The 52526-nt window shown below is 43.1% G+C and carries 39 protein-coding genes and 2 pseudogenes; 18 read left to right on the forward strand and 23 right to left on the reverse strand.

Annotated features, from left to right (window positions below; all coding sequences use genetic code 11):
* The 3 genes from B9G53_RS17975 to B9G53_RS17985 form a co-directional block, all read left to right on the forward strand.
* A partial coding sequence (locus tag B9G53_RS17975) for an AI-2E family transporter (protein ID WP_141211815.1) occupies window positions 1-706 on the forward strand: 706 nt, incomplete at its 5' end.
* A gap of 154 nt (window positions 707-860) precedes the next feature.
* On the forward strand, window positions 861-1181 hold the full coding sequence (locus tag B9G53_RS17980) for a hypothetical protein (RefSeq protein ID WP_094534760.1): 321 nt from the start codon (window positions 861-863) through the stop codon (window positions 1179-1181).
* 772 nt (window positions 1182-1953) lie between these two features.
* The gene (locus B9G53_RS17985; RefSeq protein ID WP_094534762.1) at window positions 1954-3429 is read left to right on the forward strand and encodes an alpha-amylase; all 1476 of its coding nucleotides are present in this window, start codon (window positions 1954-1956) and stop codon (window positions 3427-3429) included.
* Between the two features lie 328 nt (window positions 3430-3757).
* Here B9G53_RS17985 and cphA read toward each other — a convergent pair whose 3' ends face one another.
* The 6 genes from cphA to B9G53_RS18015 form a co-directional block, all read right to left on the reverse strand.
* The gene (gene cphA / locus B9G53_RS17990; RefSeq protein ID WP_094534764.1) at window positions 3758-6346 is read right to left on the reverse strand and encodes a cyanophycin synthetase; all 2589 of its coding nucleotides are present in this window, start codon (window positions 6344-6346) and stop codon (window positions 3758-3760) included.
* Between the two features lie 355 nt (window positions 6347-6701).
* Window positions 6702-7877, reverse strand: coding sequence for a GNAT family N-acetyltransferase (locus B9G53_RS17995; RefSeq protein ID WP_094534766.1), 1176 nt, complete (start codon window positions 7875-7877; stop codon window positions 6702-6704).
* Window positions 7878-8051: 174 nt separating this feature from the next.
* Window positions 8052-8888: a carbon-nitrogen hydrolase family protein gene (locus tag B9G53_RS18000; protein ID WP_094534768.1), complete on the reverse strand. Its 837-nt coding sequence runs from the start codon at window positions 8886-8888 to the stop codon at window positions 8052-8054.
* A gap of 136 nt (window positions 8889-9024) precedes the next feature.
* Window positions 9025-9696 carry a phosphate signaling complex protein PhoU gene (gene phoU / locus B9G53_RS18005; protein WP_094534830.1) on the reverse strand — a complete coding sequence of 224 codons (672 nt, stop codon included), beginning with the start codon at window positions 9694-9696 and terminating at the stop codon, window positions 9025-9027.
* Between the two features lie 241 nt (window positions 9697-9937).
* Window positions 9938-10411, reverse strand: a complete 474-nt coding sequence (locus tag B9G53_RS18010) for a GNAT family N-acetyltransferase (protein ID WP_094534770.1) — start codon at window positions 10409-10411, stop codon at window positions 9938-9940.
* Window positions 10412-10532: 121 nt separating this feature from the next.
* Window positions 10533-11396, reverse strand: a complete 864-nt coding sequence (locus B9G53_RS18015; RefSeq protein WP_094534771.1) for a fatty acid desaturase — start codon at window positions 11394-11396, stop codon at window positions 10533-10535.
* Between the two features lie 123 nt (window positions 11397-11519).
* Between B9G53_RS18015 and B9G53_RS18020 the strand changes: the two genes are divergently transcribed.
* Both B9G53_RS18020 and B9G53_RS18025 read left to right on the forward strand, forming a co-directional pair.
* The gene (locus B9G53_RS18020) at window positions 11520-12761 is read left to right on the forward strand and encodes a TetR/AcrR family transcriptional regulator (protein WP_254923711.1); all 1242 of its coding nucleotides are present in this window, start codon (window positions 11520-11522) and stop codon (window positions 12759-12761) included.
* 228 nt (window positions 12762-12989) lie between these two features.
* The gene (locus B9G53_RS18025; RefSeq protein WP_141211816.1) at window positions 12990-15140 is read left to right on the forward strand and encodes an IMS domain-containing protein; all 2151 of its coding nucleotides are present in this window, start codon (window positions 12990-12992) and stop codon (window positions 15138-15140) included.
* Window positions 15141-15284: 144 nt separating this feature from the next.
* On the opposite strand, the gene recA is transcribed toward B9G53_RS18025, so the two are convergent.
* Entirely contained in the window at window positions 15285-16424 is a 1140-nt protein-coding gene (gene recA / locus B9G53_RS18030; protein WP_094534777.1) for a recombinase RecA, read from the reverse strand.
* A 313-nt stretch (window positions 16425-16737) separates the two neighbouring features.
* On the opposite strand from recA, the gene B9G53_RS18035 reads away from it, so the two are divergent.
* Complete coding sequence (locus tag B9G53_RS18035) at window positions 16738-17283, forward strand: NYN domain-containing protein (RefSeq protein WP_094534779.1); 546 nt, start codon at window positions 16738-16740, stop codon at window positions 17281-17283.
* Window positions 17284-17331: 48 nt separating this feature from the next.
* Here B9G53_RS18035 and dnaK read toward each other — a convergent pair whose 3' ends face one another.
* Window positions 17332-19233 carry a molecular chaperone DnaK gene (gene dnaK / locus B9G53_RS18040; RefSeq protein WP_094534781.1) on the reverse strand — a complete coding sequence of 634 codons (1902 nt, stop codon included), beginning with the start codon at window positions 19231-19233 and terminating at the stop codon, window positions 17332-17334.
* 401 nt (window positions 19234-19634) lie between these two features.
* On the reverse strand, window positions 19635-20378 hold the full coding sequence (locus tag B9G53_RS18050; protein ID WP_094534785.1) for a pentapeptide repeat-containing protein: 744 nt from the start codon (window positions 20376-20378) through the stop codon (window positions 19635-19637).
* A gap of 87 nt (window positions 20379-20465) precedes the next feature.
* On the opposite strand from B9G53_RS18050, the gene B9G53_RS18055 reads away from it, so the two are divergent.
* The gene (locus B9G53_RS18055; RefSeq protein ID WP_094534787.1) at window positions 20466-22109 is read left to right on the forward strand and encodes a GspE/PulE family protein; all 1644 of its coding nucleotides are present in this window, start codon (window positions 20466-20468) and stop codon (window positions 22107-22109) included.
* Window positions 22110-22166: 57 nt separating this feature from the next.
* Here the strand turns inward: B9G53_RS18055 and B9G53_RS18060 are convergent, their stop codons facing one another.
* Window positions 22167-23372: a glutathione S-transferase family protein gene (locus B9G53_RS18060; RefSeq protein WP_094534789.1), complete on the reverse strand. Its 1206-nt coding sequence runs from the start codon at window positions 23370-23372 to the stop codon at window positions 22167-22169.
* A 286-nt stretch (window positions 23373-23658) separates the two neighbouring features.
* On the opposite strand from B9G53_RS18060, the pseudogene B9G53_RS29125 reads away from it, so the two are divergent.
* The 10 genes and pseudogenes from B9G53_RS29125 to B9G53_RS18105 all read left to right on the forward strand — a co-directional run.
* A pseudogene (locus B9G53_RS29125) lies at window positions 23659-24945 on the forward strand (STAS domain-containing protein); the annotation flags it as partial.
* A 195-nt stretch (window positions 24946-25140) separates the two neighbouring features.
* Window positions 25141-25812, forward strand: a pseudogene (locus B9G53_RS29130) (sugar transferase); the annotation flags it as partial.
* A complete protein-coding gene (locus B9G53_RS18070; RefSeq protein ID WP_176453260.1) occupies window positions 25799-26917 on the forward strand; it encodes a polysaccharide biosynthesis/export family protein in 1119 nt (372 codons plus the stop codon). The pseudogene B9G53_RS29130 and the gene B9G53_RS18070, both read left to right, overlap by 14 nt.
* On the forward strand, window positions 26914-28395 hold the full coding sequence (locus B9G53_RS18075) for a hypothetical protein (protein WP_094534793.1): 1482 nt from the start codon (window positions 26914-26916) through the stop codon (window positions 28393-28395). The genes B9G53_RS18070 and B9G53_RS18075 overlap by 4 nt, the downstream gene beginning before the upstream one ends.
* Before the next feature lie 5 nt (window positions 28396-28400).
* Window positions 28401-29777 carry an O-antigen ligase gene (locus B9G53_RS18080; RefSeq protein WP_176453261.1) on the forward strand — a complete coding sequence of 459 codons (1377 nt, stop codon included), beginning with the start codon at window positions 28401-28403 and terminating at the stop codon, window positions 29775-29777.
* Window positions 29774-30790: a glycosyltransferase gene (locus B9G53_RS18085; protein WP_094534795.1), complete on the forward strand. Its 1017-nt coding sequence runs from the start codon at window positions 29774-29776 to the stop codon at window positions 30788-30790. Before B9G53_RS18080 ends, B9G53_RS18085 begins: the two co-directional genes overlap by 4 nt.
* On the forward strand, window positions 30778-32061 hold the full coding sequence (locus B9G53_RS18090) for a lipopolysaccharide biosynthesis protein (RefSeq protein ID WP_094534797.1): 1284 nt from the start codon (window positions 30778-30780) through the stop codon (window positions 32059-32061). Before B9G53_RS18085 ends, B9G53_RS18090 begins: the two co-directional genes overlap by 13 nt.
* Before the next feature lie 17 nt (window positions 32062-32078).
* Window positions 32079-33101: a glycosyltransferase family 2 protein gene (locus tag B9G53_RS18095; RefSeq protein ID WP_094534799.1), complete on the forward strand. Its 1023-nt coding sequence runs from the start codon at window positions 32079-32081 to the stop codon at window positions 33099-33101.
* A gap of 254 nt (window positions 33102-33355) precedes the next feature.
* A complete protein-coding gene (locus B9G53_RS18100) occupies window positions 33356-33586 on the forward strand; it encodes a hypothetical protein (protein WP_094534801.1) in 231 nt (76 codons plus the stop codon).
* Entirely contained in the window at window positions 33567-33848 is a 282-nt protein-coding gene (locus B9G53_RS18105; RefSeq protein WP_094534834.1) for a type II toxin-antitoxin system mRNA interferase toxin, RelE/StbE family, read from the forward strand. Before B9G53_RS18100 ends, B9G53_RS18105 begins: the two co-directional genes overlap by 20 nt.
* 163 nt (window positions 33849-34011) lie before the next feature.
* On the opposite strand, the gene B9G53_RS18110 is transcribed toward B9G53_RS18105, so the two are convergent.
* The 12 genes from B9G53_RS18110 to B9G53_RS18165 form a co-directional block, all read right to left on the reverse strand.
* Window positions 34012-35736 carry a DUF4209 domain-containing protein gene (locus tag B9G53_RS18110; protein ID WP_094534803.1) on the reverse strand — a complete coding sequence of 575 codons (1725 nt, stop codon included), beginning with the start codon at window positions 35734-35736 and terminating at the stop codon, window positions 34012-34014.
* A 118-nt stretch (window positions 35737-35854) separates the two neighbouring features.
* Window positions 35855-37366, reverse strand: a complete 1512-nt coding sequence (locus B9G53_RS18115) for a GMC oxidoreductase (protein WP_094534805.1) — start codon at window positions 37364-37366, stop codon at window positions 35855-35857.
* Between the two features lie 313 nt (window positions 37367-37679).
* Entirely contained in the window at window positions 37680-38294 is a 615-nt protein-coding gene (locus B9G53_RS18120; RefSeq protein WP_094534807.1) for a heme-copper oxidase subunit III, read from the reverse strand.
* Window positions 38281-39960, reverse strand: a complete 1680-nt coding sequence (gene ctaD, locus B9G53_RS18125) for a cytochrome c oxidase subunit I (protein ID WP_094534809.1) — start codon at window positions 39958-39960, stop codon at window positions 38281-38283. Before ctaD ends, B9G53_RS18120 begins: the two co-directional genes overlap by 14 nt.
* Before the next feature lie 65 nt (window positions 39961-40025).
* The gene (locus B9G53_RS18130; RefSeq protein WP_176453262.1) at window positions 40026-40553 is read right to left on the reverse strand and encodes a type IV pilin-like G/H family protein; all 528 of its coding nucleotides are present in this window, start codon (window positions 40551-40553) and stop codon (window positions 40026-40028) included.
* A 29-nt stretch (window positions 40554-40582) separates the two neighbouring features.
* Window positions 40583-41482, reverse strand: a complete 900-nt coding sequence (locus B9G53_RS18135; RefSeq protein WP_094534813.1) for a cytochrome c oxidase subunit II — start codon at window positions 41480-41482, stop codon at window positions 40583-40585.
* An 8-nt stretch (window positions 41483-41490) separates the two neighbouring features.
* Window positions 41491-42090: a DUF2231 domain-containing protein gene (locus B9G53_RS18140; protein WP_094534815.1), complete on the reverse strand. Its 600-nt coding sequence runs from the start codon at window positions 42088-42090 to the stop codon at window positions 41491-41493.
* Window positions 42087-42587 (reverse strand): DUF2231 domain-containing protein, encoded by a 501-nt coding sequence (locus B9G53_RS18145; RefSeq protein WP_094534817.1) that lies wholly within the window; start codon window positions 42585-42587, stop codon window positions 42087-42089. Before B9G53_RS18145 ends, B9G53_RS18140 begins: the two co-directional genes overlap by 4 nt.
* 253 nt (window positions 42588-42840) lie before the next feature.
* Entirely contained in the window at window positions 42841-44265 is a 1425-nt protein-coding gene (locus B9G53_RS18150) for an aminotransferase class I/II-fold pyridoxal phosphate-dependent enzyme (protein WP_094534819.1), read from the reverse strand.
* A 200-nt stretch (window positions 44266-44465) separates the two neighbouring features.
* Window positions 44466-46391 carry a sulfite reductase, ferredoxin dependent gene (gene sir, locus B9G53_RS18155; protein WP_094534821.1) on the reverse strand — a complete coding sequence of 642 codons (1926 nt, stop codon included), beginning with the start codon at window positions 46389-46391 and terminating at the stop codon, window positions 44466-44468.
* A 278-nt stretch (window positions 46392-46669) separates the two neighbouring features.
* On the reverse strand, window positions 46670-48172 hold the full coding sequence (locus B9G53_RS18160) for an ammonium transporter (protein ID WP_176453263.1): 1503 nt from the start codon (window positions 48170-48172) through the stop codon (window positions 46670-46672).
* 205 nt (window positions 48173-48377) lie between these two features.
* Entirely contained in the window at window positions 48378-49682 is a 1305-nt protein-coding gene (locus tag B9G53_RS18165; protein WP_217901619.1) for an ammonium transporter, read from the reverse strand.
* An 820-nt stretch (window positions 49683-50502) separates the two neighbouring features.
* Between B9G53_RS18165 and ctpC the strand changes: the two genes are divergently transcribed.
* The gene (ctpC, locus tag B9G53_RS18170) at window positions 50503-51768 is read left to right on the forward strand and encodes a carboxyl-terminal processing protease CtpC (RefSeq protein WP_094534826.1); all 1266 of its coding nucleotides are present in this window, start codon (window positions 50503-50505) and stop codon (window positions 51766-51768) included.
* 52 nt (window positions 51769-51820) lie between these two features.
* Here ctpC and B9G53_RS18175 read toward each other — a convergent pair whose 3' ends face one another.
* The gene (locus B9G53_RS18175) at window positions 51821-52273 is read right to left on the reverse strand and encodes a hypothetical protein (RefSeq protein WP_094534828.1); all 453 of its coding nucleotides are present in this window, start codon (window positions 52271-52273) and stop codon (window positions 51821-51823) included.
* Between the last annotated feature and the right edge of the window lie 253 nt (window positions 52274-52526).

A 52526-nucleotide genomic window follows, 5' to 3' on the forward strand; every position in this document is an offset into this window, starting at 1 on the left:
CGATATCAGTAGTACTTTCAATCAACTAATCGAAAAGTTAACGGGTGTCTTGCGATCGCTGACTAGTCAACTTTTTAGTATTGTCTTTGGAGCGATCGGTAGTCTTGTAAATATCTTCTTAACTTTGATATTCTCGATTTTTCTTGTCCTACGTGGCTCATTTCTATGGAATGGCTTGCTCAGTTGGCTACCTCAAAAATGGAACGATCAAGTTCGAAATTTATTGCCGCGTAATTTTGAGCGTTTTATTGTTGGACAGGTAACTTTAGCAACGATCCTCGGTGTGTCGCAAACTACCGCTATGCTAATTTTAGGGGTTCCCCTTGCCCAACTTTTTGGCTTTGGTATCGGCATTGCCAGTTTAATTCCCCTTGGCGGCTCTAGCACAATTATCACCGTTAGCCTATTAATTGCCCTACAAAATTTTTGGCTCGGAGTCAAGGTTTTACTAGTTGCCGTAGCAATTATTCAGATTGTGGAGAATGTACTAGGTCCTCGAATTGTTGGCGAGTTAACGGGGTTAAATCCTGTCTGGATGCTAATTTCTCTTGATATTGGCTTTAAGTTAAATGGTGTTTTAGGTTTATTGGTAGCTGTGCCGATCGCAGGTTTTATCAAAGGGACTTTCGACACAATTCGCGGTGTGAATAGTCCGCCCACGGTTGAGGCGATCTCTGAAGTTCACACTGAAGTTTCAATCAAATGAGTAAGAGGGTAAAATATACCCTCTTACCTTTAAGTTTTTGTAACTTATACCCCAATCAATAGATCTCCTGTTAACCTAAGTAAAAGAAACATGAGTAGCAATCAAGCGCCGCTCATGTTTCTCTATTTAGAGAACTACTGAATAATTTGTGCATATGAAGCGTTTTCGGGATGAATGGATTGACGAATGGTGTCAAGAAAATGGTTGGACTGACCTATTTGTGGAACGTTGCTGCAATTACTGGGCATTTCCACCTAGTTCTGTAATGCCATTGCCAATTCCTAACGATACACTTCGAGCCATTAAAAATGCCAAGGGAATGAGTGATGATGAAAAGACTTGGACATTTGCAGCGATCGCCATTTCTTGTTTAGCCTCAATCTTTAGCTTTATCCTCAAGAACCCCTTACCGATTACCTGTGCTTTCGGCTGTGTCGCTTTTATTGTTGGACAATTAGAAATCGAAGAATTTTAATTGAAATGTTATTGCAAAGTTCTCTAAGGAAATATATTTTCTTAATTTGAATCTTCTCAATCTTCTATTTTTGCAGCAATTCCTGATCAAATGAACCACAAAGAGATTATTGAAAGCGTTGCAAAGCAACGCTTTCAATAATCTCTTTTGTTTGGGTTTAAGCGCAAAGCGCTGTCATGATCTCTGATGTTACGTGGAACTCAGATGATGAATTTCTAGCTGAATCGCATTTTAGATCCTGTAGGGCTACCATCCCAAAACATCAGGCATCACATAGCTTATAGCAATGTAAGTTTTGATTTGTCCTAGCTATCTCTTGCTTGGCTATACTTCCACGAAACATCAGTTGAAACTCAGCCACTTACATTTGCAAAAGTGTGGTTGATTTATGGAATGAAATGAGTGACTTGATGAACTACGAAATAAAATGTAACAAATAGTATTTAGCTAGTAGATGAAGCGATCTCATCCTTCGTTAAAACACAATCAGAGTAGGCGCAAAACGTCATTGTCATTAGGAAAAAGCAGATCTGAATATAAAGAGTCCTATTTGCTCTTTGATGTTTGATTTGTCTTAATACTTTTGAAGACAGATGATTAAAAGCCCTTATGTCCATAGAGTGAAATCTTAAATTGCTAAAATAGTCTAGATTTACTTTTATACGTTATTCAGGTGTGATCCCCAAGAATTTATTGCTTAGAGGATCTCGCAATTAAGCAAGAATTTTCTTGCTTCTAGTTTGTTTTTTACCCTTACACCGAGAATGTAACAATGTCTGACCAGAATGGTGTGATGATGCAGTACTTTCATTGGTACTTGCCAGATGATGGGAGCCTATGGAATCAGTTAGCTGAGAAAGCCGAGGAATTAGCGAAAATTGGCATTACTTCCCTTTGGTTGCCACCTGCCTATAAAGGCACAGGTGGAGGAATGGATGTGGGTTATGGCATTTATGACCTGTTTGACCTTGGGGAGTTTGACCAAAAGGGTTCCATCCGAACTAAATATGGCACTAAAGACGAATATATTCGCGCTATCAAAGCTGCCCAGAAAGCAGGAATTCATATCTATGCTGATGTAGTGTTTAATCACAAACTGGGAGCCGATCAGACAGAAGAAGTAGAAGCAACACCATTTAGCATGGAAAATCGCAATCAGGCGATCGGTGAGTATCAAAAGATCAAGGCTTGGACGCATTTCACCTTTGAAGGTCGCAAGGGCAAATATTCAACAATGGAATGGCATTGGTGGCATTTTGATGCGATCGATTACAACGTTTACAACGAAGGGGAAGATGCTATCTACTTACTCAAGGGCAAATCCTTTGACCAAAATGTTGATCTCGAAAAAGGTAATTTTGATTATTTAATGGGTTGCGACCTTGATATGCAAAATTCTGAAGTACAGGGAGAACTCAAATATTGGGGAGAGTGGATTTATGATACTACTCATGTGGATGGCTTCCGATTTGATGCGGTCAAACATGTTTCCGCAGAATTCTTTCAAGAATGGTTAGAGCATGTGCGTCATTATGCCAAACGTGATTTATTTGCTGTAGGAGAATATTGGTCTTACGAAGTTGAGGCTTTGCATAATTTCATTGAGGTTACCGAAGGCAAAGTTGATCTATTCGATGCACCTTTACACCTAAATTTCCATCTTGCTAGTCAAGCTGGCAAAGATTATGACCTCAGCCAAATCTTTGAAAATACCTTGGTCAAAGATCAACCAACTCTTGCAGTTACCTTGGTAGAAAACCACGACTCTCAACCACTGCAATCATTAGAATCAATCGTCGAGTCTTGGTTTAAGCCCCTTGCCTATGCACTAATTTTGCTCCGACGTGAAGGATATCCTTGTATTTTTTACGGTGATTACTACGGCGCACATTACAAAGATTGGGGAAAAGATGGCAATGAGTACGAAATTTGGATGGATAGCCACCAATGGTTACTTGATAAGTTCCTTTTAGTTCGGCAAACCTACTGCTATGGCGATCAGATTGACTATTTTGACCATCCTAATACGATTGGCTGGACAAGATTGGGAGATGACGAGCATTCTGGTGGGATGGCGGTAGTGCTAAGTAATGGTGATGATGGACGAAAATGGATGAATATTGGACATCCAAATAGTACCTATATTGATATCACTGAGCATGTCGATGAGCCTGTAACAACCAACGATGAAGGTTGGGCCGAGTTTCGTTGCAATGGTGGCTCTGTATCCGTATGGATTAAAAAGTAAAAAAGTTAGGGCGCTGGCTCACTAATTAGTGATATCAAGCTGTAACCTCTATCTGGCAACGATTTCAGGCTTTAGTCGCAATTTACTTGTAAAGCCTTGCCAATCAACAGCTTCATCGCTCTATCACTAATTAGCTGTCCAGTGCCAAAGTTAGGTAGTCCTGCAAAGGAAAGGATTTAAAAAGGTAAGGATAGACTGCGCGAAGCGCCGCCTATCCTTACCTTTTTAGGACTACCAAAAGTTATACTTTGTTTTACTCAAGACATAAAGCAAAAAAAGAATGGCAACGCAAAGAGTCGCCATTCTTTTTTTGCTTTTATTTGCTCTATTATTGCAATTTAGATTTTCGAGACTCAATAATGCTAATTGCCTGATCCACTTTGTCAGGAAATACCACAACTAAACTACTTTGAGGGGCGCTATCTAAGGCGGCTGTGACCGCTTCCGATTCGTCAAGAATTGTAATACAGGGGATATTGCTATCCACTTCTTCGATTCCTTGACGCAACAAATCAGCCACCACACGAGGAGCGCGTCCCCGCAAATCCTTGTCTTCTTTAATAAAAATGCGACTAAACATGGTCGCTGCCAGTTGTCCTAGCTCAATGATGTCCTCATCGCGGCGATCGCCAGGTGCGCCAATCACGCCGATCGCTTCACCTTCCCATTTTTGGATAAAATCAGCGATCGCTTTAAATCCCGCAGGATTATGAGCATAATCAACCAGCGCGTGATACTTACCTAGGTCAAACAAATTCATCCGTCCGGGGGTTTGCTCACTAGAAGCGACAAAGGTGGCTAAACCTTGGCGAATCTGCTCGATCTGCACATCTTGGGCGAAAGCCGCTAAACTAGCCGCTAGGGCATTTTGAATGTTGAAAGCAGCCCGTCCACCGAGAGTTAGAGGTACATTTACTGCTTTTTCAATCCGCAATTTCCAATCACCTTTCAAAATTGTCAGAAATTCGTCTTCATAGACGGCAGCAAGTCCACCTTCGGCAATATGTGCCTTAATCAATGGATTCTCAGGATTCATACTGAAATACGCAATCTTGGACTGCACTGCTTGTGCCATGGCAACAACCAATGGATCCTCAGCATTTAGCACTGCATAGCCGCTTGGTAGAGTCGTCTTCACCACTACGCTCTTGAGTTGCGCCAAGTCTTCAATTGTGTCAATGTCGCCAATACCGAGGTGATCAGCAGCTACGTTCATCACTACACCGACATCGCAGCCATCAAACCCTAAACCTGAGCGCAAAATACCGCCTCTAGCAGTTTCAAGGATCGCAACTTCAACGGTGGGATCGCGAAGAATTACTTGGGCGCTATAGGGACCCGTAGTATCGCCTTTCTCGACTAAGCATTCACCAATGTAGATCCCATCGGTAGTAGTGTAACCAACTCGCTTGCCAGTTTGCTTGAAAATATGGGCAATTAGTCGCGTGGTAGTAGTTTTACCATTTGTTCCTGTGATGGCGACGATGGGAACACGAGTAGGTGATCCCGTGGGGAACAGCATATCGATAACTGGCGCAGCCACATTGCGGGGTGTACCAATGCTAGGAGCCGTATGCATTCTGAAACCAGGCGCAGCATTTACCTCGACGATCGCCCCATCAGTCTCGCGCACAGGTAAGGAAATGTCCTCAGTGACCATATCGATCCCTGCAATATCCAGACCAATAATTCTTGCCACGCGCTCGGCTAGCCAGATATTTTCAGGGTGAATCTCATCGGTGCGATCAACCGATACACCACCTGTACTTAAGTTGGCTGTTGCCTTGAGATAGCAGATTTGACCCTTGGGTGGTACAGATTCCAGCGTAAATCCTTGTCTGACAAGAATATCCATGCTGGTGCGATCAATTTCAATACGGGTCAGGACATTATCATGACCATCGCCACGACGGGGATCTTGGTTGGTAATTTCAATTAATTGAGAGATGGTAGAGACCCCATCACCTGTGATGTTGGCAGGAACGCGCTCAGCAACGGCGACAAATTTGCCATTGATCACCAATATGCGATGATCGCGCCCTGTGTGGAAACGCTCAATAATTACTTCTTCTGATACTTCCTGCGCCATGTCAAAGGCGGCGATCGCTTCTTTCACAGTACGCACATCAATGGTGATGCCACGTCCATGGTTGCCATTTAAAGGCTTGATGACGATGGGGAATCCACCAACCTCAGCGATTGCATCCTCTAGATATTTAGGCGATCGGATCGTCGTTCCCCTTGGTACGGGTATTCCTGAAGCACGTAAAATGCTCTTTGTCCCCTCCTTATCACAGGCTAGCTCTACCGCTAAAATCCCCGTTTTATTGGATAAAGTTGCTTGAATCCGACTTTGATGTACACCATAACCAAGTTGAATCATGGCTCTGCTACCAAGCTCTAACCAAGGAATGTTTCTTGCTTTAGCTTCAGCGACAATTGACTCAGTGCTTGGTCCTAGCTGACCATCAAGGCGAATATCTCTTAAATCCTTGAGATCTTCTTGCAATTCAGCAGTTGCATAGGTTCCTGTCTCTAAAATACTGGTGCAAATCCGTATCGCGGCGCGGGCGGCATACCTTCCTGCGCCCTCGGTCTGATACTCAAATACTACTTGATAGACATTTTTTTCAACAGTCTGTTTAATGGCTCCAAAATCAACCTTCATGCCCACATAGCCTTGGAGGGCGATCGCAATATCTTTAACAATTTCCGCTAAAAAATCAGCGTCACTGATATCTGGTCGCTGAGCTATGTCTTTCCCCGCAAAGCTTGGCAACACTTTGCATAAATTTTGATAAAAGCTAGCTCGTTGTACTTGAAAATCCTCTAAATCTAATCGCACAACTACAAGCTGATGTCGTTGGATACTCCAATAATTTGGACCACGTAATGTCTGGATTTTGAGAATTTTCATAGTCAAGCGTTTTTAAAGGTGCATCCAATGCCTAAATGTCCAGTGTCTAATCCTAGCGATCTTGTGGATCTTCATTTTGTATAAATTGAACCAAAATTAGATCAGTTAACAATAACTTCATTAAGTGAGTTTCTTCTAGCATATTGTGCTGAAGCAGATCGCAATTTGTTATTAAACCTATGGCAAGAAAAAGTTTGAATAACAAATCTATGACACGATTTCCATAGCTTGATCAAGCGATCTCTCCTCACATCTAAGTACCTGAATAAATTACCCAACCCTGTAAAGTTGTACCCCTGCGGGGCGCAACTTTACAGGGTTGGGTTTGTAATTAATTATGCTCATCTACTTAAAGTTAAAGTGACTCATCAGTATGTTGATGCTGTTGAGGTAAAGTCTCGATTCGGCCTGGGATAGGCTTTTGAGTAGGCTGTAAACCTGACAACATGCGTGAAAGTTGTAAGCCATCAAGGACAGGTTTAGTCTCCCGAATCTTATGCCAGACTGAACGCGCCATTAGCAAAGAATGTCCTTGACGTTGGGCATGAATACTTTCTAAATAATCTTCACGTTCGGGTTGATAATCTGCCGAAGATAGTTGGAGACTAACATGCTCAGATAATTTCTCAGGAGATTGCTTCGTGACAATTTGGGCAATTTGTGAAGTAAGTTCAGGATAAAGCCATGTGTAGGCGGGGTGAACTGTTAGCTGGCAATGATGAACTAGTTTTTCATTGGGCTGATTGACGGTTGGACGCTGCAATAGCAGATAAAAATAACCGATCGCCGCTTTGCGTTGTGGCTCATAGACATAGCCCGACACATCCTGTAAATGATTAATCAGCAAAGAACTATGATTAACCAGTTTGTCGATCGTCTTGGCTCGAAAATCATCAACATTGAGATCGTAAACTTGGCGAATGTGTGGAGGCATCGCGGCGGTATCAAGTTGATAAAGCAAGCTAGCATCCGCATTACTCACGGGCATCAGATTTGGCAGATCAGGAGAATGTTGAGCGAGTTCGTGCAGACTTGCCGTATCAATTTCCCAATCAGTAAATTGCGCGAGGGGCTGAAAGCCATTTTGACGATAGAGAGCGATCGTATCTTTTTGGTTAATGTCAACCTGTAATACCCAAGTTCTTGCCTCTAGACAAGACTCGAGGCAGTAGCGAATCAGTTGTGTACCAACATTGTGCTGACCATTCTGAGCTTCTGGCAAAACCACGACGCGATCAATCTGCCAAGTACTACTGTTGTTATTAAAAGGTGAAACCCGAATAAAGCCTTGGATAATGCCATTACATTCGGAAACATAGGCTCTTACATAGGGCTTGAGCAGGGTTTGCACAGGCGCAGGTAACCAACTAGCTAGCTGGTGTAAGCTGATTTTTTGGCGGCTGCGACAACCGCTAAGATCGCTGACCGCAATCTGTTCGAGATCATTGGGCGATGCAAATCGCTGAATAAACTCTAAGTCGCGATGTTGTAGCGGACGGATCGTGTTACCAAGCACTGGAAAAGGTTGCATAGCTGCTTATGCCAGAGAAAGAATTGATAAGGCTTAGGGATATTAGCCTGAAATATGAGGATCTAGCTTGGGGCAATTTCTTAAAAAACCAGCATCACCCATTGTTTATGATTTTAATACATATCCTATGAATATTGCCCAAAAAGAAAAGGCGGTGCAAAGCACCGCCTTTTCTTAAGAACAGGAAAAGGTGCGATGTTGTAGAGATGGCATCTGGCGACGAATTTGGTCAAGACGTGAGGGTTGGATTTCCGCGATCGCTACACCAATGCGATCACCTGCATCCGCGAGGACAATTCCCCAAGGATCAACAATCATCGCGTGTCCATGGGACTGGCGGCGCGGCGTATGCATCCCCACCTGTGCAGGGGCAATCACATAGCTGGTATTTTCGATTGCTCTAGCTTGTAATAAGACTTGCCAGTGATCTTTGCCAGTAAAAGCAGTAAAAGCCGCAGGAACAAACAATACATTTGCGCCTTGTTGGGATAGATGGCGATAAAGCTCTGGGAACCGCACATCATAGCAAACTGATAGCCCCAAGTTGCCATATTTCTCCGAGAAATATACAGGCGGAGACTCAGTACCCGCGAGCACTGTTGCTGACTCCTGATAAGTATTGCCATCAGGGAGATTGACATCAAATAGATGCATCTTGCGATAACGCGCTAGTTCTTCGCCTTCGCGACCAATCAGTAGAGCCGTGTTGTACATTTTGCCCTGATTGCCATTGTAGCTGTCAGTAACAGGTACAGGAAATCCACCACCAAGTAACAAGATTTGATAGCGTTGAGCGATCGTAATTAAAAACTTCTCGCTCTTTTCTGCAATTTCTGTAGAAAGCCTTGTCTTTTCGCTCTCATCTCCTAAAAACGAAAAATTTTCAGGTAAGCAAACTAGTTCTGCACCTCGATTCACTGCCAGTTGGATCAAATCTTCTGCTTGAGCAAGATTTTTATCTACATCAGAGACACTGGTCATTTGTACGGCAGCCGCCAAATATGACTTCATTTCAATCCTTAAAACTTTCCCACATAAATCAGATGTGCCGTAAAGCACTTAACTTAGATTACCTTGCTATAGCGCTAGTTTTTTATAACTCTCCAAAAAATGAGAGGAGGCGCAAAGCCTCCTCTCATTTTTTGGTTTAGCCAAGTTTGCCAGTAACGATATATGCAACGCGAAGCCCAACATTAGTCGCATGATCAGCCATGCGTTCCAAGTGATGAATTGCTAATACCATCAACATTACAGGTTCCATGGGTTCACCAAATAGCCTTTGAGAAGCGAGGAGGTTATAGATCTGCTTATAATCATCGTCAACCGCATCATCTTTCGCCTTAATTTGTAAACCAATATTTTCATCCAGATTAGCTAACGCTTCTAAACTCATAGCAAGCATAGCCCGACAGCGATTAGACATGACTTGCAATTCCCCTAGATAGGGGGATGGTGGATAAGGAAAAAGCTTAATTGCAATATCACCTAAGTTTTCCGCATAGTCACCAATCCTCTCAATATCTCGGATCAATTGCATGAGAGCGCTCAAAAGCCTTAGATCACGAGCAACTGGGGACTGTAGCGCGATTAAGCTGATACACTCCATTTCGATTTGGCGATAAATCTGATCAATTTGTTTGTCTTGGGACTCAATACGGGTCGCTGATTCAAGATCTCTCTCAAATAGAGCAGCATGAGCTAAAAGAAATGAGTTTTCGACAAGTGCACCCATTCGCAAAGAATCTTGTTCTAGGCGATGCAGTTGGCGTTCAAATTCGCTCCTTGTCCGTTTCTGACTTTGAGATGAAGTTTCGAGCATTGGCTCCCACCAAATGAAATGGGATAATAAAAAGCTATAGCGATCTGAAAAGGTTGGCAAAAAGGTTGGATATTATCTGGAGGCTAGACTTCGTTCAGACCTCTTTGACCGAGCGAAGCCTTAGACCTAGACCATATTAGAGTGAGTTTTTGCACTCCCGTACTCTTCTATAAGTCTATATGTATATAAATAGTCACATATATTTTAGTCTTTGCAAGTATTTATCAATACTATGGCAAACCTAGAAATTAATTGTAGATTGAGCTAGCTCAGAAGTTGTAAGATGCCGATCGCGATCACAAGCACGATTAAATAAAACCAATGTGCTTGAAGAATTTTGCTCAAAGCCGATCTGTTCGTAAAACTTTTGTTGGTGGGTCGTCATTAAATAAACGCGCTCAACATTGCAGACATTAGGATGCGATAACACCGTTTGCACTAATTTGCGTCCTAGCCCCGCACCACGATAGTCAGGATCGATCACCACATCCCAAATTGTCGCTCGATAAATACCGTCACTAGTGGCGCGAGCATGTCCAATCAATCGATCGCCATCCCACACAGTTACGACTGGCTTGGAGTTAGAAATTGCAATCGCTAATCCTGCTAAAGTTCGCTCCTTTGCCCAAAAAGCTCCCAATCGAAATAATCCTTGCAACTGTTCTAAATCAACTTCTTCGTGGCGATCGCTAAAGCGAATGTGGCGATGATCCATATGCTTATATTTCCGCACTGATTAAACCATTTTGAATTAGGTTTACACACTACTAATCCCGTCAATGTATCTATTTTTGCTAGATCCCTAAAAAGAAAGGGCGCTAAGCGCCCTTTCTTTTTTATTTAGCTTGCCAAGGCTCAGGTAAGTAGACTTTCTTCGCCAAGCCAACTGCTTGCAAAAGATTGATTACGCCCCAAGTTGGATCGATTTCCCACCACTTCAGCCCAGACCTTGCAGACTTAGGAAAAGCGTGGTGATTGTTGTGCCAGCCTTCGCCATAGGTCAAAATTGCTGCCCACCAAAGGTTTGTGGAATGATCAGGAGTCTCAGCAAAATTCTTGTAACCCCATTTGTGGCAAGCCGAGTTAATCAACCAAGTGCTATGCCATAGAGCTACGGAGCGTACAGCCACGCCATAAACCAAGAACGATACACCTAGCCCAGAGAAAACCTTTTCGCCAATTACATAAAGTAACGCTGCGAGGGGGATTTGCAACAATAGGAAGTAGACATCTAGAAACTTATAGTAAGGGTCGTTAGCAAGATCAGGTGCAAATTTGCTGTAGTTTGAACGTTGAAAATGCTCAGGCTTGGAGTACATGATCCACATCATGTGGCTCCACCAAAAGCCTTTATTTGCCGAATAAGGATCTTTTTGATTGTCTTCTGTAAAACCGTGATGCTGGCGATGTCCGCCCACCCAAAATACGGGCCCACCTTGAAGCGCTAATGCTCCAATTGTGGCGATGATGTATTCCAACCACTGAGGCACTTGAAAGCTACGATGGCTAAGTAAGCGGTGATATCCTAAAGTGATGCCGATGCTGCCAAATAACCAATGCAAGAAAACTGTAAGGATTACAGCTTGCCATGAGAAGTAAAAAGGCGCAGCTAGGGCAGCGAGATGAAAAGCACTGAAGAAGGCAACATTTGTCCAGTTCAGGTTTTGTTCTTTTGAGATGGCTTCAGTAGTGGCGGTCATGAAATAACAACTTAAAGGGTGGTGAGGAGATGCAAGTATCACTTACAGTTATGTTAAGTCTAACTGTTTTTTAAGCAATAATGCAAGTAGCACTTGCAAATCATCTCAATGGTACATGCTCTCATGTCTGTATCTCGAATTCCTACTCGTCAACGCATAGTCAATACAGCCCTAGAGTTGTTTGCTAGCAAAGGAATCACCGAGACAACTACGCGCCAAATCGCGGACTTCGCTCAGGTCAATGAAGTAACTCTATTTCGGCATTTTGGAAATAAACATGGGTTATTGCTAGCTGTATTGCAAGAATGTCTGCAAAAATATCTGGTGTTGGCGCAAGTGGGAGAGTCGCTCATGGTGTCAGATATCTCTAGTCAGAGTGATTTGCGGAGATTTCTCAAATATTACATTCAGAGTTCGTTGCGGGCGATTGAAAGCGTGCCTGAGTTGGTGCGATCGCTTGTTGGGGAGGCAGGACAATACCCCCTAGAGAGTCGTCAAGCACTTGCCCAAGGCATTAATCAAGTCAATCAAACGATCGCTACAGCCATCCATGATGTGCTGATTAATTCGCGCTTGCAATATTCTTTGCCGCCAATTAAGCTGGCGAACTTATTAAATACTTGTATTTTGGGCTATGCCGTAATTACTTTAACCAGTGATGTCCAGACAATTTGGCGCGATCGCGATGAGTTTGTGAGTACTTTGGTGGATATGTTTGTCCAAGAAGTCATCCCCATCTCTCAAGCAAAACCAATTATTGATATCCCTGCGGAGACTGTTCGGGAAATTCTTCAGCAAGCGAAGAAATGTGGGGTAAAGGACTATGCGATCGCCTATTTATTATTTGGAGCAGGGATCACAGCGCTTGATGTTACGCGCCTATGTCTAACGGACTATCAGCATCATGCTAATCATGGGATTTTACGAACTAAGGACGCTTCTGGTAATGAAAGATCCGTACCAATCAATCAAAAAATTCTTGGTCATCGCTACGGCTCCGCAACCAATAATCCCCTCAGTGCCTATCTCAAGACTCGTAAAAATGATCTCAAGAATGATTTAAAAGATATAAAAAACAGTAATGACATTGAGTTTTTATTTCTCAGTAGCGATCGCCAGCTCTTGTCATTAGAAGAAATCGAACAAATGTGGGAGCGTTGGACACAGCCCTATCGCAATCTCGATGGCTCACCCCTAACTATTGATCAAGCCCGTCATACTTGGTGCATCGAAATGTTATCTCGTGGCATTGATGTGGATAGCTTTAGCCTCATTAGTGGCATCAAACCTAAAGAACTGCAAGCTTATCAAATCCGCCTCAATCAAAAGTTAGCCATTGATAAAGCGATCGCCCTTGACTCTTAAAAGTCAAAGCAGCCCCAATGGCTGCTTTGACTTTTTTAGCTATTTTCACCAAGTTGATGAACTTAGTGTATAATTCGGGCGTTTAATGTACTTAAAAAATTGAGTACATTGCATCAAATGTTCTCAGTGCATTAGATACGGAGCATCTTTGATTTGAGAGGCAAACAGGTTGGTATTATCGGAGTTCAGATCGGCATTTTCAATTAAAGTTTCGGGTAGAAAAGCAAAGTGAGAGTTCCCCTAGACTGTTACCGAATCCTTGGTTTAACACACCTGTCAGGGCTAGATAAAATTCATCAAGCCCATCGTGATCGCCTGCTCTCTATGCCAAGGCGAGAATATTCTGATGCCGCGATCGCCTCTCGCAAGCGCATTATTGATAAAGCTTATGAAACTCTGACTGAACGCGCAATTCCTAGTGAAGCAAGTGATGTATTAGATCCTGAAAGTGATCGCCCAGTATTAACATTGCCGCCTCAGATTGAAGCTGACGAAAAAGACTTTGCTGGACTATTACTGATTTTGTACGAACTCGGCGAATCCGAAAAAGTTTTATCCCTTGCTAAGCCCTACTACGATCCTGAAGAAGCGGAGTATCAGTCCGCTAGAATTTCTCCCCATGATCCCGACCTTCTGCTATCTGTATCTCTGTCCTATCTAGATCTCGGTCGTGAATATTGGAAACAGGGGCAGTATGAAACTGCTGCATCATCCCTAGAATCTGCCCAAGAAATTTTATTGCGGGAAGGATTATTTCTTAGTATTCGCAGTGAAATCCAAGCCGATCTATTTCGCCTTCGTCCCTATCGCATCCTCGAATTGTTAGCCTCACCTGACAATCACACCAATGAACATCGCAAAGGCATGTCGCTTTTGCAAGAGATGCTTGATGCAAGGCGCGGCATTGATGGCTCAGGTAATGATTATTCCAGCCTCGGCATTGATGACTTTTTGCGGTTCATTCAGCAATTACGCAGCTACATGACGGCGATCGAGCAGCAAACCCTGTTCGAAGAAGAAGCGCGTCGTCCATCTTCGGTCGCAACCTATCTCGCTGTATATGCTTTAATTGCGCGTGGATTTTCTCAGCGCCAACCAGCTTTGATCCGTCGTGCTAAGGGCTTGCTAGTCAAACTCAGTGCTAAGCAAGATATTTATCTAGAAAAAGCAGTATGTGCTTTGTTGCTGGGGCAAACAGAAGAAGCAAGTGCGGCGATCGAGCAGAGTGCTGAAGAGGATCAAATTGCTTTCATCCGCCAAAACTCTGAAGGTGCGCCCGATCTGTTACCTGGGCTATGTCTCTATAGCGAACGCTGGCTCCAAGAAGAGGTCTATCCGCATTTTCGCGATCTGATGAGCCAAATCGTCTCGCTCAAGGATTATTTTGCTGACGAACAAGTGCAAGCCTACCTAGAAGAATTACCGAATACTGGCGCAATGTCATCGGAATGGACTTCGCCCGTGGGTGGCGATCGCTTAGCAGCGATGTCTTCTCTCGATGATTCGCCAAATGTAAATCGTGATTTTGATCTTAATCCTGCGAAAAGCACTGTTGCTGAGCCAAAACTTTCTACCTACGCCCCTGAGACTCCTAACCGTTTCCAGCGATCGGCAACTCCTGTAATTGAGCGACCTGCCTATGTGAATGCCAATGGCACTGGGAATGTAGCGCGAGATCTGCCTAGTTCACGTCGTTCCAGTCATGTACCACCGATCAGAAACGTTAATGAGTCTGTTAAGGAAATCAAACGTCCCTCTCAAGCTCATACTTCAACTCATGCAGTGCCACCAAAACGTAAATTTAATGTCGGGCGTTTAGTCACGGTAATTGTGGTGGCGATCGCTTTGCTAGCTGGATGTATTAGTTTAGTTGTTTGGGCTGTTCGGGCGTTAAGTGGTTCAACCCAACCACAGCCTGTAACCCTAGAGAAACCAATCACAACTCTAGTCCAAGCCATCAAAGAAACTAATGCCGCACCAATTGCTCAGCCAGGGCCCTTAGATAAAGAAACTGCGACCAAGCTCATCGAAGCATGGCAAGCAACTAAATCAAAAGCTTTGGGTAAAGACTATGAGGACAGTCTCTTGGAAGAAGTTTTAGTTGATCCTGCTCTTAGCGACTGGAAAGGACGCGCTAAAGAACTTAAATCTAGTAACTCTTACTTACAGTATCAAACAAAATCGAGCGAAGTTGATAGTGTTACTCCCGATGGCGATAGTAAAGCGAAGGTTATCGCTAAAATATCGGAATCAAGAAATTATTTCTATAATGGTGAGCTTGATCGAGGTGCATCAAAGGATGATGCTAGCTATACGGTTGAATATGACTTAGTAAAAAAAGATAACAAGTGGCTAATTAGGGAAATGTTAGTCTTTTAAAACAAAGGAGGCGCTAAGCGCCTCCTTTGTTTTATAGTAATTACCAATCCAACGAACCACAAGAAAAATTTTGAAAGTGGTGCTTTGCAACACTTTCAAAATTTTTCTTGGTTTAGGTTTGAGCGCCAAGCGCTGTAAAAAGTTTTAGAAGTCTTCTGGTGGGACATCATCATCTTCAGGCTCAATTTCTTCAGGTACAACTTTGGTTGCTGAAACTGCGACACCTGCGGAGAGTTTTTCCCGAACTTGACGCTCTACATCTTGGGCAAACTCTGGTTTGTCTTCCATGTATTTGATCGTGTTGTCTCGGCCCTGTCCAATGTTATCGCCTTGATAGCTATACCATGCGCCCTTACGCACGATGATACTCATTTCTTCGGCAAGATCGACCAGACAGCCGAGGGTGGAAATCCCCTTACCAAAAATAATGTCAAATTCGGCAATACGGAAAGGTGGGGCAACTTTATTTTTAGCAACCTTGACCTTGGCGCGAATCCCAAATTCTTCTGTACCTTTTTTCAGGGTTTGGATACGACGAATATCTAAACGTACTGAAGCATAAAATTTTAGAGCAGTTCCACCTGTCGTGACTTCAGGACTACCGTAGGATACGCCGATTTTTTGGCGCAACTGGTTTAAGAAAATGACGATGCAATTGGATCTACCAACATTGGCGGTGATCTTACGGAGAGCTTGGCTCATCAAACGTGCTTGTAAACCAACATGGGATGCACCCATTTCACCTTCGATTTCAGCACGGGGGACGAGGGCAGCTACTGAGTCGATCGCAATGATATCTACTGCCATCGATCGCACAAGGTTATCGACGATTTCTAGAGCCATTTCTCCTGAGTCTGGCTGGGAAATCAACAAGTTATCAATATCAACCCCCACAGCCGCCGCATAAGTTGGATCTAATGCATGTTCGGCATCGACGAAGGCGGCAATGCCACCACGTTTTTGGACTTCAGCGATCGCGTGCAGTACTAAAGTAGTTTTACCTGAGCTTTCTGGCCCGTAGACTTCGATGACCCGTCCTTTGGGCAGTCCGCCGCCAAGGGCAAGATCGAGGGGTAATGCGCCGCTAGGGATGGTTTCGACGCGCATATTCGTGGCATCGCCGAGACGCATGATCGAGCCTTTGCCATGATCCTTTTCGATCTTTTGCATGATCGCATCAAGCGCCTTCTTTTTCTCAGGGCTGATGCTAGATTTGGTCGCTTGGGCGATCGCAGCAGTCTTATCAACTTGACTATTTGCCGTTGCAGAAGAATTTTTCGCCATTGCTGTTCGAGGTTTAGTTCGTTTAATAAGTCTGCCTCATTATGACACTAAGCTCTTGATTTTGAGGTGTTAAGCTTATACTGAAATTCAAGTGATTGCCTTACTCCTGCTGGAATTTAGATATTTGTACATATTTTTACTCAAAGAATCGCAACATTTACAAAGTCTTTGAACTCAGATCATGTTTAGACTTCGCGCTAACCGTAGTCCCTATTATTTAATGCTCGAATAGGATTGCTATAAAAGAAACGCAACATTTGTAAAGTCTAATGTCAGAATTGAGATAAGTAATTCTAGCTAGCGGTCTACCATTATGTCTTCGGAACATCCACCAGTTATGTTGGTGGACGGCTATAACGTGATTGGGCTGTGGCGGCATTTGCAGGAGATGCGAGATCTGCAAGGGTTTGATATTGCGCGATCGCATTTAACTGAGACGATGGTCAACTTTAGCGCCTATCACGGCTATAAAACCACATTGGTATTTGATGCCTATGTACAGGCAACTCCTGCCAAAGCCGAAAGAATAACGAAAAACCTCAAATTATATTTTACTGACCATAATGAAACTGCGGATACTTACATCGAGCGTCAATGTGGCAAATACCGACGCGATCCGCTCAGACATTTAAAACGTATTATTGTCGTCACTTCCGATCGCGCTCAGCAACTTACAGCAGTCGGATTTGGGGCAGAGTGGTTATCGGCAACTGCGTTAGAACAGGAAGTGGAAGCAACTCTGCGATCAGTCCAAAGTCGGCAAAAACCACAAAAGGCTAATACTAGTAATCTCTTAGGAAATCGCATTGATAGTAAGACTAAAGCTCAATTAGCGAAGTGGCGCAATAGTCTAAATTAGCAAAAAAGAGGGTGGGCGCATAGCGCCCACCCTCTTTTTTAGAATTAACTATTTCGATTCTGTGAAATCAGCATCAATGACATCATCATCACCACTAGCTGCATCGCGAGTTCCATCGTCAGGAGCAGCACCTGTAGGGGCTTCGGCACCACCTTGCTGATAGACCGAAGAGCTAAGAGCATAGAGTGCTTGCTTCAATTCTTCAGTTTGAGCAGCGATCGCTTCATGGTCATCCTTAGCGATAGATTCACGGAGAGTCTTAACCAAGTCTTCGATCTTGGTCTTATCAGCGTCAGGAACCTTGTCGCCGAGATCCTTGATTTGCTTTTCAGCTTGATAAGCCAAGGAGTCAGCTTGGTTCTTCGCTTCGATGCGATCGCGCTTCTCTTTGTCAGCCGCAGAATTACGTTCTGCTTCGTTAACCATGCGCTCAACTTCATCCTTAGGCAAAGTCGAAGCACCAGAGATGGAGATGGTTTGAACTTTACCAGTTCCTTTGTCCTTAGCGGTTACGGATAGCAAACCGTTTGCGTCAATGTCAAAGATAACTTCAATTTGAGGTACGCCACGAGGAGCAGGAGGAATGCCATCTAGACGGAAGGTTCCCAAGCTCTTGTTGTCGTTGGACATTTCACGCTCACCTTGGAGGACATGAATTTCCACATTGCTTTGTCCATCAACCGCAGTCGAGAAGACTTCTGATTTCTTAGTAGGAACGGTGGTGTTTCTTGGAATGATCTTGGTCATTACGCCGCCCAAGGTTTCGACACCGAGGGATAGAGGAGTAACATCAAGCAAGAGAATATCCTTGACTTCACCAGCCAATACACCAGCTTGGACGGCTGCACCGATCGCAACTACTTCATCAGGGTTCACGCTTTGGTTAGGATCTTTGCCAAGAATCTTCTTAACAACTTCTTGTACCGCAGGAATACGGGTTGAACCACCAACCAGTACGACTTCATCAATCTTCGACTTGTCGATTTTGGCATCACGGACTGCTTGTTCGACGGGAATACGGCAGCGATCTATGAGATCAGAGCAGAGTTCTTCAAACTTGGCACGGGTCAAGGTGGTATCTAAGTGCTTAGGACCATCTTGAGTGGCGGTGATGAAGGGCAGGTTGATTTCGGTTTGAGTAACACTCGAAAGTTCAATCTTCGCTTTTTCCGCAGCTTCAGTTAGACGTTGCAATGCTTGCTTGTCTTTGCGAAGGTCAATGCCTTCTGCGGACTGGAATTGATTCGCAAGGAAATCAACGATCTTTTTGTCAAAGTCGTCACCACCGAGGTGGGTGTCGCCACTGGTGGACATTACTTCAAACACACCATCGCCAACTTCAAGGATCGATACGTCGAATGTACCGCCACCAAGGTCAAATACGAGGATGGTTTCATTGGTCTTGCTATCGAGTCCGTAAGCCAGTGCGGCGGCGGTTGGCTCGTTGATGATGCGGAGAACTTCCACACCTGCAATTTTGCCAGCATCTTTGGTAGCTTGACGTTGCGAGTCATTGAAATATGCAGGAACGGTAATAACTGCTTGGGTGACAGTTTCGCCTAAATATTTGCTAGCGTCGTCAACTAACTTACGTAATACTTGAGCAGAAATTTCTTCGGGTGCAAACTGTTTGCTAACCGCAGGTGCGTCAATTTTGACATTTTCACCTACTTTCAAAACTTTGTATGCGACTTGCTTGGATTCACCACTAACTTCGTCATAACGTCTGCCGATAAAGCGCTTTACTGAATAAAAGGTATTGTCGGTGTTCATGACAGCCTGACGCTTGGCAATTTGTCCAACCAAGCGATCGCCATTTTTGGCGTAAGCAACTACCGAGGGTGTGGTACGGAAGCCTTCGGCGTTTGCAATCACCGTTGGCTTGCCCCCTTCCATGACGGCGACAACTGAGTTTGTCGTACCTAAGTCGATTCCAACTACTTTAGCCATAAGGCTTCCAACTCCTAAACTTTAACTTTTGTGTTAATCCTTTAATCTCATACCAGATTAACTACTTTTCCCGATTAGCACATCAGGGGGACTCTACCTAATCTGGTAGGGTTTCCCGTACAATCCTTAAAAGTAAAGGCGATCGCGAAGCGCTACTTTGACTTTTTGGCATATCAGCGTACTGGTTATATAGCAACGCAAGAGATAGCTCGGACAAAAATCAAAACCCAAAAGATGAGTGGCGGCGCTTCGCTCCGCCACTCATCTTTTGGGTTTTATGTCCTAAGCAAAACTTGCATTGCTATAGTTACAGCAATGGCTGATCAAATGAACCACAAGAGATTTTTTGAAAGTGTTGCTAAGCAACGCTTTCAAAAAATCTCTTCGTTTGGTTTTGAGCGCTAAGCGCTATATGATAAAAGCTCTGTAGGCACATTTTGTGCAGCCATTAATCCAATCACATTATTCCAATTAGTATCACGACCACTGACATTTTTCCCCCAGCAGATTTTATGGAGGTTTGCTCCTTCCAAATTAGCCCGACTTAAATTCGCATCCCGTAAATCTGCCCCACTTAAATCTGCATCACGTAGATTTGCCCCGCTTAAATCTGCGCCACTAAAATCTGTATTTTGTAATTGCGATCGCTCTAAATCCGCACAGTACAACTTGGCATTCCATAAAACTGCATTACGTAAATCAGCATCTTTTAGATTTGCTTGCCAAAATATGGCATGACTGGCATTGATATTTTGTAAGTTCGCTCCTTCGAGATTAGTACTGTTAAAGTTTGCGCCGATCGCATTAGCCGATTGTAAATTGCTATGACTCAGATCGGCAAAGGTAAAAATAGTACTGTAAAGATTCGCATCACTAAGATCGGCATGATGAAGAGAACCTGTCGCGATCGCCCCGTTCAAAGTAGCTTTGGCTAACTTGGCATATTGTAAGTTAGCCTCGATCAAATTCGCATGATATAGATCTGCCCCTTCGAGATTTGCCATACTTAAGTTGGCATAGCGAAGGTCAGCAACGTTAAGGGTAGCATTTTCTAAAGCGATCAATGCATCTGGATGGATATCTCGCCAATGATTCCAGTCCTTTGCCCCTTTCGCTAGTAGTTGTAATTGTTGTATATCAGACATACTCACCTCCTAGATTAAAAAGCATCACCAAAGTTCTTGAATCTTTCTCACTAAATTTAACGTGAATTAAATATCCTTGAGCGCATTATGAGTGAATTACCTCTAAATCCACCAGTTTCCGTATGGAAGCAACTCCGCAATCAAGAGATTACTTGCGAAGAAGCGCTTCAGCTATTAGTCGATAAACGCGGGGGGCTGCGAATTGACTTACTGGATGAAGATGTAAACTATCGATTTTTTCACCACTTCGATGATCGTAAATCCCTTCCTCCTATTATTCCTTTACTGCTATGGCATGGTTATTTTTATTTAGGTTCACCCCATCCACTAACCAGCGAAGAAATCAAAAAGCTGAGTAATGTAACTTTAACAGGTATCAGAAATATACCTATTTCTCCTGAAAGTTATCTGTTATGGTTCCTCAGACAAAATCTTCCTGAACCCAGCAATATTGCCTCGCCCATTGTAAATCCGCTCACAGGGGCAAATGAAGAAGCGCACTTAGATGAGATTTCTGAAATTTACCTGTCTCAAGCTCTTGATCAAACCCATCGGATTAATGCCTTAATTTCCGTTGCGCTTCAACATCGAGCTAGTGACATTCACCTAGAGCCGACAGAGGCAGGTTTGCGGGTGCGCTATCGCATTGATGGCATTTTGAGGACAACCCGCATCCTACCACCCGAAGTGAGTCGAAAGACAATTGTGGCTCTCAAGGTGATGAGTAACATGAACATTGGTGAAAGTCGTCGTCCTCAGGATGGTCGAGTTACTCAGCATTACGTTACTGCGGACAATCTTGATCTAGATTTAGATATGCGAGTTAGCACATTTCCTTGCGTTGGTGGCGAAAAGGCGGTAATTCGACTATTACCACGTCACAAAATGCTGACGACAACCCTTGAAGATGTTGGTTTTACAGAACAATTATTAGATATTTATCGCAGTTGGATATCTCAACCCCAAGGCTTAATCATTGTTACTGGCCCAACGGGTTCAGGTAAAACTAGTACTCTATATGCCACTCTGCAAGTATTAGCAACGGATAAAGTCAATATCGTTACGATGGAAGATCCGGTTGAATATAATTTATCGAATATTACCCAAGGTCAAGTTCAGGAAGTTGGTGGATTAACCTTTGCTTCAGGTTTAAGGTCGATTTTACGCCAAGATCCTGACATCATTATGGTGGGAGAGATTCGTGATTTGGAAACTGCGGAAATTACAATTCGGGCGGCGATGACAGGGCATTTAGTTCTATCAACGATGCATACCAATGATGCAGTTAGTACAGTGGCGCGATTGAAAGATTTAGGACTGCATCCCAGTTTGATTGCCGAATCTCTATTAGGGGTAGTCGCGCAAAGACTAATCCGCAAAATTTGTTCTTTCTGTTCTGAATCCTATGTACCAACAAAAGCAGAACTAAAGTTTCTCAATGTGGCAGTACAGGAAGTTAAATATCAGGATTGGCGCATTGGTAGAGGCTGTGAGCATTGTTTTGGCTCAGGTTATTTAGGACGCGAGGCTATATTTGAGTTACTCGATGTCACCCCTCAAGTACGAAAAGTCATGACTGAAGGAACTCAATCAGAACTAGTTGACTATTTAGCAGATCATGGTTATGAACCTTTTCATCATAGTGTGCGTAAGAAAATTTCAACAGGAATAACCACATTGGAAGAATCTCTACGGGTACTACCACGTCAAATGTTTGATATAGCAATGTAGATGAAAGCGGAGCTTCGCGCCGCCTTCATCTATTTGGTTTTTGGCATAATTTCACGATCAGAGAGAAGTAAAGTTGGCTGGATCTTGATCGCGACGATGTCTGACGGGAATGGGTGGACTTTGCCGATCGCCTGCTAAAGCCGCAGTTTTCTCAAGTGATTCTCTGAGACGCTTCGCCGCATAAATCGACATATCGCGAGGTACACTAATGCGATCGCGCAAATACCTTAAAGCAATATCAGAATTAGGTGGTGGCGCACAATCTTCACCAGTCATCATATTGGTTAAAGCACAACGTAGAGCTTCATCAAATAATTTATGATCCTCAGGATTGACTTTAATGATATTGGCTCGATGTTTGATCACTTTTTGCAATGCTTCTTGACGAGAGTTCTCAGGTTCCGCATAAGTTACGTCAGGCAGCCCAAACCAAGAGCCATGATCCACTCGTTCCTTATTGATGAGCATCTGTGGTTCACCATTTTCATAGCAACCTCCCATTTGTGGTGGTAAGTCATGGGCATGGGTATGGAAATCACTCTGTGTACCGCGATAGGTCAGACGACTTTCCATTGCATCAAACCAAGCCGACATACGTGGATTGTCTTCGCGTAGAGAATAGCCTTTGTAATAGTAGAGACTAGCATTCATCCGCTCGACATAGGGCGTAAAAATCACATCAGCAGTACCAAAATCTTCAAGAAAATAGGGGCTAGGTGTACTGCCTAAAACCGCTTCTACTTTTTGGATAACTTCAATAAACTGTTGACGGTGGCGCTGCTCTTGGGCGGCGGAACTGACAGGACGACAGAGCCATTCACACCAAGCTCGAAATAGGGTTCTTTCTAATCGTCTAATGGGAATTACTTGAGCATCAAGCATACTGTGACTGAGAGAGCCAAACACTTTCTCTAAGGCAATCAAGATATCATCGCTTTCAGTAATAATTTTTCCGTCTAAGGCGATCGCAGGTAACATCCCTGAAGGCACAATCCTTTTGTACCAACTTTCCTTTTCGCCATAGCAAAACATGGTTACTTTTTCGATGCGGTAGGGAATCTGTTTTTCCTCTAACCATAGCCAAATCTTTTGACAGTAAGGACACCATGCGTGATTGTCGCGATATAGTGTCACCCGTACATCAGCTTCGGTATGTCCAAATAGGCGTAACCTAGCTTGTGAGTTAGTAGAACCATTGACAGTATCGATGTGGAAGTCTGTGAGGGATTCTAATTCTGTCCAGTTTAGCGGAGCAATAGTCATAGAAACAGGCGTGATGATTGGGCAGGGTTTTAATCCATCATAGTGCCATACCCAAATAAAACTTAGATTACTAAGCGCAGCGTAATATTTTATGCTGAATTAATAACATGTACGATCTGCTACACTTAATTTTAAAGACATACAAAATCTACTTCTGATCCAATCAAATTTAGAAATTCGCGAGTTTACGGTCATAAAAACATTACTTAGAAAAAGGTTGCGACCAAATACCTACTAAGTTTCATCTAAGCAAATATATATCTAAACAATTGGGGAACCTTAATTTATGATACTTGTTACAGTCGGGACTGAGCAGTATCCATTCAATTCATTAATGGATTGGATCAGTTTGTTGATCAAAGAAGGGATTATCAACGAAGAAGTAGTCATTCAGTATGGGGCTTCAACACGCTTACCCGACGATGTTAAAATCAGTAAAATAATTCCAGAAACACAATTTAAGCAACTTGTTGAGCAAGCAAACGCAGTAATTGCTCACTGCGGTGAGGGGAGTACCCTGTTACTTGAAGAATTTGATAAGCCTTACATCTTAGTGCCACGCACAGTTAAATTTCATGAACATGTTGACGATCATCAGCTAGAAATGGCTGAGGATTTAGAAAATCAAGGTGTACTCATTGCCCGATCGCCTGCCGATCTGGTGAAGTTCTTGAAGTTAGTGACTATTCCTCGGAGTCCTCTTAGTTTTAGTGAAGACAAAGCACTATGCGAATATTTAAGCGATCGCTATCCTAGTCAAGACTATCAGAAGATTCTCTTAGTTTGCTCTTCGGGAGGACATTTTAAGGGGATGCAAGGGCTCAGCAAATATTGGCAAACCATTTCGCAACGAACTTGGATTACCTTTAAAACAGGCACAACTCAAACAGAATTGAGTGCTGAAAAAGTTTGCTGGGCTTATAGTCCCACCAATCGGAATATTCCTAACTTTATCCGCAATTTGTATTTAGCGATCGATGTATTAAGAAAGGAACGCCCTCAGATCGTTATGTCTACTGGTGCTGGTGTTGCCGTACCTTTTTTGGTGGCAGCTAAATATTTCTTTAAAAGTAAAGTGATTTTCATTGAATCAAAAACGCGCATCCGTGATTTGAGTCTGTCGGCAAAATTATTGCGCTCATGGAAAGCTTTGGACTTGTTGATTGTGCGTTCAGAAGAAATTGCTACTCGTTATCCTGAAGTAGTATATATCCCCACCAATCATGAGCATCAATCCTTACGATTTGGGCTACATGATGTTCAGATTACTAATTTTCATGACACTGTTTTTATCAGTACACCTAAAAATATATTCAATCCTGAAGCCCGCAAATTAAAGGAGGATTTTCGGCAGTTATGCCAAGAGGAGGAAAGCTTTCGGAAGATCATCATTGACATGTCGAATACAGAGTTTATAGATAGCTCAGGTGTCGGCGCATTGGTATCTTGTTTAAAAGTTTTGCGCCAAACAGATATTCAATCAGGTAAACCAGAACCGACAGAACTGGTGCTTTGGAGTGTCAATCCTCAAGTGTTATCAATTTTAAAAATGACCAAGCTCGATCATGTTTTTTATATTGAACCAGCTACTCGTACCAATCGTTTACCGAGGCAAAAAAATGAGCGATCGCCCAATAAACCCAATGCTCTGTTGAGATTCCTACATCGTATTTACGAGTTTTTGCTGAGCACCCCTATTCTCTGTGTGATTGCCTATGTAATGTATTTTTTCTACCCTGCGATCGAGTTAGATCCTTCTCTACCAGTGCATCCATCGGTTCGTAGTTTTCCGAAACGGATCATCGATATTTTAGGAGCTTTAGTGGGTTTGAGTTTTACAGCCATTCTGTTTGTACCAATTGCGATCGCCATCAAACTTGAGAGTCATGGTTCCATTCTCTTTAAGCAAAAACGCGCAGGACTGATGAGCAAACCCTTTGGAATTTGGAAATTTCGCTCCATGGTCAAAAATGCGGAAATGCTCAAGCAAAAAGTTACCAATGAAATTGCTAATGCTAGTGACAGCACACCTCAAAATAGTGATAGCGGTAAATTTTTTAAAAATAGCAATGATCCGCGCGTTACTAAAGTCGGTAAATTCCTTCGTAAAACTAGCCTCGATGAGTTTCCACAATTTTGGAATATACTTACGGGCGATATGAGTCTAATAGGCACAAGACCACCTACCTTTGGTGAAGTCGGGCTATACGAATTAGAAAATGAATATACCGATGAAAAAATGACCGAATGGAGTCGGCTCGATGTCAAACCCGGACTCAGTGGAGTCTGGCAAGTAAGTGGACGCTCGACGGTCAGGAGCTTTGAAGAAGTGATGGGCTTTGACCTCACCTATAAGCGAAATTGGAGCTTAAAATATGATCTATGGCTAATCTGGAGAACTATTGCAATGTTATTTGAACGGAACAATGGCGCAGTCTAGAAGATGGCTTCAAAAAAGCAAAATTGGATGGCTAGGTTTAGACTTGCCATCTAACTTTGGATGTTTAATCTTCTTGGCAACTATTGCGATCGCCGTTACTAATGTCCAGCCCTTAGCTGCATTACCCCTATCCCCAGGCGATCGCATTCGCTTACTGATTCCCGAAGGAGAATTATTTAACGGCGTATATGAAGTAAATACTGATGGAACTATCTCTATTCCCTACCTAGCACCATTGACTGTAGTTGGCTTAGAGATTTCTACCATTCAAGAGTTAATCAAAACTCAGTTGATTACCAAAAAATATTTTCAACCGCAATTTCTGCAAATTTCAGTTGTGCCTTTGGCGCTTGCACCAGTTGCAGTGAATGTATCAGGAGAAACCTTTCAAACGGGAAGAGTCTTGATCAATAATCGCAGTGCGGAGGTTCGCGCCCAGCAACTTACACAGTCATCAGGTGACTATGCTCCTGACAGGTTTTTAACTTCCGCTCTGCGGGGGGCAGGAGGCGTAATGCCCACCGCCGATATCACCAAAATCAGCATAATTCGCCAAAATAAAAAGCTGACCGTTGATTTGACAGGAATTTTTACGGGGGAACCAGTGGAAGATATCCCACTGATCGCAGGAGATACAATCATCGTTCCCAAAAGAGACACCATCGATCCGAGAATTGTCCGCCCTTCCCAAATTACCCCCCCTGGGATTGTGGTTTTTCTATCCAATTTAACCATACCTGCGAATAGTAACTCCACTTCAGGCATCAATCGAGATTCTTCTAGTTTTCCCTATGGTTCTCGATTTTCGCAAGCGGTATTTGCCGCTAACTGTGTCGGTGGAACTACACCCACCAATGCGCCACGCAGTGCAGTGCTAGTGCGAACCGATCGCCTCTCAGGGGAAACCATCGCGATCGATCGCTCTGTTGAAGATTTAATCCGTAATTCTAAAGATCAAATCACTAATCCATTTTTAATGCCTCAGGATAGCGTCGCCTGTTATGACTCAACCGTAACTGAAGTTAGAGGAGTTTTAGATTTTGTAGGGGATATTCTCAACCCGATCAAATTGATTCGGGATATTTTCGGTGGGAGTAGTCGATGAGTAAGGAGTCTCCCACCGAAAGCATCGATGTAAGCGATTTAAAAGAGACAAAGCGATCGCCACGATTGGGATGGTGGATTTATGTGTTAATGGGATTAGCGCTGAATGCGGTGATCTGGGGAGGAGCCTTGACTTATCTAAAAAAGGCAAAGCCTAAATATGTTAGTAAAATGGCAATCATTCTCCCAGGAGGAAATGTGGGGGCGAGTGTGAACTTACCGAGTATTGGTCAAGCCTCCTCTTCGAGTACTTCTGCTTCTGGTGGATCGTCTCTTGATCCCCGAGCCAATTATCAATATATTCTCAATGATGAGCCTGTCTTAGAAGAAGCGGCTAAGTCGCTGAATATTAAGACTTCAGAATTAGGAAAACCCAAAAGTAAGTTAATCGATAATACTTCTATTTTACAAGTAGAAATCGAAGGCCCAAGTGCCAAAGAAGCTCAAGAGAGGGGTTTTGCGCTTTACAATACGCTCATGCAAAAAGTGAATAAGCTCCGTGAAGATGAAATTGCCAAACGAGACGATGGCACACAAGCGACATTGGATATGGCAAAGATTAAATTAGCGGAAACGCAAAAGAGGTTAGCCGCTTATAAAAGCCTATCTGGGCTGAGTACCACCGATCAGGTCAAAGAAGTGGCGGTGAGTCTAGAGCAATTGCGGAAACAAAGAGCCGAAATGCTAGCACAGGATATGTTACTGAGCGATCGCCTTCAGCAACTGTCAAATAGCCTCGGTTTAAGTGTTGATGAAGCCAGTGAAGCCTTTACTTTACAGTCCGATCCGATTTATCAGCAAAGCCTCAGAGATTACAGTGATGCATCGGCAAATTTGACAGTTTTAAGTTCTAAATGGGGAGAAAACCATCCCAATGTCGTGAGAGAAGCAGCGAGACAAAAAAATGCTAGGGATGCGATCAGCGATCGCGCTAGTTTTTTATTAAAACGTCGTCCTAGCTTGCAGGATTTGGCAAGGCTAAATTTAAACGTGACGGGTAGCGCAGGCAAAGAAAGTCTCTATCGGGATTTAGTTGCTGTGCAAGCAGAACAAAGTGGAGTCTTAGGACAAACCCAAGAATTGGGTCGCCAAATTGAAAACTTTGACGATCGCTTGCGGGATTTGACCCAAAAGCAATTGGAACTGGATCGCCTCCAAAGGGATGCTCAAGTTGCCGAAGCAGTCTTCGCATCTTCCCTCGCCAAAATTGATCTCAGCAAATCGGATATTTTTACCGCCTATCCCTTAGCACAATTAGTTTCGCCGCCTAGCTTGGCAGATGAACCCGCATCACCACAACCAAAACTAGTATTGGCTGGAGCTTTTGTCGGTTCGCTCTTTGTCTCCACAGGCGTATTTTTATTGTGGAAGCGCCAGTCTATGGGTCAAAAGCCAAAACAGGAAGTGGAACTTTCTGAAGTAGCGGAGTTGCCGACTTTACGGGCTATTCCCAATAGCGATCGCAGCAAAACAGGGTAACTACGATGAACATATTCAAGTTTTTGCAAACCCCTGAACATTTAAAGATCACACCAGAAAACCTCGAAGAGAAATTGGTGTGGTATGCGATCGTCTGGACTTTCGCCATTTATTTCATTGGCGGACTATATGTACTAGGCGCAATTCTGCCTTGGATCTTATTTGGAAGATTATGTTGGCGTTGGTGGCAACATAATCTTCCAAATACACCTTTAAGAGAGCGAATTCGGATTCCTGTGGGGGTATGGATGTGGGTTGGGGGCATGGTGATGATGCAGGTGTCTCTAGTAATGGGCCATCTGGATTACTACTTAGATATGGGACAGATTATAAAATCGTCAATTGGTTGGGCTAAGGGATGGGCGCTCTTAGCACTATTTCCAATGGCGGGATGCTTACCAATTCGTCCCAAACTGCTGTATCGAGCCGCCGCGTTGGTTTGTACGATGGTATTTTTGTTCTCCCCGATCTTCATTGCAGCTTACTATGCCAAATTACCTGAAAAACTATTTATCTCGCCATTACAAGTGATCGGTGGACCCGGCCCTGAATTTTTTGAATTCCGTCTCTATGAAATTGATCCAGGCGACAATACACCCCGTTGGCGATTATTTACCCCTTGGGCTCCAGCACTAGGATTTGTGGCAAATATTTACTTCTTTATGATTTTGCGTGAACCTTGTAAAAAATGGAAATATCTGGGCATCGCAGGTTGTATCATGATGTGTCAAGTTTCCAAATCACGATTAGCATTGCTCTGTTTGCCTGTGGTGTGGATTTTAGTGGAACTATTGTCAAGGATTTCACGACCGATCTCGCTGATGATTACGGGGGCGATCGCCAGTACAGGGGGAGTAACTTTGCCGATGTTAATGGAAGGATTGGACAAGTTCTCTGAGCAATTTGCTGCGGCTCGTAAGGATTCCTCGCGAGTAAGGGCGGCTCTCGGTAGAATTGCGGTTTACCGTTGGCAAACTGAAGCTCCAATCTGGGGGCATGGCATCGTCGAGAGTGGTCCACATATGGTGGAATATATGCCTATTGGTTCTCATCACACTTGGTATGGACTGCTGTTTGTGAAAGGGTTAGTGGGATTTGTCGCACTGGCAATTCCGATGATCTATAGCTTGGGGGATTTGCTAATTAAGTCACAACGCAGTGATACCGCAAAATTAGGCTTAACAATGATGTTGGTCGTTTTTCTCTATACCTTTGGCGAAAATCTGGAAATTCTTGCCTATTTATACTGGCCAGGGTTAATCGGTATCGGCATGGGATTTCTAGAACGTCCCAATGAGGAGCAAATAGAAGCCAGCGAAGCTTTGCCAGTAGAAATAATTCCCCAAATTAATAATAAAAATAGTGAGGAGATTCCCCAATGACATCATCAATAAATTCCCTAGAATGTAAACCCAAAATTGTGCATCTACTTAGCGATCGCAATGTTGGCGGCATCAAAAGTACCAGTGGTAGCCTTACTAATTCACGACTTAAAGAAAAATTTGAGTTTCTATTTCTCTCCGAAAGTGAAGCCCTCAACAATCTATCGACAATTAAACCTGATGTGGTGATTTGGCATGATCCTTGTTCATGGCGATCGCTATGGCGATTATTAAAACTCAGGTTCGCAACCAAGTTACTCATCCATGAGCATCACTATTCTGAAAGCTTTGAACAGTGGAAAGTGCGATCACCTTGGCGATTTCATTTAATGTTGCGTTTTGCCTATGGACTTGCCCATAAAGTTGTCGCAATTTCCCAAGGACAGCGAAAATGGATGCGATCGCATCGTCTTGTAAATCCAAAGAAACTTGCTACTATTCAGCAATGTCGCACTTTAGATGAGTTTCTGAACTTGCCTCTTAAATCTATCGACACAACTCTGATATTAGGAGCCTATGGTCGATTCAATCAGCAAAAGGGATTTGACACCTTACTACGGGCAATGCAAAAAGTCCCAAATCCTCAAATCCAATTACTAGTCGGTGGCTATGGAGAGCAGGAAGACTTGTTAAAATCCTTAGCTGGTGATGATCCACGTATTCATTTTCTGGGTTCGATCTCTGATGTACCATCCTTTTTAGAGAAGTGCGATGCGATCATCATTCCTTCTAATTGGGAACCTTGGGGTAATGTCTGTTTAGAATCCAAGGCCGCAGCCAAGACGGTAATTGTCTCGAAGGTAGATGGACTAACAGAACAGGTAAATGACTGTGGGGTACTAGTTCCCGCCAATGACCCTGAGGCTCTAGCCGCAGCGATCAATCAAGTTTGTGAGATGCCGCGATCACAACTGGAAGCATGGGGCTTACAAGGTCGCATGGATGTGCAGAATTCTTGGGAAGAATATATGACGGCATGGGAGGCGCTGCTATCAGATTTATGCAAAAACTAATCCAGTCAGTAATTGGCTTCATTCAGAAAAAACTAGCGAATCGCTTTGCCCGTAATATTGGCTGGTTAGGCTTGTCAGAAATTCTCATTCGCATCTCGCGATTGGCTGCTACGGTTGTTTTAGCACGATGGCTCTCAGAATATGACTATGGTTTAGCCGCACTAGTACTAACGACTAATGAATTTGTGAATGTATTCACGCGCAATGGCATTTTCGATAAACTGATCCAAGCCAAAGAAGAAGATATCGAGGAGTTATCCCAAACGGCCTATTACATTAACTGGTTTATTTGCGGTGGCTTATTTCTGATTCAATGTCTGGTTGCTTTGCCGATGTCATGGATTTATAAAGACAGCCAAGTGATTTTGCCGATTTGCGCGATGGGCTTGGTTTATCTAATGTTACCGATGGGACTCATCCAAGCGGCGCGATCGCAGAGGGAAAACCGTCTCCATGTCTCGGCTTTAGCCAATGCTTTACAGATTTCTACCGACAATATTTTGACGATGATTCTGGCTTGGCAAGGCTTCGGGATGTGGGCGATCGTCTTGCCGAAAGTAATTGTCGCACCGATTTGGGTGATTGTGCATCGCTCCAATAATCCTTGGCGATCGACCAAATCCTTTACGCTCCATCGTTGGCAAGAGATTATCCATTTTGGGCGCAGTATTCTTGGTATCCAAATGCTGGCTACCCTCAGGAATAATCTCGATTATTTAATCGCAGGGCATTTCTTAGGGATTAAAGCCCTTGGTTTATATTACTTTGCCTTTAATGCAGGACTAGGAATTAGCCTTAGTTTCATTACTGCCGTTGATGCAGCGCTCTATCCGCATCTTTGCGAAGCCAGAAGTGACCCTGCCCAATTTCGCGATCGCTATCTCCAAAGTTTCCAATCAATCACCAAGGTAATTGTGCCAATTGTCTTAGCACAGGTATTACTTGCGCCGATATATGTTCCCCTAGTATTTGGACAGAAATGGATTCCTGCAATTCCATTGTTGATTCTCATTTGTTTATCGGCAATTCCTAGACCCTATGCTAATGCTGCATCGAAAGCACTTTGGGCAATGGATAAACCAAATTGGGATTTGATTTGGAATGTGCTATTCACAATTATTTTTGCGATCGCTATTTGTGTAGGCGCAATCTGGAAAATTACAGGTGTGGCGGCTGCGGTGATGATTATTCATTGGGGGGCAATCCCAATCTTTGTACTGTGGGTTAAGAAATACATTACAAAGCCAAATCTTCAAGAACAAATATCATAAATTATAGGCAAAAAGTCATGGTTAAAGTGTCAGTAATTGTCCCCGTTTATAATGTTGAGCGTTTTATCCAAGAAACAATTGCATCAGTCTTAGCGCAAACATTTCGAGATTTTGAATTAATCATTGTTGACGATCAATCTCCCGATCGCAGTATCGAGATTTGCGAACAGTTTACTGATTCCCGCATACAGATTATTCATCAAAAGAATCGTGGCTTGGCAGGGGCAAGAAATACAGGTATTCGTCATGCTCAAGGCGAGTATATTGCCCTATTGGATAGCGATGATCTTTGGTTGCCTGAAAAGCTCGAAAAGCACGTTCAGCATTTAGAAACTCATCCTCAAGTTGGCATTAGTTTCAGCCGCTCCGCCTTTATTGACGAAGATAGTAATTCCCTTGGCACATACCAAATGCCCAAACTGACAGATATTGACGCGCCGCATTTACTCTGTCGCAACCCCATTGGCAATGGCTCCGCCCCTGTAATTCGTCGTGAAGCTCTTGAAGGGATTAAGTTTCAAGACAATCTCTATGGCGAAGTTGAGGACTTCTATTTTGACGATCAGTTCCGTCAGTCAGAAGATATTGAATGCTGGATTAGAATCGCCATTCAAACCAATTGGCAAATTGAAGGTATCCCCGAACCACTTACTCTCTATCGTGTTAATCCTGATAGCCTATCCGCAAACATGAATAAGCAACTAGAATCATGGGAAAAGGTAATCGCTAAAACTCGCTCCTACGCGCCTGATTTATTAGCAAAGTGGGAATCCCTCGCCCGTGCCTACCAGTTCCGCTATCTCTCCCGTCGTGCCATTCGCAATAAAGATGGCAAAGCCGCCGTAAAACTTGTAAATCGCGCCTTGCAGAGCAATTGGAAAATTTTAATTTATGAACCCATGCGATCGCTACTGACTATTTTCGCTGCTTATTTAATTTGGTTACTACCTCGCAGTTTGTACAACAGCATTGAGAGTTTTGCTCTCAAACGGACAGGTGATAGTCAACGCAAGGCGATCGCTAAGAGTAATCAGCATTAGAGCTAAAACTTTGAACTTATTTGTAAAATGCATTCTATTCTATAGTCACACTCGAATTAGCTATGACAAAATCAAAACCCAAAAGAAAATGGCGGCGTAAAGCGCTATCATTTTCTTCTGGATCGATGTAGATTAATGTGATCGCCCACTCACCCAAAACGCGATCGCCTAGAGTCGTTTGATGTTAATGAGTTAGAATTAGAAATATACAGAAGATAGTTGTTAAAAAATTTTGTAATAGTTAAGGAAGTCTTATGATGCTCTTTCAGCAAATCATTGATTCTATTGAGGGTTTATCAATAGAAGATCAGGATTATTTGTTTGAGCTAATCCGTAAGCGGCGGATTGAGAGTCGTCGGCAGGAGATTTTGGCTAATTCTGAGGAGGTGATGAAATCATTTGAAAATGGAACGGCAAAAAAAGGAAGTGTGGATGATTTGATCGCTGATTTACTGGGGGATGATGATGCAAGTTGTTTGGAGTAACGGATTTAAACGGTCTTTCAAAAAAATTACAAAGAAAAATCCACAATTAACTGAGCCAATTGTAAAAGCATTAAAGCTGGTGGGAGATGATCCATTTACACCTTTATTAAAGTCTCATAAGTTGGGAGGGAATTTAGCTGGATTATGGTCTTGTTCTGTTGCTTATGATTGTAGGATTGTTTTTAGATTTTCTGAAGATGAAGAGTTGGTGGAGATGGTGATTTTTTGGGTTGATATTGGGAGTCATGATGAGGTTTATTAAATAGTGATCGCCCAATCAACCACCACCAAAACACGATCGCCCAATCATCCCATCAAAACCACGATCACCAAATCACCCACAAAAAAGTACAACGCGATCGCCCAATCACCCAACAAAAACACGATCGCCCAACCACTCACCAAAAAACAACACGATCATGATGTTAAGCATTGCACTCTTTTACTATCGCCAAACATAGCATTACGTGCATTAGCCTGTCAGCTATCGAATCATTAAATTCTTCTATTGGACTCATACCATGACATACTTTATTTCTTATATTCCAACCGCGTTGATCGGATAGTAAAATCCTCAGATAAAAAGCTATATCCTCACCAAAATAATCCTTGACTATATCATCACGAAGTAGAGCATCTAAAGTTTTAAATTTAAATCCATCATAGTTATTTTCCACTACAAGAAGTCCACCCTTTAACTTTACTAATGTACGAATAGCAGCTTCAATTTGAGGAACAAATAAATGAATTGCTGTTATATAGTCTTCTATAAAAAAAGCTAAAATGCCTTTTTCAACAATACTCTGCTTAGATTTGTCAAAAAGAGGAGAGCGATAAAACAATGCTAGGTAATCCTCAGCTTTAGGATTATATTTTTCTGTCAACCTAACAAATAAATGATGCAAAATCAATGAGTTTTCACCCATGCTTTTACATAGCTGGCTTACATCAAAATCACTAGGATCAGTCATTTTTGCTATAGGTATTCCCCTATGATCGTATGACACAATAGTAGATGAAGCAGTAAATGGATCAATCTTTTGAACTTCATCTATTTTAGGGATAAACTGATGTGTAATTCTATATAGGGCATTGTCAAAGCCCCCTTCAATCATAGTAACCACATACTGATCTAAACTTTCTTTGGAAATTTCCATGCTTTGAACGAATAACTGCATATTTTTAATAACTCCTGAACCAACTTCGGTAATTTTTTTAGAAATATTTTCAGCTTCATCCTTCAAATTAAATTGAATATAAATTTCATGTAAATGTTGATAATGAAAAGATTGCAACAATTCATCCTGTCCTTGAAAGAATAATTCAAAGCTTCTTCCAACAGTTGTGATAATTCGCTTAACATCTTCCAGTCGATTTTGAGATCGGTAGTATTTTGCTAGTGGGATGCCTACTGATTCACATATCTGAAATGAGTAATTATTAGTGGATACATATACAAATCTTGCTTCTAAATCTGATACTAACTTTTCTTTCTGTTCTTCCCTGAGTAATTTCTCTTTGCCCAGTACGAACAAGTCAAAGCAAAATCCTAAAAGTGTTGATGCAGATTTTTCTGTTATACGATCTTCAAGTCGTATAGCTGCATCAATACAACTTTCTATTAAAGGGGTATTTCTAATTGAACAGGCTACCTTGTATGCCCTAATTATTTTTGTTTTTTGGATAGTTTCTATATGACGCTCACACACATCTTTATCACATATTGCAATCAGGGATTCAACATAAATAACTACTGTTTTATAGTTTGGTTTTCTACTTCTACCTAAAACTTTTTGTGTTAAGTCGTATACTAAACCTGAATACCTAGCTTTCATGATAAGATTGTTTGTCTTTTCTGCTCGATTCTCCCAATAACTAAGCATCTCTTCTGTTATGACAGACAAACTAGGACTTTCATAAATTTGTCCATCCCTAATTACGGGACCAAATGCAGGTCGATAATAAGTTCCCCATCCAGAATATAAATTTTCGTTGGTTTCATGAAATAAGAATGCAATTTTTTCGCTCTCTAACTCGAAGCTTTCATCTCCACTACTAATAGAGTTTATTTTACTTGAAATAGAGGAATCAGTAGTAAATTGCTCTGATATATCTAATTCATTCAATAATTTTTCTAATTCTTGATTCATAACTTTTTCGTTGAGATTTAACACTTCTAATCTAGTTATTTAAATAAATATTTTACTTAGTCTAATTATAGGGTATTTAGCTAGATTTTATTTTTGCGTCAATACCCTACACTGCTATTTATTTCAACCTCTCAATTAACCGATCGCCTACTCTTAAAGCATTAGCAATAATCGTCAAAGCAGGACTCACCGCCGCATTAGATGGAAAGAAACTGCCATCTACCACATAGAGATTATCGAGATCGTGAGCGCGGCAATCGCGATCTAAAACGGAAGTTAAAGGATCATCACCAAAGCGACAGGTTCCGCATTGATTGGCGACCACTTGCAAAGGCGACTCAGAACGGGGATGCAGGAACCCAGTACGGAAGCCATCTAGGGATTTCTCGATATTTTTTAACACATCAGTCCAGCGATAAATTAAGCGATCGTGGGCTTCTGTATTATTGGGATTGTAATCGATATGGATTTTATTATTTTCAAGGCGCACCCGATTATTCGAGTCTGGCAAATCCTCCGTTTGCGCCCACCAACCGATTGAATGGGTGGCTAACTGCTTCAGTCCAAAGTTGGGCATGAGCCGCGCCACAATGGAGAATACGGGAGGAGATTCGGCAAAAATGATGTCGGTGAGCAGTCCGCCAGAGTTCTGAATATGTCCCATTGGATAGGGAAAATCCGCATCACCCCAATAGAAATCATTCACATAAATAGACTTTTGGAAAGAACCATTATTGGGCTTTGTGCTGAGTTGGACTACTGATGACAAGAGGCTTTTCATCAAATTCCGTCCCACTTGATCGGAGCTATTGGCAAGCCCTTTGGGATGGGAATCATTAGTCGATCGCAACAGCAACGCCGCCGAATTGATTGCACCACAGGCAAGTACAACGATATCGCCTAAAAAGAGATAGGACTGTCCGCCCACTTCCGCTTCTACACCCTTCACCGATCGCCCCGATGGATTGGTATGTAAAGCGATGACTTTGGCTTGGGTTTTCAAGGTGACATTTGCCGACTTTAAGGCAGGAACGAGGCAGCTTTCTTCAGAGTCGCTAGTGGGGTCATCTTCTTGACGGGTCAAGCCGAGGGGAATTGTGGAGGGATGCAAACCTTGATTGGCGATCGCCTCATAGATCTTCTGGATCTCAGGCTCATGACTAACCGCAGGATAGGGATAATCAGCGCTGTGAGTTGGTTCGGTACTGTCAGTTTGGGACTCACCATGTACCTTATAGAGATTTTCGGCTTCGGTGTAATAAGGCTCAAATTCGTCATACTTCACACACCACTCAGGGGAAATACCTGCTTGATGGGTGACTTCTACAAAGTCCTTCTCGCGCCGCCGCAATAGAGCCGCACCATAGATTTTAGTGTTCCCACCGATCGCATAGTTAGTTTGCGGGGAAAATGGCTCGCCTGTGTGGTCATACCATTGTTCAGGAGCATGATAGCGATCGCGCTGAAAGATATCGATATTACTGCGATTCTGTTCTTCGAGAGGCATATAGTCACCACGTTCCAGAATCAGGATTTTCTTACCTGTGGAAGCCAGTTTATAGGCAATGGTTCCACCACCGGCACCAGTTCCCACAATAATCACATCGTAATAATGGTCATCAATAATCATTGGGTTTCCTTCTCTAATTCATAGGTTCTGTCATAAGCGGAGGTTCGATCCCCCTGCCTTCGGCATCCCCCTTAAAAAGGGGGACTCAATTATTTGAATTTTCTAAACTGTCTAAAGCCCCCCTTTACAAGGGGGGTAGGGGGGATCGAATTATTGCCACACATAAATCAACGTAAACAACATATCCAATCTGCTGTAAGCGGAGGTTCGATCCCCCTGCCTTCGGCATCCCCCTTAAAAAGGGGGACTCAATTATTTGAATTTTCTAAACTGTCTAAAGCCCCCCTTTACAAGGGGGGTAGGGGGGATCGAATTATTGCCACACATAAATCAACGTAAACAACGCAATCCAAATCACATCGACAAAATGCCAGAATAGCGAGGTTGCCTCAATGCCATATAAACCTTTATCATATTCATTGGGAATGAACGATCGCACTAACATGATTAACTGCAACAGCACACCCGTTAAAACGTGCAGACCATGAAAGCCTGTTAGCAAATAGAAACTACCGCCAAATACACCATCACCAAAGCTAAAGGCTAAACCACTCCATTCCACTGCTTGACCGTAAAGGAAATAACTACCCATAGCGATCGTTAGCAACCAGAAGGCGCGAAAGCCCCAAAGTTGCTTTTTATGGAGAAATTTCTCAGCGATATAGATGGTGAAACTGCTGGAAACTAAAATCACAGTGTTAATTGCAGGTTCCCGAATTTCTAAACCTGTGACACCATCAGGCAACCAATTGAGGGATGTCGTTTTATAGACAATATAGGCTGCGAAAAAGCTCAAGAAGATGACGCTTTCGGAAAGTAGGAATACCACAAAGCCAAATAGCCGATTGTCGGGATGCTCACTATGGGAGGATTCGTGGGTAACTTCCAAAATGGGATTGTCGCTAACAGAAGTATCAACTGGTTGCATGATTTACCTCCAACTTATCAGGATTAGAAACTAAGGGTTCATCTTTGCCATAGCCGTAGGGTTCGGAAATTACAATCGGTAACTCCTCAAAGTTCTCATGGGATGGAGGCGAAGAAATTAGCCATTCCAAACCGATCGCTCGCCAAGGATTTTTGGGAGCTTTTTCTCCCTGTACCCAAGAGCCAATCATATTGAGCAAGAATGGCAATGTCGATACTCCCAAGAGAAAGCCGCCTAAACTAGCAATCACATTCCAGAAAGCAAACTCTGGATCGTAGGAGGCAACGCGGCGGGGCATTCCCTGCAAACCGAGGGGATGCATCGGAAAGAAACAGGCATTTGTACCGATAAAGGTAAGGATGAAATGGAGCTTCCCTAAACCTTCGGAATACATTCTGCCAGTCATTTTGGGGAACCAATGATACAGCGCTGCGTAGATTCCCATGACCACTGCGCCGTAAATTACATAATGGAAATGTCCGACCACAAAGTAAGTATTATTCACATGAATATCGACGGGAACAGAAGCCAGCATGATGCCTGTGATTCCTGCGAATACGAACATCACCATCGCACCTAAGCCAAATAGCATCGCCGTAGTTAGCTTGATTTTGCCGCCCCAGATCGTTGCCACCCAAGCGAAAACCTTGATCCCTGTCGGTACAGAAATCAACATTGTCGTCGCCATAAAGAGCATCCGCATCCAGCTAGGCGTGCCACTGGCAAACATATGATGCACCCACACAATGCCACTTAATCCTGTAATGATTAAGGAAGACACTGCCACGACTTTGTAACCAAAGAGAGGCTTACGTGCATAGACAGGGAAAATCTCTGAGAAAATCCCAAACACTGGCAAAGCAATCACATAGACGGCGGGATGAGAATAGAACCAGAAAAAATGTTGAAAGAGAACGGGATCGCCGCCTTTGGCTGGATCGAAAAAGCTTGTCCCAAAAGTCAAGTCAGACAACAACATCACCGCTCCTGCGGTCAAGGCTGGCAATCCAATTAACTGGATGATTTGCGCGGCGAGGACTGTCCACACAAACACAGGCATTTTGAACCAAGTCATGCCCGTAGTTCGCATTCGGAAAATCGTAGTCACAAAGTTAATCGCACCCATAATCGAAGAAACGCCCGAAATGGCGACTGAAACTAACCAAAGGAACTGACCATTAACAATATTCCCTGTCGGATTTTGCAAACTCACTGGCGGATAAGCCCACCAGCCAGATTGCGAAGATCCCCCAGGCACAAAGAAGCTTGCCATCAGGATTACTCCAAATACAGGAACCATCCAAAAGGCGATCGCATTTAACTTAGGGAAAGCCATATCACGAGCGCCGATCATCAATGGCACTAGGTAATTTGATATTCCTAAAAGTACGGGAAATGTCCAGAGAAACAGCATGATCGTGCCATGCATCGTGAACATGGAGTTATACACAGCGCGATCGACTAAATCCGATTCAGGTGTAATCAGTTCACCCCTGATCACCATTGCGAGAACACCACCAATGAGAAAGAAGAAAAAAGAAGTAACAATATATTGAATCCCAATCACTTTATGATCGGTACTAAATCCAAAAAATCGCCGCCAGTCTTCGGGTTGCTCAGACTGAGGTGGAAGATCGGCGATCGCATCAATAGAAATGTTTGCCATAACGAATAAGATTAACTAAGAATTTTGGGAACGGATGAGATGCTAAATTAATTGAAGCCTGATCGCTATCTGGCATAAAATCCACTAGGACAAGTAAATTTTCCACCATTGAATACAGGCTTAGGTGGCTTATCGAAAGTACTTCCTTCAGCTATACATAGAACTGAATCAGTAGCTTTCCGTTTCTCGTCATAGGCAACAGCACCTACAAGAGCATATATCTTGGCTTTAGTGAGTCCTAGCCCAAATAGGTCAGTTGGAACTTCCCTTGGGGTTGCATAGATATAAACGCGATCGCTAGTTACTTCTGTAGAGAAAAGATAACGATTCGTTTTTTCAGGGATCGGTGGAATATTCATGGCCTCAGCAGATTTGCTAAAACTCTGATTTTCTAGGTGATAAGCCTGTTGGGATCTGATATAAGTACCAGTTGTTTGTAATGCAGGATTACCACAAGCACAACTGATCGGAACTTGAATAAAACAAATCCCAATCCCCAAAGGAATTGCACCCATAGCAGTCAATGCCATTATTCGTTTAGGATTTCGTTTGCGAGAACCTTCTTCGAGATTATTTTCCAACGGCTCAGACATAAGTTGACCTCCATAACTAGTTGGAATATTTAATTGGAATAATTCACCACAGGCGGAGCCGCAGGCACAACAGTTTGCCATTGGTTACGGCTACGTTTGTTGTATTCATCAGATGCAGGATTGTAAGCAGCGATCGCAGGTTGTTTTGCAGCATCAGTTAGCCATTGGTGAAAGGCTTCAGGCGATTCCACCACCACATCGGCTTGCATAGATGCAAAGTAAGTGCCGCTATATTCAGAATCCCGCAAGCGATATTTGCCTTCACGGATCGGTGTAAATTCAAAATTAATATCACGTCCAGGAATCACATCTTGCTTCACGCGAAAGGCAGGAACGTAAAAGCCATGTAGAACATCTTCGGAATGTAGCGTTAATTCGATCCTGCGATTGTTTGGTAAATGGAGTTCTGTGCTACTGACATCAATATTAGTACCTTTACCATAAACAAATTCCCATGACCATTGCCGCGCAAATACATCAATATGTACCGCGTTTTCCCTAAATGCAGTTTTATCTTGCTCCATTGGTGCTGCATCAGCCGCCGCCGTCATATGCACATGTTCCATTGGTCCTAAAATTGACATCTGGTCATAGATTTGATAGCTATAGGCGGCAATCCAAATTACCAAGGCAAAGGGAATCGCTGTCCAGATGATTTCTAAATTGACATTTCCCTCAATGTGGGGACCATCGCTATAGTCATATTTTTCGGCGCGTTGAAACAAGATCGAATAGGTCAACGTGCTGAACACACCGAGAAAGATGAAAGTTCCTAATGTCACTAAAAAGCTAAACAGGTTATCAACTAATATTGATTCTGCCGAAGCTTGGGGCGGGAACCAAGTATAGGCGGCTTGTCCCATCCAAAGACTGATAAAAGCGATCGCGATCGCTGCAACCGCTAAAATTAAAATCGTGCGAAGTTTCATGGTTATCCCTATAGCGAATTAAGATCTTGACCCATGCGTAACAGGCGATCAGCGGTGATATGCACCCCAAACTCTGAGGCAAGCTGTGCGCCCAAAGTCCCATGTACAAACATGATCGCGAAGATTACGAGTCCTGCTAACAAATAGCTCCACTGCACCTGTTGTCCCATATCCTTGCGCCATAGGAAGCGCTGAAACCCACGCCAGACCGTCATGCCCACAATTAGAGCTAATAACAGCACACCGCCCACACCATGCCAAATCATTGTCTCCATTGCTTGAAAACCCCAAGCACTTTTGACATTCTCATCGGGTGTAGCTAGAAGGATTTCATAAAAACCTGCGCCGACCGTAAAGAAAGTAACGATCGCGGCAGCGACCATGTTGTACCAACCAACATCAAAGAAATTCGATCGCGCCGCAGGGATCGCCATAAACTTGAATAGCGGCTTTTCCAAAACAAAAAATACGCCCACAAGATCGAACCCGATCGCTACAATAAATAAGCCAAGGGTCAAGTGAACCAGATTCGGATGGATGGGAATGCTGTAGGGTAAACCATTCAAGCCCAATTGACCATGTAATTGATCGATTAAAGTTGCGATCATTTCAAACTAGCCTCCCTTAAAGCTTCGACTACTGGAACTGTGTGCAGCCCATAAACCCAAACCAATAAATCACCTAAATAAACTTGAAACAGAACTATTCCTGTTAATAGTACACCTGCAAAGAGAAATGAAATAGGTAAAGTCTTGGGATCGCGGATACGCAAGACATACCGCCATCCTGTCATCGCTGCGATAATCCCCGATAATGACCAGCCGATGATTGTATGTAAGTTTAAAGTAGGTTCTACTGAACTATAAGGTTCTGCAAGTCCAGCTTCAATTTGTCCAAACACAATGGCAATAAAGATAGAAATAGTAGCAAAAAACAGATTCCACCAACTAACTTCGTATAGGCGCGGATTGCGCGTGAAATAGGCGATCGCATCACATACTACGGCAAACAACACCATCGCAATTACAAAATGCACCACAATTGGATGAATTGTATCGGGATAAGGTAAGTTATGGTCATTTAACGGTGGTAAGGATTCCAGCATAATTATTGTGCATACTCAACAAGATAATTGATTTCCTGATCGCACTCTTAGGTTAAGCCAAGATCACAAGTCTTTACCAAATGCTTATCTAGATTTAATACCAAGTTAAGAAATGACTAAGCCATTTCTTAACTTGAAAGCCCACATGTTTTTTTCTACAACATTGCGCTATTCCTTCTTTCAAGTCAAAAGACACCCTGTCGTATAGCCAGATGTCACTTATTGTAATGTAGATTCAATATTTGCTACAGAGTTATGATACGACTAGAACTGTTTGCAGAGTGGTATCACTAACTCCATTAATGATGCCACCCGATCGCACAATAGCTTGCAACATTTCTAATACTTCAAAGGTAATTTCTTCACCAATACACACTAAAGGAATCCCTGGAGGATAGGGACAAAGAGATTCTGCACTAATTCGCCCGATCGCTTGTTCGAGAGGAATGCGATCGCTTTTAGCAAAATAGACTTCACGAGGAGTAAGTTTAGATTGGTAATTGGTGATTGGTGATTGGTAATTGGTAATTGGTTTTTCCTTTTTCCTTGTTCCTTTTTCCTTGCTGAGTTGTTGCAATCCATTCACTAGCCGCTCAATATCAGTTTTAGTATTACCAAAGCTAAGACTAAATACTAATTGCGTAAGTGTAGGCATTTCCGCCATCACATCCAATTGGGAATGTAAATATTCATCAGCTTCAAACCCTGTAATCTCTAGGCAATCAGTCATCACCGTAAGTCGAGTATTATCAAGGGTAGGAATTTCTATTTGACTAAAAGTTCGCAAATTTGGAATTTGGTCTAATTGCGATCGCGCAGTTTTTGCTAGCTTCAATGTCTCAGTTAAGAGTTCTTTGCCATGCATAGCCATTTGCCGTCTTGCCACATCCAGAGAAATCATGAGCAAGAGATTGGGACTGCTTGATCGCAATATTTGTAACGCCCGATCAACCTGTTCAGTAGCAACGCGATCGCCTTGGAGATGCAACATTGAAGACTGCGTGAGACTACCTGCCACTTTGTGCGTAGATTGAACTACGAGATCGGCTCCTGCTTGTAATGCTGATTTTGGTATGTCAGGATGGAATCCTAAATGCGCTCCGTGAGCAGCATCGACTAATAGGGGAACATCAAAAGAATGGGCGATCGCTACCATTTTCTCAAGTTCGCCACAGACTCCAAAATAATTAGGACTTACCAGCATTACTGCTTTTGCGTCAGGATGTAGATTCAGAAATAATTCTAGAGTTTTAGGGCTTACACCCAAATCTAAATCATATTCTGCTAGATAGTCAGTAGGTAAATAAATCGGTGTAGCACCATTGAGAACTAATCCTGCGATCGCCGCCTTATGACAATTGCGCCCAATGAGAATCTTGTCACCTGCGCCACAGGTTGCCAAAAGCATCGCTTGTACACCACAAGTAGAGCCATTGGTCAGAAACCATGCGCGATCGCTGTCATAAGCATCAGCAGCAAGAGTTTCAGCATCAGTGATGCAATCTTCGAGATCAGGTAATTCTGGCAAATCTAGGCGAAACATATTTTCACCCATGATTGCCGTCAACTCGCGATCGATTCCCTGACCACGTTTATGTGCTGGCATATAAAACGGCGCGTGATTGATATCTAGATATCGCCGCGCCGCTTCTAATAATGGAACTGAATCTTGATTCAAGGTCTATTTTAAATATATGGCAAAATTTAGGATGGGAGGCGCAAAGCTCCTCCCATCTTAAGAAACCTGTCTAGATCCCCCCCAGCCCCCCTTAAAAAGGGGGGAGAATTTAAACTCTTCCCCCTTTTTAAGGGGGATTGAGGGGGATCTCTTAGAGCTTCTGACCGCAGAAAGTAATTCTCAAATGGTTTCTAAGATCACTAACCCAAATATTTCTCCAAAGCTGTTTCCACAAGATCCTTCATCGAAGCACCCTTTTCCTCAACAGCTTTTTTGAGCAGTTCATAGGACTTAGCCGAAAGGGTAACGCGATGACGGACATCTTTACGTTTGCCCTTAGAGTCAGTTTCATCTACTTCGGGAACATAGGCTTCCGCAAACTTGCGTAAGTCTTCGATCCCCTTGCGATCGCAAAAATCACCAAAGGTTTCACTCGCGACTCGTTCATTTTTGAAATAAACAAATAGAGGTTCTAAACCTTGTTCAAGATTTTGAATATGCAAACGTTGTACATAGGGTTGAGCTAAACGGGTCGAGTTAAAGCTACCACCTAGCCAAATTTGGTATTCATCAGCAGCGCTACCGACAAAAGCAAGTTCCGCCATGTAGGGACGAGCGCAACCATTGGGGCAGCCTGTCATGCGGGTGACAAAGGTTTCGTTCTCTAAGCCCAAACGCACTAATAGTTGGCGGATTCTGGCTAATACGCTGGGTAATGCACGTTCTGACTCGGCGATCGCTAATCCACAGGTCGGAAATGCGGGACAAGCCATCGAATAGCGAACGAGGGAATCAATTTTGTCAGCAGCAAGAACACCACAGCGATCAAGAATCTTTTGAATCTCTTCTTTCTCATCGGCAGCAACTTCCGTAATCAACAAGTTGTGATTGGGCGTAAGGACAAAATCATGATGGAATTTCTCACTGATTTCCCGCAAAGCAGTTTTCAGTTTTAGATCTTCGCGATCGCTAACCCGACCATTCTCAATCGAGACACCGACAAAGTATTTGCCATCACCCTGCTCATGCCAGCCCAAATAATCCTGATATTTGAAATCTGGCAATTCGCGAGCTACATCAAGCTTGGTTGGATAGTAGTCCAATAAAACTTGCTTAAATTTCTCTACACCCCACTCATGCAAAATATGCTTGAAGCGAGAATGACGACGATTGTGGCGATCGCCATAGTCCCGTTGTAATGAAACGATCGCCTTAATCACATCATAAATTTTAGCCTCAGGCACAAAGCCAATGCTGTCAGCCATTCTGACAATGGTTGCATCATTATTGTGGGCGCGTCCCAAACCACCACCAACGTAAACATTAAAGCCTTCTAGCTCGTTTTGAGCATTGGTAATCACCACCAATGCCAAGTCATTGGTATAGAGATCGACTGAGTTATCACCAGCAACCGCGATCGCAATTTTAAATTTGCGTGGTAGATACTGAACACCATAGATCGGCTCAATATCACTGATGTTAGTTTTAGCTGTCCCCGTTCCCTGACGATTACGAGCCTCAGTAACCTCAGGTGCTTCAGAAGAAGTTACCGCAACTTCGCCATCAAGCCAAATATCATAATAAGCCCCAGCCTGTGGTGCTAACAAATCCGCAATTTTAAAAGCATATTCACGGGCATAGGCATACTCAGGCTTATTTTTAAAAGGAGCCGATGGAGCCATGACATTACGATTGATGTCACCACAAGCACCCACCGTTGATCCCATGTTTCGCGTGATATCAGCAATCACCGTTTTCAGATTCTCTTTAAGAATGCCATGAATCTGAAAACCTTGCCGCGTTGTTGCCCTCAAAGTGTGATTGCCATACTTATCACACAGCTTATCCAAAGCCACATACAACTGCCAAGGAATCACACCACCGGGGCTACGGGTACGCAACATCATGCTGTATTGCGCTTCTTCACCTTTAACCTTGTTCTTTTCAAAATCTCGCTCTTTTTGTTGATAAGAACCATGAAACTTCAGGATCTGTATACCATCCTGACTGAAAAAAGGGTTGCCATCAGTTAGCTCAGTATTGATCGGACCTCGCAAAAAGTTACTTTTTTGCTTAAGGACTTCAACCTTTGATACTTTTACAGGATTTGTCAAAGTGTTTGTCATGGTTCAACTATCGAGATTTCGTATATTTTTAACTTCTTTGCCCCACCATTATACCCCGATAACCCCATCGGAATTAGGATGAACTTTACAAAAAGCAAAGGCAGCCCCATGGGCTGCCTTTGCTTTTTGTTTTGCAATAGACGAGTGGCGGCGCGAAGCGCCGCCACTCGTATTCTTGGTTTTTATATTGCAATGCGAGTTTTGCTTAGGACATAAACCTCAACAATAGTAATGGCGGCGCTTCGCGCCGCCATTACTATTGTTGGGTTTAGAAAAAACTATTCGCTTTCTTTACCAAAACCAGAATAGGCTTCCATGCCATGTTCAGAGATATCAAGTCCCTTGAACTCTTCTTCTGGCTCAACACGAATACCACCTGTGATTAGGGAAATAACGTACCAAGCAATAAAGCTAAAGGCAACGGTAAAACCACCAACGGAAGCAATACCAATCAGTTGAGCTAAAACTTGATCAAAGCCACCACCGAAGAATAAGCCAGCCTTAGGACCAGCACCTGCTTGCAAAATGTAACCACCGCCGATATCCGTTGTCTGTCCGACAGCAAATAGACCGACAGCTAGAGTACCCCAAATACCACAAACAAGGTGGACTGAAGTTGCACCAACGGGATCATCAATCTTCAGATTGTCGAAGAAGCCAACTGCAAATACAACAATTGTGCCGCCGATCGCACCAATGATAATGGAGCTAGGTAAGGTAATCCAAGCACAAGAAGCAGTAACCGATACCAATCCAGCCAAGATACCGTTAACGATCATTGATAAGTCTGGCTTACCAAGATAAAACCAAGCAACGATAGTTGCGGCAATACCACCTGCGGAAGCACCCATGTTTGTAGTTAAGGCAATATGGGAGATCAAACGACCGTCAGCCGCCATGGTTGAACCGGGGTTGAAGCCAAACCAACCTAACCATAGGATCAAGCAGCCTAAAGTTGCCAGACTCATACTATGACCAGGAATAGCACGATTTTTGCCATCTTCGCCGTATCTGCCATGACGTGCGCCAAGAATTGCCGCGCCAATAAGTGCTGCCCAGCCCCCAGCTGAGTGAACTACTGTAGAACCCGCAAAATCGAAAAAGCCCAATTTTGACAGCCATCCACCACCCCAGATCCAATGTCCAGTAATCGCATAGGAAATGCCAACTAACAAAAAGCTGAAGATCAAGAATGCAACAAACTTAATCCTTTCGGCTACTGCACCTGAAACGATTGTTGCGGCTGTTCCTGCAAATACTAACTGGAACAAGAACTTAGCTTCGAGCGGCACACCTGTCCAGCTTAGTCCGGGGAAGTCACCCTTATAAGCATCAAGAGTTGCAGGGCTATTGTCTGCACCACTTAAGAAAAATCCTTTCAAGCCAATAAAGGCATTGCCGCCGCTATCGCCATACATGAAGCCAAAACCGATTGCCCAGTAAGCGATGGTAGCGATCGCAAATACAATTAAGTTTTTGGTAAGAATATTAACCGCATTTTTGCGGCGACAAAAGCCAGACTCAACCAGAGCAAAGCCAGCATTCATGAAAAACACGAGAAATGCTGCAATAACTACCCAAAGAGTATCTAAACCAACTTTGAGTGCCGCAACATTTTCCTGAACCTTGTCTGGAGTTAGCGGTTCAGGAGTGGGGGCAGCAGTTTGAGCAGTGGCTGCGTACACCCAAAAAACACCGATAATTGCCGCAAGGGGAATACAAGCAGTCCAATTTACTGAACTCTTGAGTCTCCTCTTTTGATTTGACTTATAAACCAACACCTTAAGATTCTCCTCAGCTAAGTAAGTTACCCATGCAAATACAAAGAATGCAAAGATTAATTACTTTCATAACAACAGATTCAAGCACCTAGGTTTTGTGTAAAGTTATACATTTTCGAGTATTGCTATATAAAAATAGACGACGCATTGCGCCGTCTATAGTATTGAAAGTATTTAATATTGAGTCTGAGACTATTTTGAGATTTTAACTTTCATTTGGAGTTTGACTGACAAATACACCAGAACCAAACTCACTTCCATAGCCTTCCTCGCCATGTACAGGCAAGTCAATACCTTGCTCCTCAATGGAAGGAGCAACTCTCAAGTCCATAAATAGTTTCAAGACTTGGAGAATGATAAATGTAGCTATAGCTGCAAACACGTAGGTAATGGCAACACCCTCAAACTGCTTCCAAATGAGTATAGGATTACCATCCAAAAGTCCAAGGTTGGCATCTCCACCAAAGGCAGCTTTGGTCGCAAATACACCAGTTAGCATTGCACCAATAGTTCCGCCAACACCATGAACAGAGAAGGTATCGAGGGAGTCATCAAATTTGAATTTTGCACGCAAACTTACAGCAACAAAACAGCATACAGCCGTAATTGAGCCAATCAAAATCGCGCCAATTGGCGTAACAAATCCTGCCGCAGGAGTAATACCAACTAGCCCTGCCAAGAATCCACTAGCAATACCTACAGCAGTTGGCTTACCACGTAACACCCATTCAAATAGTAACCAAGTTAAACCACCAGAAGAGGTTGACACAGTAGTTGCCACAAAGGCAACTGCCGCAAGTGGTCCAGCCGCCAGAGCGCTACCAGCATTAAATCCAAACCAACCAAACCACAGCAGACCAATGCCTAAAAGAACGTATGGGACATTATGTGGAGTATGAGGTCTAGTAGCGAAATCTTTGCGAGAACCAATTACCAAAACAGCAACTACAGCAGCCACACCAGAACTAATGTGAACAACTGTTCCACCTGCAAAGTCTAAGGCTCCCAACTCTTGCAAGAATCCTCGACCCCATACCATATGGGCAAGAGGAGCATAAACAAATGTAGACCAGAGCAAAATAAACCAGAAATAAGCTTTGAAGCTCATCCGTTCCACGATCGCACCAGAAATAAGGGCTGGTGTGATGATCGCAAACATCATCTGGTAAACCATGAATACTGCGTGAGGAATTGTTCCTGCATAGCCAACGGGATCAGGAGCATCAAACTTGACTCCATTGAGGAATACCCAATCAAGTCCACCAATAAACTTTTCTAGCCCCTGACCAAATGTACCCTTAGCTACTTCAGCAGTTACATCAAAGGCTAAGCTATACCCCCAAAGTACCCAAGTAACACCGACTACAGCCATGAGCAGTAAGCTCATCATCATCGTGTTTAGTACATTGCGGGTTCGGACTAAGCCACCATAGAAAAATGCTAACCCTGGAGTCATCAGCAACACAAGAGCCGCCGCTACTAACATAAATGCCGTATCACCAGAATTGATGGGAGAAGCAGCAGGTGTAGGTGCAAGAAGTTTGTCGAGGGCTTCCTTTTGCTCTTTGGTTAGAGTTACAACATCGCTACTTGTGGGAGCTGAGGTAGTGGTTGGCGAAACGCTAGGCGATGCAATAGGCGAAGGACTTACGGTAGCCGCAGGAGAAGCAGTTTCTGTAGGGCTAGCGGTGGGAGTAGGTGATTGCGCCCAAGTCTGACCTGTAAAAGGAAAACTCACTAACCACAAAACTAGCAACGTACTCAATAGAAATTTTTTGATCACAGACTCTATACCTTTCACAAAGTTTTCACATTAAGGTAAAATGAGTTAAATAAGCGCTGCTTCAGAAGCATCCCAAGGCTGAAAAGCTAAGAACTTATAAAGCTCATAGACTAACTTCTATGGTTATCATAGGTAAATTATCCAATAATGATTTCATCAATTTATCAAGCATCAATTTGTATTGGAAACTACATTTGCAACTCATAGTGGCTAAGACATTTAAAATTGAATGATTACCTCTAAAAATTATGAGATACCAATTAAAAACCTGAAGTTTAACATTGGTATTCGGGATGGACTATAACTTTAAGCATTAGTGCTTACTACCTTCTCAGTCTAAAAACTATAGATATTAAAACCAAGAATTAGTGGTGCGGCGCTTCGCGCCGCACCACTAATTCTTGGGTGGCAAGGGAGCAACTCACAAAGGTTCGCTCCTGTTTTGCTAATTTAATCACACGCTTAAAAACTCCTGTGCTAGAGTTGAAGTGATTTTATATCTTGCATTCTTGTATTCCTCACACACATCACTTTTCAGGAAGTTGACATGGCAAAAGGCGGACTTGTACTTGGTACAACAGCAGCATTGGCTGCGGCTGTGGCAGTTGTTGGTTTTCAGCTAGCAAACCCTAGCATCGCCGCATTTCGGGATAGCCCCAAAGAAATCGTTGATGAAGCTTGGCAGCTTATCAATCGCGAATATGTCGATGGTGCTTTCAATAAAGTTGACTGGCGACAAGTCAGACGACAATATGTCGAAAATCGCGATTACTCTTCCAAAGCTGAGGCATATCGCTCAGTTCGGGAAATGCTCAAACTTCTCGATGATCCATATACACGCTTTATGGATCCTGAGCAGTTTAAGAGTATGCAAATTGATACTTCGGGGGAACTCACAGGCGTTGGGATTCAGCTTGGCATGGATGATGCGACCAAGCAATTGACAGTTGTTGCCCCAATTGAAGATTCACCAGCATCTCGTGCTGGCGTTTTGACTAAAGACATTATTACTTCAATCGCTAATAAATCCACCGAAGGCATGGATATCAACCAAGCAGTAGCCCTAATTCGTGGTCCTGCTGGTACAAAAGTTAAATTGGGGATCAAGCGTGGCGATAAGCAGTTTGATATTGAGCTAGAACGCGCCAAGATTGAGATCCATCCAGTCAAAGCCGAACTTCGTGATACCAATGTCGGCAAGGTTGGCTACATCAGTCTGCGGCAGTTTAACGCTAATGCGGCAAGTGATATGCGTAAAGCGATCCAAGATCATGTCAGTAAAGGCGCAGTTGGTTTTGTCTTAGATTTGCGATCCAACCCCGGTGGACTTCTCTATTCCAGTGCTGAAATTGCGCGGATGTGGCTAGACAACGCCACCATTGTTTCCACAATTGATCGCAAGGGTGAAAGTGAAAGGCTGACCGCTAACCGTCAAGCTCTCACTAATAAACCCCTTGTGGTGTTAGTTGATGGTGGCTCAGCAAGTGCTAGTGAAATCCTTTCGGGGGCTTTGCAAGACAACAAACGAGCGGTGATTGTCGGCACTAAAACTTTTGGTAAGGGACTAGTACAGTCAGTACATTCCTTGAGTGATGGTTCAGGTATGGCTGTGACGATCGCTAAGTACTACACTCCCAATGGACGCGATATCAATCACATGGGGATTGTGCCCGATCGCGTAGTTGAGCTAACCAAAGAAGATCTGGAAAAGCTCAATAAAAATCGTGAGCTAGTTGGTACAAGTTCTGACCCACAATTTGCCAAGGCGATCGATATTTTATCGACTGAGCTAAAAAGTGTAAGCTCTCGCTAAAAAATATAGAAATGCAAATATAAAAAAGCAGACATTAAATTGTCTGCTTTTTTTATGAATCCATGTGGCGTGTCAGTACTGCTTCCATTGTGCTTTCGAGATTTTGACCTGCAATAATCCCACTAGTTAAAGAATAAATATTATTATCTCGACGGTAAAGGGTCTGAAAACCTGTTCGCATTTTTTTGTCCCCCATTACCCAATAACGTTGAATAATCGATTCTGGTCCAATTATGCCCTCCCCTTCAACTTTGCCCAGCGAGCTATCATCAACAACAAAGGTAAACCGACGCTCATCCGAGTCAATTCTCCCTTTATAAGCCATGGTTAATTCTTCGCGATCACTATTGGGAAAAGTCAACTTGGTGACCATAGTGAACCAAAAATTATCTCTTGACCAACCTACTAAAGTTCTACCCTTGACTTGAATTGGCATGGAGTCTCGCTCTACCCAATTACCTTCGAGAGTCCATTTCCCAGGTTGCACTAAAAAGGTATGCGCCACGGTTTTACTCTATTTTGTTGCTCTGTAGATCAGCCTTAATTATATAGCGTTATTACCAATCGCTATAGGATCTACAAAGTAAGGACGGCACATAGCAGCATTTTTACCTTAATTTCTAAGTACAGGACAAAAAATTAATGGAGTTAAAAAAGGCTTGAGAATTAAGATGAAGGTCAAAGATGAAGTGACGCAGAGAATCAAAACCAAGACGAAAAATGCTTTTAGGTAAGCGCCCGTGCTTTTTAGGTTTGAG

Origin of the sequence: Pseudanabaena sp. SR411 (assembly GCF_002251945.1) — a bacterium.
Taxonomy (GTDB): Bacteria; Cyanobacteriota; Cyanobacteriia; order Pseudanabaenales; family Pseudanabaenaceae; genus Pseudanabaena.

Excerpts from the sequence above, each read along its gene's own strand:
- B9G53_RS17980 (WP_094534760.1), top strand. The coding sequence starts at position 861 with ATGAAGCGTTTTCGGGATGAATGGATTGACGAATGGTGTCAAGAAAAT.
- B9G53_RS17985 (WP_094534762.1), top strand. The coding sequence starts at position 1,954 with ATGTCTGACCAGAATGGTGTGATGATGCAGTACTTTCATTGGTACTTG.
- cphA (WP_094534764.1), bottom strand. The coding sequence starts at position 6,346 with ATGAAAATTCTCAAAATCCAGACATTACGTGGTCCAAATTATTGGAGT.
- B9G53_RS17995 (WP_094534766.1), bottom strand. The coding sequence starts at position 7,877 with ATGCAACCTTTTCCAGTGCTTGGTAACACGATCCGTCCGCTACAACAT.
- B9G53_RS18000 (WP_094534768.1), bottom strand. The coding sequence starts at position 8,888 with ATGAAGTCATATTTGGCGGCTGCCGTACAAATGACCAGTGTCTCTGAT.
- phoU (WP_094534830.1), bottom strand. The coding sequence starts at position 9,696 with ATGCTCGAAACTTCATCTCAAAGTCAGAAACGGACAAGGAGCGAATTT.
- B9G53_RS18010 (WP_094534770.1), bottom strand. The coding sequence starts at position 10,411 with ATGGATCATCGCCACATTCGCTTTAGCGATCGCCACGAAGAAGTTGAT.
- B9G53_RS18015 (WP_094534771.1), bottom strand. The coding sequence starts at position 11,396 with ATGACCGCCACTACTGAAGCCATCTCAAAAGAACAAAACCTGAACTGG.
- B9G53_RS18020 (WP_254923711.1), top strand. The coding sequence starts at position 11,520 with ATGTCTGTATCTCGAATTCCTACTCGTCAACGCATAGTCAATACAGCC.
- recA (WP_094534777.1), bottom strand. The coding sequence starts at position 16,424 with ATGGCGAAAAATTCTTCTGCAACGGCAAATAGTCAAGTTGATAAGACT.
- B9G53_RS18035 (WP_094534779.1), top strand. The coding sequence starts at position 16,738 with ATGTCTTCGGAACATCCACCAGTTATGTTGGTGGACGGCTATAACGTG.
- dnaK (WP_094534781.1), bottom strand. The coding sequence starts at position 19,233 with ATGGCTAAAGTAGTTGGAATCGACTTAGGTACGACAAACTCAGTTGTC.
- B9G53_RS18050 (WP_094534785.1), bottom strand. The coding sequence starts at position 20,378 with ATGTCTGATATACAACAATTACAACTACTAGCGAAAGGGGCAAAGGAC.
- B9G53_RS18055 (WP_094534787.1), top strand. The coding sequence starts at position 20,466 with ATGAGTGAATTACCTCTAAATCCACCAGTTTCCGTATGGAAGCAACTC.
- B9G53_RS18060 (WP_094534789.1), bottom strand. The coding sequence starts at position 23,372 with ATGACTATTGCTCCGCTAAACTGGACAGAATTAGAATCCCTCACAGAC.
- B9G53_RS18070 (WP_176453260.1), top strand. The coding sequence starts at position 25,799 with ATGGCGCAGTCTAGAAGATGGCTTCAAAAAAGCAAAATTGGATGGCTA.
- B9G53_RS18075 (WP_094534793.1), top strand. The coding sequence starts at position 26,914 with ATGAGTAAGGAGTCTCCCACCGAAAGCATCGATGTAAGCGATTTAAAA.
- B9G53_RS18080 (WP_176453261.1), top strand. The coding sequence starts at position 28,401 with ATGAACATATTCAAGTTTTTGCAAACCCCTGAACATTTAAAGATCACA.
- B9G53_RS18085 (WP_094534795.1), top strand. The coding sequence starts at position 29,774 with ATGACATCATCAATAAATTCCCTAGAATGTAAACCCAAAATTGTGCAT.
- B9G53_RS18090 (WP_094534797.1), top strand. The coding sequence starts at position 30,778 with ATGCAAAAACTAATCCAGTCAGTAATTGGCTTCATTCAGAAAAAACTA.
- B9G53_RS18095 (WP_094534799.1), top strand. The coding sequence starts at position 32,079 with ATGGTTAAAGTGTCAGTAATTGTCCCCGTTTATAATGTTGAGCGTTTT.
- B9G53_RS18100 (WP_094534801.1), top strand. The coding sequence starts at position 33,356 with ATGATGCTCTTTCAGCAAATCATTGATTCTATTGAGGGTTTATCAATA.
- B9G53_RS18105 (WP_094534834.1), top strand. The coding sequence starts at position 33,567 with ATGCAAGTTGTTTGGAGTAACGGATTTAAACGGTCTTTCAAAAAAATT.
- B9G53_RS18110 (WP_094534803.1), bottom strand. The coding sequence starts at position 35,736 with ATGAATCAAGAATTAGAAAAATTATTGAATGAATTAGATATATCAGAG.
- B9G53_RS18115 (WP_094534805.1), bottom strand. The coding sequence starts at position 37,366 with ATGATTATTGATGACCATTATTACGATGTGATTATTGTGGGAACTGGT.
- B9G53_RS18120 (WP_094534807.1), bottom strand. The coding sequence starts at position 38,294 with ATGCAACCAGTTGATACTTCTGTTAGCGACAATCCCATTTTGGAAGTT.
- ctaD (WP_094534809.1), bottom strand. The coding sequence starts at position 39,960 with ATGGCAAACATTTCTATTGATGCGATCGCCGATCTTCCACCTCAGTCT.
- B9G53_RS18130 (WP_176453262.1), bottom strand. The coding sequence starts at position 40,553 with ATGTCTGAGCCGTTGGAAAATAATCTCGAAGAAGGTTCTCGCAAACGA.
- B9G53_RS18135 (WP_094534813.1), bottom strand. The coding sequence starts at position 41,482 with ATGAAACTTCGCACGATTTTAATTTTAGCGGTTGCAGCGATCGCGATC.
- B9G53_RS18140 (WP_094534815.1), bottom strand. The coding sequence starts at position 42,090 with ATGATCGCAACTTTAATCGATCAATTACATGGTCAATTGGGCTTGAAT.
- B9G53_RS18145 (WP_094534817.1), bottom strand. The coding sequence starts at position 42,587 with ATGCTGGAATCCTTACCACCGTTAAATGACCATAACTTACCTTATCCC.
- sir (WP_094534821.1), bottom strand. The coding sequence starts at position 46,391 with ATGACAAACACTTTGACAAATCCTGTAAAAGTATCAAAGGTTGAAGTC.
- ctpC (WP_094534826.1), top strand. The coding sequence starts at position 50,503 with ATGGCAAAAGGCGGACTTGTACTTGGTACAACAGCAGCATTGGCTGCG.